Source organism: Streptomyces mangrovisoli (genome assembly GCF_000974985.2).
In the GTDB taxonomy this organism is placed as follows: Bacteria; Actinomycetota; Actinomycetes; order Streptomycetales; family Streptomycetaceae; genus Streptomyces; species Streptomyces mangrovisoli.
In genome coordinates, this window is sequence record NZ_LAVA02000085.1 from 1 (window position 1) to 52876 (window position 52876).

Genomic DNA, 52876 nt, shown 5'->3' on the forward strand with positions numbered 1-52876 from the left:
CCCCCGCCCCCGCCAAAGCACCGGCGCGCGCCGTGGCGCACACCCACGGTGGCTTCACGCACACCCACGACCTCGCCCCCACCCTGCGCGGCACGATCCTGCTCGGCTTCGCCGGCGGACTGGTGCCGAGCCCCTCCGCGGTCGTGGTGCTGGTCGGCGCCGCGGCCCTCGGCCAGGCCTGGTTCGGCCTGCTGCTCGTGGTCGCCTACGGCGTCGGGCTCGCCCTGACCCTGACCGCGGCCGGGTTCGCCGTCGTACGGCTGGGCAGCGGCGTACAGCGGATACTGGAGCGGCGCCCGCGCTGGACCACGCACCCCCTCGCGGGCCTGGTGCGCAGGGCCGCGCCGCTGGGCTCGGCGTTCGTCGTCGTGGCCCTGGGCGCCGGTTTGGTGCTCAGGGGTGCGGCTTCGGCGTGGGGCTGAGCTACGTTGGGAAGAACTGGCGAGACGTCATGGGGGGCGCCCGTGTCCGAAGTGCCCGGCAGTGAACGCGTGATCGCGGACCGCTACCGCCTGCTGTCGCCGCTGGGCGAGGGCGGGATGGGAACCGTGTGGCGGGCGCGGGACGAACTGCTGCACCGCGAGGTCGCCGTCAAGGAGGTGCGCGCGCCCGCCGGGCTGCCGGCCTCCGACGTCGAGCGGATGTACGCGCGCCTGGAGCGCGAGGCGTGGGCGGCGGCGCGGGTCGCGAACCGCAATGTGGTCACGGTGTACGACGTGGCCATGCAGGACGGCCGGCCCTGGATCGTGATGGAGCTGGTGCGCGGCGTGTCGCTGGCCGACGCGCTGGACGCCGAGGGCGCTCTCCCGCCGCAGCGCGCCGCGCACATCGGCGCCGAGGTGCTCGCCGCGCTCCGGGCCGCGCACTCCGCGGGGGTGCTGCACCGCGACGTGAAGCCCGGCAACGTGCTGCTGGCCAACGACGGCCGGGTGGTGCTGACCGACTTCGGTATCGCCACGGTCGAGGGCACCTCCGCGCTGACGATGACGGGCGAGGTGATCGGCTCGCCCGAGTTCCTCGCGCCGGAGCGGGCGCTCGGCCGTACGCCGGGCCCCGAGTCGGACCTGTGGTCGCTCGGGGTGCTGCTGTACGCGGCGGTGGAGGGCCATTCGCCGTTCCGCCAGGACACTCCGCTGAACACGCTGCGCGCGGTGGTGGACGAGGAGCTCCCGCCGCCGCGCCGGGCCGGTCCGCTCGCGCCGGTGATCGAGGGGCTGCTGCGCAAGGACCCGGCCGAGCGGATGCCCGCCGACCGGGCCGAGCAGGAGCTGCGGATCGTCGCCGCGGGCGGCTCGCCCACCGCGCGGACGGTGCCGATGGCGGGGCCGTACGTCCCGCCGGCGGCCGGCCGGACCCGGGACCCCGCGCCGACCCCGCCGCTGCCGGCCGGGGCGGCGTCGGCCCCCACCGCGCCCGTCGTGCCGCCCCGGGACGGGCGGCCGGCCCACGACCGGCGGTCCCGCGCGGTCCTGATCGCGGGCCTGGCGGCGCTGGCGCTGGCGCTCGGCGGACTGACGTACGCGCTGCTGGACCACAACGGCGGCGACCACGACAAGGGGAACGGTACGACCGCGAGCACGGCCGGGGTGACGCCGTCCACGGCGGCCTCCTCGCCGCCGCACACGACGAGCAGCAGCCCGTCGGCGAGCACCAGCTCCGCCAGTTCACAGCCCGCGCAGACGGTGCGGGTGACGGTGAGCGGCACGCACACCGACTATTCGGGCACCTGTCCGCCGCCGGACGCCCAGGCCCCCACGTTCACGGCCACGTTCACGGTGGGGCGGCTGCCCGCGGAGGTCTCCTACCGGTGGGTCGCCAAGAGCGGTGAGCTGTCGGACTCCGGGTGGAAGACGCTGTCGTTCCCGGCGGGCGGCGGGACGACCAAGCAGGACACGGTCTCGGTGACGACCTACACGGCGGCCGGGACGTACAGCAACGCGTTGTCGGTGGAGGTGCGTTCACCGGTGCGTACGACGTCGAACCAGGTGCCGTTCACGGTCACGTGCGTGACGGAGACCCCGTCGGACGGGGCCTCCGCATCTCCTACGGCAACGCCCTGATCAGGCGGCGCTGTTGAGGACGGGCAGGTAGCCACTGGACTGGCCGGTGGCCGTCGGGTGGTACGACTCGCCGATGTCGAGCCAGTCGACGCTGTGCAGCCAGGAGTCGCCTGAGCAGATCTCGTGGCCGGAGAACGTGGTGCGGACGTCGCCGAAGGTGAAGCCGTGGTTCGCGGCGGCCTTGGCGACGGCGGTGTCGAGGTAGTCGGCGGCACCGTTGATGGCGGTGCGCTTGGTGTCGGAGAGGCCGATGCAGGTCGTGCCGGTCTTGTAGAAGCGCGGGTAGCCGAGCACGACGACGTGGGCGTTCGGGGCCTTGGTGTGGATGGTCGTGTACAGGGAGTCGAGCTTGCCGGGCAGGGTGGAGTCGACGTACGCCTTGGCGGTGTTGATGCGGGACAGGCACGTGCTGTCGGACGAGAGCACACAGGTCGTCATGACGTCGGAGAACCCGGCGTCGTTGCCGCCGATGGTGATGGAGACCAGGGACGTGGAGGAGCTGAGGGTGCCGAGCTGGTTGGCGACGACGTCGTCCGTGGTCGCCCCGGAACAGGCCAGGAAGGAGAACGACGAGGGGGCGTTGTTGGTGTTCCAGAGGTAGGGGTACGCCTTCGTGCTGCGGTCGCAGGAGCCACTGGAGCTGATGTAGCTGCCCGAGCCGACCCCCGAGGAGTAGGAGTCGCCGAGGGCCACGTATCCGCCGGTCGCCGCGTCGGCCGAAGCCGATCCGGCGAGGGCGATTCCGGCGGCCAGGAGGATCGAGCTCAGATATGCCGCAATTCGGGAACGTCTCATGGAACCTCCCTTTAGCAGGATCTCTGCCACAACCGTGGTACCAACTACGCGTGTTGACGGGAAGTGTCCATGCCAAAAATTCAACGAAGAACTAATGATCCCTACATGCGTTCGAGCGCCGTCAGGATGTCCGGAACGTGCGGATGGCCGCGTGTTTAAAAGCGGACAAAAAGCAGAGGAAGACCCTTCCGCGTCTTGACGGGCCCGGCGGGGCTGCGCCACATTGAAGCCCGGCATCCGGCGCTTCGGGGGGCAAGTCGCCCATGCAGACCATTCACACCGGGACCACTCCAGGGACCGGGACCGCACCACAGGCCGACGCACGACGAGCGCGACCAGGACCAGGGAGGGACCTGTCGCCGCTGCTCGCGGGCGCCGCAACGGCCTTGGGAGGGGCCGGCGCGCTGCTCGCGCTGACCGGCTCCGACTCACCCCTGCGCGGCCCGCTGGCCCTGTTCTTCCTGCTCGCCACTCCCGCGACCGCGCTCGCGGCCGCGTTGCGCGGGCTGGATCCGTTCGGTCGCACGATCGCCTCCTTGGCGGGAGCGGTCGCCGTCAACATGCTGGTGGCTCAAGGCATGTTGGCGGTGCACCGATGGTCGGTCGACGGCGGCATCGTGGCCGTCACCGCACTGAGCGCGGCACTGCTCGTGGTGGTGCTGCTCAACCGGACGGGAAAAATCCGTTCGAAGGAGGCGACAACAGCCGACAAAGTTGCGTAACGGTCAAACCAACTAGAAGGTGAGACCTCGTTGCAGGTCTTGCCATACGAGTTGAATCGTCAATACCGTCATACATCTCACCCGCATCGATCTGTCACCAAGCGGCCTGGGGGAGGGCTCGAGACCGCGACGGATCGGAGCGGGGCGCGGTAGGGGGGTGCCGTGCTCGGGGGGCCGCAGGTCCGTCGGGCCGTGCCGCGCGACCGGCTGCCGTTCCACGGAACGGGGCGCCGGCCAGCTTTGCCAGCTCACCCGGCATGTTCGGAGTTCCATGCCGTCATGTCGTCGTGAGAAACCCCCCTTTCGAACCGGACACAGTGCGGGCACGCCCAGGGGCGGGCGGCCCACCGGACCGAGAGGGACCAGACTCATGAGTTCTGTTGTGCGCCCGCCGGCTACGGGCCAGGACCCGTTAACGGCAGGCAAGTACCGGCCGATCTCCACTCACCTGGCCATCGCGCCACCGGTGAGCGTGGTGATTCCCGCCATGAACGAGGCGGAGAATCTCCCCTACGTCTTCAAGACACTTCCGGACTGGATCCATGAAGTGATCCTCGTGGACGGCAACTCCACCGACGACACCGTCCAGGTGGCCCGCGATCTCTGGCCGGGGGTCAGGGTCGTCCCCCAGCAGGGCAAGGGCAAGGGCGACGCGCTGACCACCGGCTTCGAGGCCGCCACCGGCGACATCATCGTCATGGTCGACGCCGACGGCTCCGCCGACGGCAACGAGATCGTGTCGTACGTCTCCGCCCTGGTCTCCGGCGCCGACTTCGCCAAGGGCTCCCGCTTCGCCAACGGCGGCGGCACCGACGACATGACCTTCATCCGCAAGCTCGGCAACTGGGCGCTGTGCACCGCCGTCAACCGCAAGTTCGGCGCTCGCTACACCGACCTGTGCTACGGCTACAACGCCTTCTGGCGGCACTGCCTGGACAAGATCGAACTCGACTGCACCGGCTTCGAGGTCGAGACCCTGATGAACATCCGGGTCGTCAAGGCGGGGCTGAAGGTCCAGGAGATTCCCAGCCACGAGTACCTCCGCATCCACGGCACGAGCAATCTGCGCGCCGTGCGGGACGGGCTGCGGGTGCTCAAGGTGATCCTCCAGGAACGCTCCAACCGGCGCGAACTGCGCCGCCAGGAACGGCACTCCCCGATGCTCGACTCGGTACGGGGAGAGGTGTCTTGAGCGATCCCGGCATCTCCGTCGTGATCTGCGTGTACACCGAGGACCGCTGGGAGGACATCCTCGCGGCGGTCTCCTCGGTGCGCGCGCAGTCGCGGCCCGCTCTGGAGACGCTCCTGGTGGTCGACCACAACCGGGCCCTGCTCGACCGGTTGACCCTGGAGTACAAGGACCACGCGGAGAGCGGGGAGGTCCGCGTGCTCGCCAACGCGGGCCCCCGCGGGCTGTCCGCGGGCCGCAACACCGGCATCGCCGTCTCGCGCGGCGAGGTCGTCGCCTTCCTCGACGACGACGCCGTCGCCGAACAGGACTGGCTGCTCCGCTTCGCCGAGGGGTACGCCGACCCGGCCGTCCTCGCGGTCGGCGGGCGCACGCTGCCCCTGTGGGCGTCCGGCCGGCGCCCCGCCTGGTTCCCCGAGGAGTTCGACTGGGTGGTGGGCTGCACCTACAAGGGCCTGCCTCCGGGCCGGGTCAGAGTGCGCAACGTCCTCGGCGGCAACGCCTCGTTCCGTCGCAGCGCCTTCGACGCGGCGGGCGGCTTCGCCACCGGCATCGGCCGCGACGGCGACCGGCGGCCGCTCGGCTGCGAGGAGACGGAGCTGTGCATCCGGCTCACCCGTGCCCGGCCGGACGCCGTCCTGCTGATCGACGACCGCGCGGTGATCCACCACCGGGTGCCGCGGGTGCGCGAGCACTTCCGCTACTTCCGTACCCGCGCCTACGCGGAGGGACTGTCGAAGGCCCTGGTGGCCCGCAGCGTCGGCGCCGCCAAGGGCCTCGAGTCCGAACGCCGTTACACCACCCGCGTACTGCCCGCAGGGGTGGCCCGCGGGCTGCGCGACGCGCTGCTCGCCCGGCCCGGCGGCGCGGGCCGCGCGGGCGCCATCGTCGCCGGGGTGGTCACGGCGGCGGGCGGCTACCTGGTCGGCACCGTACGGGCCCGGCGCGGCGGGGCCACGTTCTCGGTCGTACGGATCGAGGCGCACCAGGACGCGGCCGCGGGGACCGGCAGCCCCGCCCCGGCCGAGGAGGTGGCATGAGCGACGAACCGGTGCCGATCCTGATGTACCACGCGGTCGCCACCGCGCCCAACGACGCCACCCGCGTGCTGTCGGTCGCGCCGGAGGCGTTCGCGGAGCAGATGGCGCTGATCGGCGACCTCGGGCTCACCCCGGTCAACACGGCCGAACTCGCCGCCGCGTGGCGGCGGGGCGGCGTGCTGCCGAAGCGCCCGGTGCTGATCACGTTCGACGACGGCTACGAGGGCGTGCACCGGCACGCCCTCCCCGTCCTCGCCGAACACGGCTTCCCGGCCACGCTGTTCGTCTCCACCGGATGGATCAAGGGCGCCCACGACATGGGCGGCGGCCTCGACACCATGCTGGACTGGCAGCAGGTGCGCGAACTCGCCTCGGCCGGCGTGGAGATCGGCGGGCACAGCCACACGCACCCGCAGCTCGACCAGATCGACGACGAGGCCCTCGCCGGCGAACTGGTGCGGTGCAAGGAGATCGTCGCCGACGAACTGGGCGGCGAACCCGTCTCGTTCGCCTACCCGTACGGCTACTCCAGCCGCCGGGTGCGCCAGGCCGTGCGGGACGCCGGCTTCGCCCAGGCCCTCGCCGTCGGCAACGGGCTGGCGCGGCGCGCCCAGGGGCCGTACGCGCTGCGCCGGCTCACCGTGCGCCGCACCACCAGCGTCCAGGAGTTCGAGCGGCTGGTCGAAGGCCGCGCGATCACCCGGAACTTCGTCAGGGACCGCGCCCTCACCAAGGGGTACGCCATGGTCCGAAGAGCACGCCAGGTCCGCCGGAAGGCCATCCGTTCCCGTGTCTGACACGACGACCACCACCGAGGCCCAAGCGCCCGACGCCCCGGCGCCCGAGCAGTCGGGCCGCCGGCTCCGCCTGCCCGGCCGGGGCCGGGCCCCGGGCGGCAACCAGCTCTTCCGCAACGCGTACGCCCTGATGCTGAACACCGGGATCTCCGCGGTGCTCGGCCTCGGCTACTGGCTGGTCGCCGCCCGCTACTACTCCGACTCCGCCGTGGGCGAGGGTTCCGCCGCGATCGCCGCCATGAAGCTCCTCGCGGGGCTGACCGCGGTGACCCTGACCGGCGCCCTGGCCCGCTTCATACCGATCTCGGGCCGCCACACCGGACGGCTCATCTTCCGCACCTACGCGGGCAGTTCCGTCGTCGTGGCGGTCGCGGCCGGCCTGTTCCTGCTGACGCTGAACGTGTGGGGGCCGTCGTACAGCTTCCTGCACTCGCCCGGTGTCGCGGTGTTCTTCGTGCTGTCGGTGGTCGCCTGGAACCTGCTCACCCTCCAGGACGGCGTGCTCACCGGGCTGCGCAGCGCGCCCTGGGTGCCGGTCGGCAACACCGTGTTCTCGGCGGTGAAGCTGGCGCTGCTGGTGGCGCTCGCCGCCGCCATCCCGATGCTCGGCGTGTTCGTGTCGTGGGTCGCGGCCATCGCCACGTCCGTGGTGCCGCTCGGGCTGCTGGTGTTCCGCCGGCTGGTGCCCCGGCACATCGAGAAGACCGCGAACCAGGCCAAGCCGCCGTCGCTGCGGGAGATCGGCCGGTTCCTGGCCGGCGACTACACCGGCTCGCTGTTCTCGCTCGCGGTGGTCTACCTGGTGCCGGTGATCGTCGCCTCGCAGGTCAGCGCCGAGGACAACGCGTACTTCTACATCACCACGACCATCGGCGGCACCACCAACCTGCTCGCCATCAACATGGGCGCCTCGCTCACCGTCGAGGGCTCGCACGACCCGGCGCGGCTGGCCGCGAACACCCGGGCCGCGCTCAAGCGGATGGCCCGGATCATGCTGCCGGTGGGCGGCACGCTGTTCCTCGGGGCGCCGTACATCCTGCATGTGTTCGGCCAGGGCTACGCCGACGCGGCCACCCCGCTGCTGCGCTGGTTCGCCGTCGGCGCGCTGCTGCGGGTCGTGATGGAGACCTACTTCGCGGTGCTGCGCGCGCAGAGCCGCACCGCCGGACTGGCCTGGCTCCAGGGCCTGTTGTGCGTCCTGGTGCTCGGCCTGACGCTGGTGCTGCTGCCCCGGATGGGGCTGACCGGCGCGGGCGTCGCGGAGATCTCCAGCCTCGCCGTGATCGTGGCGATCGCCGCGCCGCGGCTGTACCGGACGCTGCGCACGGCACCGCCCGCCGAGGTGCCGGAGACCGCCGCGCCCGACGGGGACCTCGCCGACCTGGGGACCCGCGAGGTCGCCGACGAGCCCCGGCCGCGCCGCCGGGGCCCGGCCTGGGCGCTCGACTCCGACACCCTCGCGCTCGGCATCCATGTCGACTTCGACCACCAGGAGCGCCGGCCCGACGTGCGGCCCGGCCCCGGCACCCCGCCCGGCGGTACGCCGGTGGTGCGCCCGGACTCGCCGACCTGGGCGCTGTCCCGGCTGCCGGACGCGGTCGGGCTGCCGGTGGAGGAGCGCGAGCCGGGCTCGGAGGCCTCGCTCGGGCCCGCGCAGGCCTCGCTCGGGCCCGCGCAGGCCGCGGTGCGGCCCGAGCGGGACGCGGACGCGCCGTTCGGCACGGACGAACGGGCGGCCGTCGGGAAGGGCGAGGCCGCGGGGACCATCCCGAGGGACGGGGAGACCCGGACCCCCGAGGGCGCGGCGCCGGGTGAGCCGGCCGCCGGGCGGGAGCCGGACCTCCAGGCCGCCGGAGACGTGCCGGTGGAGCCGCGCACGCTGCGCGAGCGGCTGATGCCGACCCGCCCGGGCGTGGTCCTCGGCTGTCTGCTGACGGCCGCGCTGCTGCTGTACTGGGTGCCCGCGCTCCGGCTCGGCGAGGCCGATCTGGACCGGATGGGCGGGCTCGGACTGATCTCCGTGCTGCCGGCCGCGACCCTGCTCGGGGCGGCGCTGCTCGTGGTGGTGTTCGCGGCGCTGCTGTGGCAGCGCCGGGAGCACCGGGCGCTGCTCGTGGTGACGCTGGTCGCGACCGTGGTGTCGCTGCACGCGCTGCCCGCCGTGATCGAGACCGAACCGCGCTTCGCGACGGCCTGGCAGCATCTCGGCTTCATCGACTACATCGACCGCACCGGGTCCGCCGTACCGAACCTGGACGCCCGCTGGAGCTGGCCGGGCTTCTTCGCGGCCGCGGCGTTCATCGGCCGGGCGTGCGGGGTCACCGACTTCACCGAGGTCATCCGCTGGTGGCCGCTCGCCATCCAACTGCTGTATCTGCCGCCGCTGTTCCTGCTGACCCGCTCGATGCGGGCGAGCTGGAAGGCGAAGTGGACCGGCCTGTGGATCTTCGTGCTCAGCGGCTGGGTCGGCCAGGACTACTTCTCCCCGCAGGGCTTCACCTTCCTCCTGTACCTGACCTTCGTCGCGATCCTGCTCGTGTGGTTCCGCGCCCCGGGGATGATCTGGACGAGGTTCCGGCCCGGCGAGGCCGAGGTGGAGCCGGCCGACCGGCGGCAGCGGGCCGTGCTGCTGATGGTGCTGATCGGCCTGTTCGCGGCGACGGTGCCGGCGCACCAGCTCACCCCGTTTGTGATGCTGGGCGTGCTGGCGGTCCTGGTCCTGATCGGCCGCTGCGACCTGCGCGGCCTGCCCCTGCTGTTCGCCGTGCTGGCCGCGGTGTGGCTGGGCTTCATGGCCGAGCCGTACTGGTCCGGGCACTTCGACGAACTCTTCGGCGGGGTGGGCGGGGTGGGCAGCAATGTCTCGACCTCCGTGTCCGGCCGGATCCAGGGCGGCGACTCCACGCACAAGCTGGTGCTGTACTCGCGGGTGCTGCTGGCGGGCGCCGTCATGGCGTTCGGCTGCTGGGGCTGGTTGCGGCGGCGCCTGAACGGCTACCGCGAACGGGCCCTGATCGTCCTGATGTTCGTGCCGTTCCTCGGCTTCGGGATGCAGTCCTACGGCGGCGAGATGGCGCTGCGCGTCTTCATGTTCGCCGTTCCCGGCGCCGCCCTGCTCGCGGGTCTCGCGCTCTTCCCGCGCACCGGGTCCACCCCGAAGGAACGTGAGCGGGACCGCAGGAGCCTTGCTCCGGTGGCCGCGCTGCTGGCGGGGCTGCTGCTCATGGGCGGCTTCCTGGTGGCCCGTTGGGGCAACGAGACGTTCGAGCGGATCCGGCCGGGCGAGGTCTCGGCCATGGACTACGTGTACGCCCACGACAAGCCGACCGTACGGCTGCTGTGGATGAGCAACGACACGGTGAACAACGTGACGCCGGCGATGCCGTGGGGCGCGAAGGACATGGAGCGGGTGGACTACGTGCCGACGCTCGCGCCCGCCGACCCGGTGCTGGTGTCGAGTCTGGTGAAGGCGCTCAAGGACGCGGGCCCGAACTCGTACCTGATGCTCAACAAGAGCCAGATCACCTATCTCCAGATGGACGTGGGCTACCCGGCGAACTGGGAGACCCGGCTGATCCACAGCCTGGACAACCGGCAGGAGCTGAAGAAGGTCTTCGCCAACGACGACGTGACCATGTACGCGCTGCGCAAGCAGCCCGCGGGCAAGGTCCCGCAGCCGGACCCGGGGCCGATCGGGCCGGAGGTCACCTGGACGCCGTGGTCGGTGGTCGGCGGTCTCGCGGCCGTCGCACTGATCCTGCTGCTGACCGTACGGGAGACCGTGCGGGTGGCGGTGCGGACGAGCGTGCGCCAACTGCGCTGGCTGCAGAGCAGTTTCTGGTTCTCGCTGCCGCTGCTGGCGGTGCTGTTCGCGTCGCTGGTGCAGCGGTTCCTGACGATGGGGCGCGGCTGAACGCGGTGCCGAGGCCTGCGGTGTGAGGTGAAGTGAGGTGGCTCGGGCGGTGGTTACCGCTCGAGCCACCTCACTTCGTACGCCTTCATGTCGAACCGCTTGCCGTCGACCTTCGCGCTGATCGTGCGGTCGAGGGTGTTCACGACCAGGACCGTCCTCGCGGTCGCCAGCACGCGCACGTTGGGCACGTCGTCGGCGGCGACGGACACCGTCTCGTAGCGCGTGCCGGGCGCGAACTCCTGGCCGAAGCGGGTGACGAGGCCGTACATGGGCAGCGCGCGGCCGCCGTCCGCGCCGTCGGTGGGCGTCCACAGGCAGCCCGCGCAGCCGCTGCCCTTCTCCTCCTCCGGGTTCCAGTAGAAGCCGGAGTCGGCCCCGCCCTTGACCATGGCGATCATCCCGGCGGCCTGGACGGCGACCCGGTGCGACTCGGTCCAGCCCTTGCGGTCGTCGTTGCCGTCGGCGGGCTCGACGTAGTACTCCGCCCACCACAGCGGCAGGTCGTGGGTCTGCCGCCGCACCCACTCCCCCACCGCGGTGAGCTTGTCGGTGGCCCCGAACTCGTCGGGCAGCAGGTCGTCGTCACGGGTGTAGCTGGAGCCGTCGACCACGACGAAGTCGGCGCCCGCCTTGTGCTCGTTCCAGTACGTGAAGGCGTCGACCACCCGCTGGTCCAGGGCGCCCCAGGTGCCGGTGAGCGCGGTCGAGGCGTCCGCGTCGCGCGGGTCGACACTGTCCATGTCGAGGTAGGGGCCACCCACCATGATCTTGGGGTCGACCTTCTTCAGCGCCTTGTACACGAGGTTGTACATCTCGGTGTAACCCTCGTAGTCCCAGCGGCCCTTGGCGTCGTTCCAGAAGCCCTTGAACTCGTTCCAGACGACGAAGTGGGTGACGTCCGGGTAGCGCTTGGCGACGGTGGCGGCGAGCGCGGCGAAGTCCTTGTAGTGGTCGGGGGTCGGCGCGGTCTCCAGCGCGGCCTGGCTCCAGTTCGTGTTGTCGACGCCGGCCTTGCCGCCCTTCATCCAGTCGGGCGAGCAGCACAGCGTGATGACCGGCGTACCGCCCGACCTGCGGATGAAGTCGATCCTGCGGTCCAGCGCGCCGAAGTCGTAACGCCCCTTCACCGGCTCGGGGTTGTCCGCGCCCCAGCCCATGATCGCCTGGTCCTGCGGCACGTCGCCGGTCTTCGTCAGCAGGCCCTCGACCCGGCCGGTCGCCGCGTCGCTGCCCTCGTCGGCGCTGAACTGGGTGTGGGTGAACCCCCAGCCCACGTACGGCTTGTCGCCGTCCGACGGGGTGACGGGCGTGCCGTGCACCTTGTCGCCGTCCTTGGTCGTGCCCGCCGTGCTGCCGCCGCCGGGCAGCGTGCCGACGAGTGTCACCACGAGCGCGACGACGGCCGCGCCCACCCCGAGCAGGGCGGTGAGACGCCACCGCCCGGCCCCCGAATTCCACCCATGACGTGCCATCGAGGGCAACAGTAACTGTGGCGACACCCGTCGCGGCAGGGCGCGACGGTTCCGGCCTTGTAACAGGGCCGGGCGGGCGGCCGCGGGCGCGCATTCGGCGCGCTCCGGCGGAAACCGGGTGCATGGTGCGCCGTCGTGCCGGATCATGGCGGCATGTCTGCGAACCCCTACGACGCTCTGCCGATCCGGCTCAACGTCGACGACAGCGACTCCCCGTCCGACGTCGTCGACGCGCTGTTCCTCGGCCGCTTCGCGACGGGCGAGCAGCCGTACGCGCACGCGGCCAACATCGACCGGGTGCGCTCGGGCGCGACGCTGCTGCCACCGAACGCCAAGGTGCTGCGCGTCGCCCGCGACGACGACCGCAGCGCGACCCTCGCGGAGGGCGACGGCTGGACCGTGCTGGTGTCCCGGTGGAACCGCGGCGCCGACGTGACGGTCACCGCGACCACCGCCGAACTCGCCGAGAAGGTCCTCGGACAGGCCACGGACGGCGCGACCGACGAGCCGGAACCCCAGCCGGAGAACGTGACGATGGGCTTCTGGTACGTCTCGCCCCGGCGCGGTCCGCACCGCACGACCCGGCAGATCGCGGCGGGCACCTGGGAGGAGGTCCGCCCCAACTACACGGCGCCGGTGGCCGACGCGATGGACCGGCTGATGAAGACGACGCCGGAGGACATCGCGGGCCGGCTGCTGCTCCTGCACGGGCCGCCGGGCACCGGCAAGACGTCGGCGCTGCGCACCCTCGCGCGGTCGTGGCGGGACTGGTGCCAGGTGGACTGCGTCCTCGACCCCGAGCGGCTCTTCTCCGACGTCGGCTATCTGATGGACATCGCGATCGGCGAGGAGGACTCCGCGGGCAAGGGCCGCTGGCGGCTGCTGCTCCTGGAGGACTGCGACGAGCTGATCCGCGGCGAGGCCAAGCACACGGCGGGCCAGGCCCTTTCGCGGCTGCTCAACCTCACCGACGGCCTGCTCGGACAGGGCCGCAACGTGCTGGTGGGCGTGACCACCAACGAGGACCTGGAGCGCCTGCACCCGGCGGTGGTCCGCCCCGGCCGCTGCCTGGCGCGGATCGAGGTCGGCCCGCTCACCCACACCGAGTCGGTGAACTGGCTCGGCACCGAGGAGGGCGTGGGCCGCGAGGGGGCGACGCTGGCGGAGCTGTACGCGCTGCGCCGGGGCACGTCACCCACCTCGGTCCCCCAGCCCCGCGACAAGGCGGACTCGGGCCTCTACCTGTAGCCCCACCGACCTGAAGCCATCCACTCACCGCGGCGCCCCCGCGCGGGTACGTCATGCCTGATCGCGCCGGACCCGATGCCCCCTCAGGGGCGCGGGGAACTGCGCGATCAGGCCCCACCGGCCCGCACCCGCAAGTCCCGGCATCATGCCCCCGCGCAGGCGCGTCGTGGCCGGTCGCGCAGTTCCCCGCGCCCCTAAGCGGGCTCCGCACCGCCCCCCTCAGGGGCGCGAGGAACTGCGCGATCAGGCCCCACCGGCCCGCACCCGCAAGTCCCGGCATCATGCCCCCGCGCAGGCGCGTCGTGGCCGGTCGCGCAGTTCCCCGCGCCCCTAGGGGGCTGAGCCAACCGCACGCTCCATCACCAGGCCGGCCGGCGCAGCGTCAGTCGTCGCCGTAAGCCGCCCGCAGGGCATCCCGGACGGCGGCCAGCGCGTCCGCCTCCGTCAGGCCGAGGCGGCGGGCCCGCTCCACGTAGGACTGCGCGGCCGACGCAAGCTCCCGTTCCGCCGCCTGGCCCGCCGCGGCGACGAACGTGCCGTTGCGGCCGCGGGTCTCGATCACCCCGTCCGTCTCCAGCGCCCGGTACGCCTTGGCGACCGTGTTCGCGGCCAGCCCCAGCGCCTCGGCCAGCCCCCGCACCGTGGGCAGCCGGTAGCCCACCGGCAGCGCCCCGGACCGCGCCTGCTCCGAGATCTGCGCGCGCACCTGCTCGAACGGCGGGGCGCTGTCATCGATATGGATCTTCAGGCTCACGCGAGGCATTCTCCCGCACCCGCCGGAAAATGAGAGGCGCCGGGGGGTGTCCCTCAGTAGCGTCCGCCCGTATGACTGTGATCGTGCGCGACCTGCGCTCCACGGACCGGTCCGAGGTCGAGGGCTTCGCCCGGGTACGGCACCTCGCCCTGCCGTACATCCTGTGGACCGCCGACGCCGTCCTGCACCGTCTTGCCCGCAGCCACCCCGACGCCCGCTTCCGGTCCCTCGTAGCCGAGGAGGACGGAGAGGTCATCGGCACGGCCCAGGTGCAACTGGCGAACGACAGCCCGGATCCGGGCCAGGGGATGCTCAACATCTACGTGCACCCGGAGCGCACCCGCCGCGGCGCCGGCGCTCTGCTGGTCCGCGCCGCCGAGGAGCATCTGCGCGCGCACGGCGCGACCAGGCTGTTCTCGTGGGTGCTGGACGCGCCGGGCAACCGCGCCTTCGCCGAGCGGCACGGCTACGCCGCCGGCCGCTCCGCCCACTTCCTCCGCCTCGACCTGGCCGGGGGCACGCTGCCGCCCCGGTCGTCCCCGCCGCCCGGGGTCGAGTTGCGCTCGGCGGCCGACCTTGCCGACGGCCCACGCCTCCTGTTCGCGCTGGACGCGGAGACCATGCAGGACGAACCGAGCGACGTGGCGACCGAGTTCACCGACTACGAGAACTGGGTCGAGGAGAGCTGGAAGCACCCGCTGCTCGACCGGGAGCTGACCACGGTCGCCTTCGTCGAGGGCCGCCCGGCCGCCTTCAGCATGGCCTACACGGACGCCTCGACCGGCCGTTACGCCACCGCCATGACCGGCACCGCCCGCGCCTTCCGCGGCCGCGGCCTGGCCAAGCTCGCCAAGAACGACTCTCTGCACCGGGCCCGCGCGGCCGGCCTGACGGAGGCGTACACCGGCAACGACACGGGCAACGGCCCGATGCTCGCGATCAACAAGTGGTTCGGATACGAGATCTGTGCGACGGAGGTGCGGTATGTCCGCGAACTCGGGTGAGAACACCGCGGCGAACCCCGACGGGAACACCGCGGCGAACCCCGACGGGAACTCCGCGGCGGTCGACGTGGTCCTGGTCAAGGCGGGCCGTACGAAGATCCGTTATCCGGCGCGGCTGCTCGCCGACGACGGCACGCGCCTCGTCGTGCGCGCGCCCTGGGCGGGGGACGCGGCCCGGGACTTCGGGTTCGTCCGCTTCGAGCGGGGCGACGTGTTCACGGAGTACTACTGGCGCGACCGCTGGTACTCGGTGAAGGAGGTCCGCGACCCGGCGGGCGCCCTCAAGGGCTGGTACTGCGACATCACCCGGCCCGCCGTCCGCTCCGGCCGCGAACTGGTCGTCGAGGATCTCGACCTGGACCTGTGGCGCTCCGCGGACGGCGCGGACGTACGGCGGCTGGACGAGGACGAGTTCGCGGCGAGCGGTCTGGCGGAGTCGGACCCGGACGCCGCGGCCGCCGCGGTGGCCGCCCTCGACGCGCTGGAGCTCCTGGCCCGTGAGGGCGGCTTCGAGCGGCTGCTCGACTGACCGCGTACCCCGGCCGGGTCACACGTGGGCCACCGCCGCGTACCGCTCGTCGTGGACCTCGCGGCCCCACAGCCGGGCGTCGTCCGACAGCCGCTCCAGCCGCACGTCGCGCGCGAGCGGTTCGAGGAGGGCGGTCAGCCGGGCCGCGGGTATGCCCACCGGGGTGACGGTCCCCCACACGCCCTCGACCAGCACCAGCCGTCCGCCGGCCGGGCCGGGCCGCAGCAGGCCGTGCCAGTGGCGCAGGGCGCGGGCCGGGTCGGGCAGCGCCCACAGCACATGCCGTACGAGCACGACGTCGAAGCGCTGCTCGCCCACCGGCGGCGCCGCCGCGTCACCCGTCAGGAACACCGCGTCACGCCCCGCCAGCTTGGCGCGGGCCCGCTCGACCATCGCCGGGGACCGGTCGATCCCGGTCACGCGGTGTCCCGCCTCGGCCGCGAGGAGCGACAGGCTGCCCGTGCCGCAGCCGAGGTCGAGGACGTCGGCGGGGCGCTCGGGGAGCCATTCCCGCAGCCGCCCGGCCCAGGCGGCGCGGACGGCGGGGTCACGCAGCCCGTGGTCCGGCTCGTCGTCGAAGGAGGCCGCCGCGGCGTCCCAGTCCACGCCGCCGCCGTCGCTCCGCACGGGAGTCTCGTCGTCACTGCTGGTCGTCATGGGCCCCAGCGTGACACCCGCCACTGACAATCGATTCGTGACAGCGGCCACTGACAGACGCGCACCGATGAGGAACTCTCCCCGAAAGCGTCTACCTCCGTGAGATCGCGGAACTCGGTGGATGCTCGAAGGAGGCAGCCATGCGCCGCGAAACAGTGCAGAAGCCTTTGAAGAAGTCCGGCACCCGCCGGGTGCGCGAGGAAGCCGACGAACGGCCCGCGGGCCGCCCCGAGGTGCGCAAGGACATCGCCCGCACCTGGTGGCCGGACGGCTGACGCGGGGGCGGCCGACGCCCCTCAGCGCAGCCGCTTGCGGTAGTGGATGCGGTCGTAGGGCCCCTCGACCCGGCGCTCCACGGCCTCGTAGCCGAACTTCGGGTAGATCCTCTGGTTCTCCCACATCATGGCGTTCGTGAAGAGCCGGATCTCCGGCAGGCCGAGCGCACGCGCGCGTGCCTCCACGAACTCCAGCAGCCGCCGTCCCACCCCGCGGCCGTGGGCCTCGGGGTGGACGGCGATGCTGTCGAGATACAGATGGTCGGCGAACCGCTCGAGGACCACGAGGCCGACGACCGGGTCGCCGGTCACGAAGACCTTTCCCGCCGCGATGTCCGCGGCGTGGTCCGCCCGCATGGGGACGGGTGCGACGCCGATGCGCTCGATGTAGGGGCGGTAGGCGGCGTCGGTCACCGCGGCCACGGCCGCCGCGTCGGCGGCGACCGCGGGCCTGACGGTGTCCCTGTCTTCGGTGGCGTCGTTCATACGCGCACCGTAGACGGTCCCTACGGCTTCAGCCGCACGATCTGCGGGTCGTGGTCGCTCGTCTGCGCGGTGAACTCGCTGTTGATGTGGACCACGTCGTAGTCGGCGCTCCGGGTCAGGGCCGGGCTGGTCAGGATGTGGTCCAGGACCTGGGAGTTGCCCTCGTAGACGTAGGAGTAGCGCTCCTTGACCGGGAGGGTGTTGACCAGGTCGGTGAGCACGCTGCCGTTGCCGGTGAGGGCGGTGGCCGCGGGCGAGAACTGGTAGTCGTTCAGGTCGCCCAGGACGACCACGCCGGCCTTCGGGTCCGCCTTCTCCAGGCTCTGGACGAAGTCCCGCTCCACCAGGGCCTGCCGGTTGCGCTGGGCCTCGGAGCTGCGGACCGGCGGCTGGTTGCGGCTGTCGATCGCCTGGTCGCCGCCCTTGCTGTTGAAGTGGTTCGCGATGACGAAGAGCGTCTTGCCGCGGAAGGTGAACTCGCCCGCCAGGGGCTTGCGGGAGGAGCTCCACGCGTCGTCCGTCGGGGCGATCCGGCCCGGCGAGGCGGTCAGGTGCGTGTCGGCACCGGTGCCCGTCACGCCGACCGCCGTGGTGGAGTCGCCGCCCGCGCGGTCGGTGAACTGCACCCGGTCGGGGTTGTACAGGAACGCCTGGCGGATGTTGCCGCCCGGCTGGCCGCCGTCCTTGTCGTTGACGGGGTCGATCTCGCGCCACTGGTAGCGCGGGCCGCCGGCCGCGACGATCGCGTCCACCAGCTTGCTCAGCGTCTTGTCGGCGGCGACCGTGCCGTCGTCGGTGGCGCCGCTGTTGTCCTGGATCTCCTCCAGCGCGACGATGTCGGGCGAACGCAGGTTCGTCACCAGGCCCTTGGCGAGCGCGTCGAACTTCGACTGCGCGTTGTCGGGCGCCAGGTTCTCCACGTTGTACGTGGCGACGCTCACCTGCGAGGCGCTCTGCTTGGCGGTCACCTCGGGCTTGAGGTCGCCCTTGTGGAGGGAGCCGATGGTGCGGGCCTGGAGCGTGTAGGTGCCGGCGTACTGGTTGTAGTCCAGCGGCCCTTCGGTGGTGCCGCTCAGGGTGTCGCCCACGTTCGCCGCGGGGAACGCCTGCGTGGCGGTCGGGATCAGCGACTGGACCATCAGACGGCCCGAGTTGGCGTCGTCGTAGCCCTTGTAGAGGGTGCCGCCGCGGTTGGTGGGGTTCTGGTCCGGCCGGACCGTCACCCACAGCTCCGAGTAGGTGTCCGTGGCGCCGACCACCCGGCTGGAGCCGATGCGGACGTTCATGCCCTCCAGCGACTCGTAGGTGTCGAGGGCGTACTCGTCGGGGCGCAGCGGCAGGTTCTCGATGCTCGCGCCGCCCGCCTGCGGGGCGAACTGCTCGGGCACCGACTTCTTGTCGAGGACGACCGGGGCCGGCACGTCGTTGCCGCTCGACACCACGGTGGCCGTGGCCTTGGTCAGCTCGGTGGTCGACTGGATGCCGGTGTCCTGGCCGCCGGGGTAGTACTCGGAGACCGTCGCGTCGAGGGAGACGCTGTCGCCGACGCTCACGGTCGGCGTGGTCGAGCCGGTGAAGACGAACACGCCCTCGCTGGTGCGCGGGTCGGCGTCGGGGTTCGGGTCCTGGACCCAGTAGCCCTGCGAGGAGCCGTACGCGCGGACGCCGGTGACGATGCCCGTGACGCCCGTGACGGTCTTGCCGTTCAGCGGCGAGACGCGGGAGGTGCCCTGGATGTCGTGGATCTTCGCCGGGGTGGCGGGCGTGGTGGTGGGCGGCGGCGTGGTCGCCGGGTCGCTCGGGGTCGAACCGCCGCCGGTGTCGCCGGTGTTCTGCGGGGACGGGTCGCCCGCGGTGAAGTCGGCGGCGTTGTCGTCGGTGTCGGCGAGGGAGGCCGCGCGCGCCACGGACGCGGTGTTGCTCGCGCCGGCCGCCGCGCCGTTGCCCTCGTGCACCACCGCGGTGCCGAAGCCGACCAGGTCCTTCACGCGCGGGTCCGCCTGGCAGTCGGCGGCGGTCAGGCAGGTCAGCGGGTCGCTGCCGGTGACCAGCGCGACGGTGCCGTTGGTGCCCGACATGTTGATGGCGCCGGTGGCGTCCGGCGTGGGCAGGGCCGTGGTGCCGCCCGTGCCCGCGGCCTCCTGGACCAGGTAGTGGCCGCCGCCGGCGAGCGAGCCGGTGAGGGCGGTCGCCTGCCACTTGGAGGAGGCGGTCGGCGTGCCCGGCAGGTACTGGACGCTGTACCCGCTCAGGTCCACCGAGCCGCTGCCCGCGTTGGCCAGCTCGATGAAGTCGTTGGTGTACGTGGCGCCCGAGTTGCCGCCGCCTCCGTAGACCTCGGAGATCAGGGCCTCGTGCGAGGCGGCCAGGGCGTTGGCGCTCAGGCCGGCCGTGGCGAGCATGAGGGCGGCGGCTATGCCGTAGGGCAGGGCGCGCCGGTGCAGGGGGCGCTTCGGTCTGGGCGCGGCGGCCTCGGTGGAGGGGTGCGACACGGAGAGGCTCTCCTTCATGCGGACGGTGTGACGTGACTGCGGGTGCGCGCCGGGCGGCGGACCGGACAGGCGACCGGGTAAAGATACGCGCGTAGACAACACGTACGCAGCGCTTCGGAGATGAACAATCGGTCACGGCCTGGAGTCGTCAACTCCGCTTCCGGTGACCGCTCTTGAGGCCCGCGGTGCCGAAGGGGCGCGCCGCCCGCCGCGCCGGCCCGCTTCCTGAGCCCTCGGTTAGTCCCGCCTTAACGGCACCATAAGGATCACCTCCACCCGCCTCCAGCAGGCGATTTCCCGGTTCCCTGCGGCTAGTTTCGACCTCGCCCCCACGGGCTCCGGCACCCCCACAAGCCCCTGACCGTTCCAAGGAGTTCTGTCATGCCCGCACGCCGCAAGGCCGCCGTCGCCGCCTTCCTCGGCCTGGCTCCGCTCGCGGTGTCCGCGCTCGCCGCGGCCCCGGCGTCCGCGCACGGCACGATGGGCGACCCGGTCAGCCGGGTGTCCCAGTGCTACGCGGAGGGCCCGGAGAACCCCAGGTCGGCGGCGTGCCGGGCGGCGGTCGCGGCGGGCGGCACGCAGGCGCTCTACGACTGGAACGGCATCCGCATCGGCGACGCGGTCGGCCGCCACCAACAACTGATCCCGGACGGCGAGTTGTGCAGCGCGGGGGTCGAGGAGTTCAAGGGCCTGGACCTGGCGCGCGCCGACTGGCCCGCGACGGCGGTGCACAGCGGGTCGTACACCTTCAAGTACCGCGTGACCGCGCCCCACAAGGGCACCTTCACGGTGTATCTGACCCGGCAGGGCTACGACCCCTCGAAGCCGCTCTCCTGGTCCGATCTGGACCTGGCCCACCCGGTGGCGACGGCCACCGACCCGGTCGCGGCGGACGGCTTCTACACGTTCTCCGGGACGCTTCCGGAGCGCTCGGGCAAGCAGCTGTTGTATGCGATCTGGCAGCGCTCGGACAGTCCGGAGGCGTTCTACTCCTGCTCGGACGTCAGCTTCGGCGGCGACGGCGCGGGAAGCGGCAGCGGCGACGACTCGGGCTCGGGGGCCGGTTCGGGGTCCGGTTCGGGGACCGCGACGGGTTCCGGCAGCGGCTCCGGCGGGGCGGCGACCGCCGCACCCACGGCGTCCGCCCCGACGGACCAGCAGATCGCCGACGGTGCCGACAGATCGACCGTCGAGCACCATCACGACGGCGCCGGTTCGTCGGCCGAGCCGAGCGCGACCGAGGCGTCCTCCGGTACGTCGACGGCGGCCTCGGACGCCACGCCGGTGAGCGCGCCCGAGGCCGCGGGTTCCGTCACGGACCTCGCCGAGACCGGCACCGACGGCCGCACCGCGTCCTACGCGGTCGGCGGCGCGGCCGCTCTCGCACTGGGTTCCGCCGCCCTGTTCGCCTCGGTGCGCAGGCGGGCGACGACCGGCCGGCGGGGTCGCTGAGGAACGGGTTTCCGGGGCCTGAACGGCGGCTCAGGCCGGTCAGGCCCCGGCGGTGCTCAACTGAACACGGACGCGCAGGTGGTGGCCTTGGCGTGCGCGGGGTCGAGCGCGTTGGCCACCTCGTGGAAGGCGATCCGGTCCAGCAGCGCGATCGCGACGTGCTCGGAGAAGTCGAGCGCGCACAGGTTCTGCAGCAGGACGTTGTGCACGTCGGAACCGGTCAGGTACTGGCTGGTGTACGGGGTGGCCACCTCGTCGTACTTGGTGGCGATGACCGTGTAGTGCACTCCCGGGACGGTGTCGCCGCCCGCGTTGAGCTTGGTGAGGAAGGCCGAGCCGACGATCTGGTCGGCGAGGCCGGGCGTCGCGGCGGAGATCAGGTCCGACGCGCCGGGGAAGTACGGCAGCAGGTTGGTGAGGCCGTCGAGGTCGGTGCCGTGGTTGTCGGGGGCGAGACCGACGAGGGCGTTCACCTTGGCGGCTCCGCCGAGGAACTTCAGGTAGTAGCGCGGCATCATGCCGCCCTGCGAGTGGCCGACGATGTCGACCTTGGCGGCGCCGGTGGCGGCGAGCACCTGGTCGACGAAGGTCTGGAGCTGCGCCGCCGACTTGTCGATGGGGCCGAGCCCGTAGAAGACGGGGACTCCGGAGAGCTGGCCGTAGTCGAGGGAGAAGACGCAGTAGCCGCGGCTCGTCAGATAGGGGGCGAGGGCGAGCCAGTTGTCGACGGAGTTCCCGAGGGTTCCGTGGACGAGGACGACGGGGCGGGGGTGGGTGGTGGACGGCTTGCAGGACCAGTCGTTCCAGCCGCTGCTCGTGGTCGAGGCGGAGGCGGCCGAGGCGGTCGTGGCGGCGTGAGCGGAGGCGGTGGGGAGTGCGATGCACGCGGCGGTGAGCAACACCGCGGTGAGGGGTCTGAGCACTCGCTTCCAGGGCAGCATCGTGTGATCTCCTTGCGGCTCAAGGGGGATGCGATGACGTACGCCCTGTGATCCGGATCACAAGATTGCCGTTCTATCGTCAAGTTACGGGCGAGTAGCTGACGTGTGAAGTTACGCGTCAGTAAAAACTTCCAGTGGTAGTAGAAAGCACAGCCGACCGGACGATCGGCCGCCGACACCCCGTCACCAGGCGGGCCGGATCGGCCCCCGGGGCGCGATGCGCAGCAGGCGATCGCACAGGACGCGCATCTCGCCCTCGCCGATCGCGGCGGCCCACCCCCGGACGACGTCCGCGGCGGCCGCCTCGGCGGCCCGGGTGCAGGCCCAGCCGCGCTCGGTCAGCGCCACCCCGGTGACCGGCAGCAAGGAGCTGTGCGCCTGGCGGGGCGAGATCCCGGCCGGGACGAAGGCTCCCGTGCACACCGGCAGCGCCCTGAAGGGGCGCGGGGAACTGCGCGATCGACCACGACGTACCCGCACGGGACCCTCGGGCCGAAAGAGGAGTGACGGCCCCGGCGGACGGCGGTTCGGGACGCCGCGGGTGGTCATCCCGCACTCCCCGGACTCTGATGCCACAACTTCCGCCCGCCGGAGGCACCTTGCGCCGGTCCGAGCCGCCCCCCTCCCGGCGAACCGGGCGGGACGCCGCCCCCCGCGGGGCGCAGGTCGGCCCACGGGTGCATCTCGTAGCCGGTCGGCAGGTGGATGCGGCGGCCTTCGGCCGGGTCGCCGCCTGGACCCTCGGGCATCGGCTCGGCGAGCCGGGCCGCGACCCGCTCCAGGCCGCCCTCGGCGCGCAGTTCGACGAGTTCGGCGAGGTTCCAGGCGGCGGCGCCCACCACGCTGAGGCTGCGCGGGCCGCGCCGCTGCACCACGCCGCGCACCAGCAGCAGCCAGGAGTGGAAGACGGTGTGCGCGCAGGCGTCGTGGGAGTCGTCGAAGAAGGCGAGGTCGACCAGGCCGGTGCCGTCGTCGAGCGTGCTGAAGATGACCCGCTTGCCGGACCGGATCGGCGGGGTCTGGGTGGCCGCCTTGGCGCCCGCGACCAGCACGGTCTCGCCGTGCCGGGCGTCGCGCAGCCGCCGCGCCGGGACCACGCCCAGCTCGTCGAGGAACTCCCGGTGGTCGTCCATCAGATTGCGCGAGGCGTCCATGGACAGCACCCCGAGCTCGGCGCTCAGCCGCTCCGCGGAGGACAGGTCCGGCAGTCCGGCCGGCGCCGTGCGCCGCCCGCCCGTGAGGGGGAGCTGGTCGCCGCCGGACCCGCGGCCGCCGCGGTGCAGCTCGGCCAGGTGCAGTTGCACGTCACGGCGGTTGGCGCCGAACGCGTCCACCGCCCCGACCTGCGCGAGACGTTGGGCCAGCGGCCGGCTCGGGCGGGCCCGCTCCCAGAAGTCGAGCAGGGAGGCGTACGGCTGCCCGTCCGCGATGCGCCGCGCCTCGGCCTCGCTGATGCCGTGCACGTCGGAGAGGGCCAGCCGCAGCCCCCACCGCGCCGGGCCAGGTCTCCGGCCGTCGCCCGAGTCGCCCCCTTCATCGGACACCAGTTCGATACGATGGGTGACGCCGGACCCGTTCACGTCCAGCGGCAGGATCGGCACCCCGCGCCGCCGGGCGTCCGCGAGCAGCAGCCGCTTGGGGTACATCCCGGGGTCGTGCGTGAGCAGCCCGGCGTAGAAGGCGGCCGGGTGGTGCGCCTTCAGCCACGCGGACTGGTAGGTCGGCACGGCGAAGGCGACCGCGTGGGCCTTGCAGAAGCCGTAGCTGCCGAACGCCTCGACGATCTCCCAGGTGCGCCGGATCGTCTCCTCGTCGTAGCCGTGCGCCGCCGCCTGCTGCGCGAACCACGTCCGGATCCGCCCCTGCGCCTCCGGGTCGGACAGCCCGCGCCGGATCCGGTCGGCCTCGCCGCGCCCGCAGCCGGTCATGATGGCGACGATGTCGATGATCTGCTCGTGGAAGACGACGACGCCGTAGGTGCCGCGCAGCGGTTCCGCGAGGTCGGGGTGCGGGAAACGGACCGGCGCCCGCCCGTGCCGGGCCTCGATGAACGGCCGCACCATGTCGGCCGCGACCGGGCCGGGCCGGAACAGCGAGATGTCGACGACCAGGTCATGGAAGGAGGACGGCTGGAGCCGCCCCACCAGGTCCCGCTGGCCCGGCGACTCGATCTGGAAGCAGCCGAGCGTCTCGGTGGAGCGGATCAGTCCGTACGTCGCCGGGTCGCCCGGCGCGAGCGCGTCCAGGTCGATCCGCTCCCCGGTGGCCCGCTCCACCTCCGCGACCGCGTGCGCCATCGCCGACTGCATCCGCACGCCCAGCACGTCCAGTTTGAGCAGCCCGAGGTCCTCCACGTCGTCCTTGTCGAACTGCGACATCGGGAAGCCCTCGCCGCTGGTCGGCACGACCGGCGTGCGGGCCGGGAGGGAGGCGTCGGAGAGCAGGACCCCGCACGGGTGCATGGCGATCCCGCGGGGCAGGGCGTCGAGCGCCTCGACCAGGTCCCACATCCGCCCGTGCCGCGCGCCCCGCGGGAACTCCTCGGCCAGCTTGCGCAGTTCGGGCAGCTCCTCCAGCGCGGCACGGGCGTCGCGGGCGCGGATGTGCGGGAACGACTTGGCGATCCGGTCGATGTCGGCGGGGTCCATGGACAGGGCGGCGCCGACGTCGCGGACGGCGTGGCGCACCCGGTAGGTCTCCGGCATGGCGACCGTCGCGACCCGTTCGGTGCCGAACCGGCCGATGATCGCGCGGTAGACCTCCAGCCGGCGGGCCGACTCCACGTCGATGTCGATGTCGGGCAGCACGACCCGCTCCTTGGACAGGAAGCGCTCCATCAGCAGCCCGTGCTCGACCGGGTCGGCGTGCGCGATGCCGAGGAGGTGGTTGACCAGGGAGCCCGCGCCGGACCCGCGCGCCGCCACCCTGATTCCCATGTCCCGCACGTCGTGCACCACGTGAGCGACCGTCAGGAAGTAGGAGGCGAAGCCGTGGTGGGCGATGATGTCCAGCTCCCGGTGCATCCGCTCCCAGTAGGCGCGGCGGCCGGCGTAGCCGCGCAGCACCATGCCGGCAGCCGCCCGGGAGGCCAGCACCCGCTGCGCGGTGCGGCGTTCCGCGCCGACGAGGCGCGCCTCGGGGAAGTGGACGGTGCCGATGCCGAGGTCGTCCTCGGGGTCGACCAGGCACTCGGCGGCCGTCGCGTGGGTCTGCTCCAGCAGCCGGTGGGCGGTGTCGCGCCGGTAGCCCGCGGCCTCGACGATCCGCTCGGCGGCCGCGCGCATGGCGTCCGCGTCCTTGAGCCACGCCTCGCCCGAGTCCAGTTCCCCGGCGGGGTCGATCGGGACCAGGCGGCGGGCGGCGTCCAGGACGTCGGCGACCGGGCCCTGGCCGGGGTCGGCGTACCGGACGGCGTTGGTCAGCACCGGGCGGACGCGCTGTTCGGCGGCGAAGCCGACGGTGCGGGCGGCCAGCCTGAGGGAGCCGGGTCCGGTGCCCTGGCGGCCGTGCCAGACGGTTTCGAGGCGCAGGGCGTCGCCGTAGCTCTCGCGCCAGGGGACGAGGAGCCGCGCGGCGCGGTCGGGGCGGCCGGCGGCGAGGGCGCGGCCGACGTCGGAGGCGGGGCCGAGCAGGACGGTCAGGCCGTCGCCGTGGTTGGCGGGCCAGGGCAGCAGCGGGGTGTCCGGGTCGGCGTGCGCGGCCGTGATCATCCGGCACAGGTCGGCCCAGCCCGTGGCGCCGTCCCGGGCGAGGAAGGTGACGCGGGGGGCCGACTCGTCGACGAAGGCGCCGCCGCGCACCGGGGTGCGGCGTCGGCCGCCGGGCACGGCCGCGGGTTCGGGCTCCGCCACCGCGAGCTCCACGCCGAACAGCGGGCGCACCCCGGCCTTCGCACACGCCTTGGCGAAGCGGACGGCGCCCGCGACGGTGTCCCGGTCGGTGAGCGCGAGGGCGTCCATGCCCCGCTCGGCGGCCTGCTCGGCCAGCCGTTCCGGATGGGAGGCGCCGTAGCGGAGGGAGAATCCGGAGGCGGTGTGCAGATGCGTGAAGCCCGGCACCACACCTCCCGCAATCGAACATCAGTTCCCTAGTCGCTCACCCCCACCATAGACCAATTTCCGAACATCTGTACGACAACCATGCGGGCGTGTCCCACCTGCGCAAACGCCCCGCCGGGCGGGCGCTACCCCTGCCCGGGAGGCGACCCGTCGGGCCGGGGTTCCGGGAGCGGGGCGATGTACGGAAGGCCCTCCGGGAGCGGAGTGGCGTACGGAAGTTGCTCCTGCACCGGTTGCGGACCGGGCGGTGCGGGCGGGGCGGCCGGCTGGGGCGCCGCCGGCACCGGCTGCTGCGCCCGTTCCAGGAACCGCAGCAGCTCCACCGGGAACGGCAGCACCAGCGTGGAGTTCTTCTCGGCGGCCACCGCCACCACTGTTTGCAGCAACCGCAGCTGGAGCGCGGCGGGCGTCGCGGACATCTGCTGCGCGGCCTGCGCCAGCTTCCTCGACGCCTGGAGCTCCGCGTCGGCGTTGATCACCCGGGCCCGCCGCTCCCGGTCGGCCTCGGCCTGCCGGGCCATGGAGCGCTTCATGGTCTCGGGCAGGGAGACGTCCTTGATCTCGACGCGGTCGATGGTGACGCCCCACTCCACGGCCGGGCTGTCGATCATCAGCTCCAGGCCCTGGTTGAGCTTCTCCCGGTTGGAGAGCAGATCGTCGAGCTCGCTCTTGCCGATGATGGAGCGCAGCGAGGTCTGCGCCATCTGCGAGACCGCGAACCGGTAGTCCTCGACCCGGACGATCGCCTCGGCGGCGCCGGTCACCTTGAAATAGACGACGGCGTCCACCCGGACGGTCACGTTGTCGCGGGTGATGCCCTCCTGGGCGGGCACGGGCATCGTCACGACCTGCATGTTGACCTTCTGGAGCCGGTCCACGAAGGGCACGATCATCGTGAGCCCGGGCCCGCGCACATCGGGGCGGAGCCGGCCGAGCCGGAACACCACACCCCGTTCGTACTGCTTGACGACCCGCGCCGCCGCCAGCGCGTACACCACCCCGGCGGACACGAGCGCCGCTCCCGCCGCCACCAGTGCCTCGACCATGCCGGCCCCCAGGGGACTAGAACCCTGTCTGCCCTACGACGGTAGACCTGCGCCCGCCCGAGGGGGAGCCCCCGGACACGTGGGAGAGGGTCCTTCGGCGGGCGGCGCCCCGGGACGGGAGAGAGCCCCCGCGCGGCGGGCGCGCGGGGGCTCGCTCGGCGGGATGTCAGCCGACGCTGACGCCGTAGGCGCTGAGCGCCTCGGTGACCGGCTGGAAGAAGGTCGTGCCGCCGGAGGTGCAGTTGCCGCTGCCGCCGGAGGTCAGACCGTAGGCCACGCTGCCCGAGTAGAGCGGGCCGCCGCTGTCGCCGCCCTCGGCGCAGACCGTGGTCTGGATGAGGCCGTAGACGATCTCACCGCTGCCGTAGTTGACGGTGGCGTTGAGCGCGGTGACCTTGCCGCTGTGGGTGCCGGTGGTCGAACCGCGGCGGTAGACGGTCGTGCCGACGGCCGGGGTGGCCGCGCTGCTGATCGTCTGGCTGCCGACCGCGCTCGGGTGCGCGACCGAGGAGTTGGTGTAGCGCACCAGCGCGTAGTCGTTGGTCGGGAAGCTGTAGCTGACGTTGGTGCCCAGGACCGTGGTGTGGCCCGAGTTGCTGTACCAGGTCGAGGCGACCTGGCCGCAGTGGCCGGCGGTCAGGAAGTAGTAGGTGCTCCCGCTGTGCACGTTGAACCCGAGCGAACAGCGGTAGGAGCCACCGTAGATGGCGTCGCCACCGGTGATCAGCTTGTTGAACTTCCCGGCGGTGTGCTTGATGACGAGGGCACCGGAGGTGGTCCCCGCCTGCTCCTTGATCTGGGCGATCTCCGCGGCGGAGACGGTGCTGTCGACGGTGACGACGACCCGGTTGGTCTTGCTGTCCACCGCCCAGGCCGTGCCGGGTACGTCGGCCTTGAGGACGGAGTGGCTCGCCTGGGTCAGCTGGTTGGCGCTGAACGGGTGGGCGTCACTCGCGTTCGCGGTGGGGGCGGCGAACGCGGCCGCGGCCACGAAGCCGGAGACGACGGCGATCAGCCGGGTCCGTCTTGCGAGGCCACTGCGGGGGGTCATGCGCTTGATCCTCACTTTTCGTTCCCTCCAGGGAAGTCGGGGGCCCGCGTGGGGTCGGGGCCCGTGAGGCGCAGCCAACGGCAGGTGTCCGGGTTCCGGACAAACCGTGCCCCTGACAAGCGCTGAGGGGGAGTATTCGGCCGTACGACCGGCGTTCGCAAGGGCGGCTTTCGGCCGTGCAGCGTTCAACTGTCATTCGCACTACGCGTGTTGCGCCCCCGCGCCGTGCCCGGCGGTCGCCGACGGCCACCGGCTGACCTGCGAAGGCCCCGCGGGCTCGCGGGGCCGCACAGCCGGATCACAGAGGATTGCTGGATTGGCGTGTTCCTGACATCACGTCAGGAGTGCGGGGAACCGGCCGCGCGGGCGGCCGGCCCCGGTTCGGCGCGGGTCAGCTCAGCGCGCGCTCCCCCGCCTCCACCGCCAGGTCGAGGGTGTTGCCCGGCGGCGGGAAGGGGCAGATGAAGTGGTCGGCGAAGGCGCACGGCGGCAGTACCGCGCGGTTGAGGTCGACCGTCGTACGGCCCTCGGCGTCGGGCGCGGCGGTGTACAGGAAGCGGAAACGGAAACTGCCCGTGCCGCTCGTGGTGTCGGCGAACACCGCCCACAGCGTGCCGTCGGCCTGGGCGGTGACCTGGAGGGTGTAATCCGACTCGCCTACCGTGAAAGCGAGTTCACCGGCGAGGCCGAGGCCGCGGCGCACGCCGTCGGCGTTGTCGACGCGTACGGTGCGGGCCTGCTCGTACGGGGTGTAGCGGCCCGGCAGCGACCAGGCCGGGTCGTACGGCGTGGCCTCGATACCGCGGAACGCCCTGCGGGCGGCTGAGCCGGGGTCGAAGTCCCGTACGCCCCATATGCCTTCGCGGACGAGCACGACCAACCGGCGGTCGCCGTGGGCGACTCGGGCGTCGGCCACCGGTCCCGTGTCCTCGGCGAGCCGGACCTCGCCGGTGAACGGCTCTCCGTCGACGTCGAGTCCGTCGTCCGGGCCGGCCGTCAGGACGACCGTGTCGCCGTCGAGCGTCCAGCTCCCGGGCACGCCGGGCAGCCGGCCCTCGGGGTGGTCCGCGAGCCAGTGCGTGCCGGTGAGGGCGAGCGGGCCGTAGGGCCCGGACACCGTCTCCTCGCGGTGCCCGTGCCACGCCTTCCACTCGGCGGACGCGTCCGTAGTCATCTGTTCCAGCCTTCCATTCGAACGGGAAACCCCCCAGGTGGGAGCGCTGGGGGACATCTGGGTATTCCTTTCCGCGGCGAACCCGCGGCGCAGTGCCCCCGCGCGGGCACGTCGTGGCCGCGCGCGCAGTTCCCCGCGCCCCTCAGGGGCGCAACACCCGCCCCCCCCCCAAGGGGCGCGGGGAACTGCGCGACCAGCCCCCACCGACCCGCACCCGGACCCCCGCACGGGCCCGCCGCCGGCACCGGCCGCCACCAGCCCCCAGGGGCGCAGCCCCGAGGAACGCAGCACTCGCCACCCCGGCCGCACAAACCCCCAAGGGGCGCGGGGAACTGCGCGATCAGCCCCCACCGGCCCGCAGTCGCGCACCCGTGCGGCTCAGGCCGAGGTGTTCGCGCAGGGTGCCGCCCGGATAGAAGGTGCGGAACCGGCCCCGGTGCTGCAGCAGCGCCACCGTGCCGTTGACCACGCGCTCCAGGTCACGGCGCGGATCGACCGGCGTGAGATGGAAGCCGTCGGCGGTCCCGTCCTCGTGCCACGCGGCGATGAGTTCGGCGAGGTCGACCGGCCCGCCGCGGAACAGCGGACCGCGGGCGGCCGACCGGCGACCGCCCCGGCCCAGCCCGCGGACGGGCGCGAGCAGCGGCGCGCCCCAGCCCTGTTCGGACCCGCGCTCACCGTCGCCGAGGTCGACCACCAGCCCGGCCAGCACCCGCAGCGCGTCCGGGTTCCGGCCGAACCCCGCGGCCAGCGACCGCAGTTCGGTCCGTACGACACCGGCCTGCGCGGAACCGGCCACGCGTACCAGGGCGACGTCGGCGTACCGGGCGGCGGCGGCCCGGTCGGGCGGATCGGTGGCGTCGACGACCCGCACGGGGTCCCGCGAGGACGGCGCCTCCTCGGCCGGCGGCGGCGCGGGGGCCGGAAGGACCGCCGCGCGGGCCGGTTCGCGCACGCGCCAGCCGGCCCGCCCACGGCTCTCCCGCTCCAGCCCCGCGACCCCGGCCGGGACGAGCCAGGGCTCGGCAGGACCGGCGGCGACCGTGGCCACCAGGCCGATCCGGCGGGTGGCGGGCGCCGCCCGGGCCAGCACGCGCAGCGCGTCCGGGCCGGGCGGCGAGGGCCCGTCGTCGAGGGTGACGAAGTCCAGCCCACCGCTCTCGGCGAGCCGCGCCAGCTCGACATAGGAGTCGGCGGAGTCCGCCCCCGTCTGGTCGACGGCGGCAGCCAGATGCAACAGCCCCCGACCGGGCGTTGAGGTCATCGGAGAACCCTTTCCGTGGTGGTCACGCCGCCGTCGCGTGGCCGGCGGTCCGGGTGAGGAAGGTCAGGGCGGCGCGGGCGGTGGCGTCGTTCTGGCGGAAGGCCGGGCCCCCGGTGCGGGGCCGGGTGAAGGCGCCGGCGCTGCGGGCGTCGGTGTGCGGGCCGAGCGCGAAGCGCCGCGGATGCGGCCGCCCGGCCCGGTCCAGCACGCGCCCGTCGGCCGGATCGACCCGCAGCAGCCCCTCCGGGGTCTCGCCCGCGTCCCCGTCCGCCCACAGCCCGCGCAGTAGCGGGTCGAGGGCGCGCCGGACCGTGGGCTGCGGCAGCCGCGCCTCGACCAGCGCCCGGGTCTCGACGACGGCGCCGGGCACGGTGGGGCTGGTCGCGCGGAACACGCCGTCCTCCGCGGTCACGGCCATGTCGGCGCCGACGAACCGCAGGATCCCGGCGCGGGACAGCGCCAGCAGCTGCCGCAGCCGGGGTCCCGGCGGGCCGGAGGCGAGGGAGCTGAAGAAGCCGTGCCACCAGGGGCCGATGTCGCCGAGCCGGACCAACTGGCCGTAGACGGAGAGGAGTCCGAGGAAGACGGCCAGGTCGGGGCTGTACTCCGGGTCGTGGGCGCGGCGCAGGCCGGCCTCGACCCGCGCGCGCAGCCCGTCCTGGAACTCCTCCGCGGAGGCGTAGCGCACCCCGTCCAGCGGGCGGTCGAGCGCGTCGAGGTCGAGCCGGTCGGCCGGGTCGGGCACCGCGGAGGCCACCAGTGCCCGGACCGCGGACTCGTCCCCGGCGGCGTACGCCCGCTCGAAGTCGCTCCAGGCGGCGGACGTCCGCTCCGGGTGGACGGTGAACAGCCGGTGGTAGTGGGCGAACCCCAACTCCTTGACGATCAGGGGCCATACGTCCCGCCGGAAGTCGAACCCATCCGGCCGGGAGAGGAGTTCGCTCACCTGGTCGGGTCCGAGGAAGCGGGGCAGCGGGGGCCGCGGGCCGGTCCAGTCGTAGCCGATCTTGGAGTGGTACGGCACCCCGCGCCGGGAGCCGACGTACAGGACCGGCTCCCGGCCGGAGGGCACGTACGTGTCGCCGTCGTAGCGCCCGCCGCGGCCCTCCGTGAGCAGCACCATCAGATCGACGAAGGCGAGTCCGAAGCCGCGCACGAGGACGGGTTCGCCGGGCCGGAGCGCGGACAGGTCGCTGTCGGCGGTGAAGTCGGGCGGCAGGTGGACCAGGCCGTGGGCGCGGGCATAGGCGGCCAACTCCAGCTGCTCTTCGTCGAGTTCCGCGTCGAGATGGCCGAGGGCGAGGACGACGAGGTCGCCGAGGACGGGCCGTGAGCGGCCCTCCAGCCACACCTGCTGCCGCCCCTCGCGGGGACCGCTGACGCGGACCGCCCGGTGCGGATGGTGGTGGACGGTGATCCCGGGGGGCAGTTCGGCCACCGCCCGCTCGTGCACCCAGCGCAGATAGGCGCCCTGCGTCTGCCGGTCGGCGAAGGTGGCGCCGTCGAGCCCGGCCCACTCGTGCAGGGTGGGGCCCTCGCGGACGGGTCCGGCCATCTCCACCGTCTCGTCGGTGAACATGGTGACGTCCTCGGCGTGCGAGTTCATCCACAGCAACGGCGACTGCGCCGCCCGCCAGATACGGCCGGCGCCCGGCGGATGGGGATCGACGAGATGGATGTCCAGCCCGGAACCGGCGTACAGCTCGGGCGCGTTGGCGGCGATCCGCTCGATCAGACCGGTCCCCCGCGGCCCGGCCCCGACGATCACCAGGGACCGTCTGGAGGGATGCCGCAGCGTGCTCGTCGAGCGGGTGGGGTTGCCGGAGGTACCGGAAGGCATGGGAAGGCTCCGTGACGTAGGTCGAACACGGTGGATGCCTTCACAGGGCGCGCGCCTCGGCGCGGACACGGCCGAGCCCCTCAGCAGGGCCGTCCACCGAGAGTACGGGGGCGTTTCCCCTCGGTGTCAAGGCTGTCCACACTGTGAGCGGTACGTCTCAGGTCAGTTGACGGGTAACCGGGGACCTGTTCCACTTGGCCCATGCATCCGCAGCAGTGGCTGGTCACCCGCTCCCACATCGACTTCGGTCGCGTGTGGTCCTGTTCCTGTTGAGCTGACCTCACTGCGCGCCCGGCCCGTTCGCGCGGGCGCCCCGGACTCACGCCTCCCGGCGTTCCGTCATCGCCTTCACCCGCGCCCCGCCTTCACCCCGCGCGCCGCCTCTCCACCCGCCCTCCCCTCGGGCACCCCTTCCCCGCGTGAACCCGCCGTACGGCATGGCCCGTTGGCGCTGTACGGCATGGCCCGTTGGCGCTGCACGGCAGCGCCCGGTGGTCCTCCCGCGCCACCTTCCTGGCGTGGGAGGACCACCGGGCCGCGGTGCCCTGCCCCGGACCGGTCAGCGGGCCATCGCCGGCCTGCGCCGGGCGGTCTGGGTACGGACGCCGATCACCCGGTCCATCAGCGCCCCGAGCACGTCCCGCACGGAGCCGCGCTCCCGCGCGTCGCACTCCAGCACGGGCACGTCCGCGCCGAGCGAGAGGGCTTCGCGCACCTCCTCCACGTCGAACCGCTCGGCGCCGTCGAAGCAGTTGACGGCGAGCACGAACGGAGCGCCCTGGGCCTCGAAGTAGTCCACCGCGGGGAAGCAGTCCTCGATCCGCCGGGTGTCGGCGAGCACCACCGTGCCGAGCGCGCCCTCCACCAGGTCGTCCCAGAGGAAGGAGAACCGGTCCTGTCCGGGCGTACCGAAGAGATACAGCGCGATCGTCGGGTCGAGCGTGATCCGGCCGAAGTCGAGGGCGACCGTGGTGGTCGTCTTGGACTCCACGCCGACCAGGGAGTCGACGCCCACCGACACCTCGGTGATCGCCGCCTCCGTGTCGAGCGGTTCGATCTCCGACACGGCCCCGATGAAGGTGGTCTTCCCGACGCCCAGCCCCCCGCTGACGACGATCTTCACGGCCAGCGGAACGATCCTGTCAGAGCGCCCGGACATGGTCCCTGATCCTTTCGAGCATCTGGAGCGGCAGCTCCGCGGGTTGCCGGCAGGCGAGCCGCCCGGCGACGACGAGATCGGAGATCAGCACCTTGGCGACCCCCAGCGGCACGCCGACGCGCTGCGCCACCTCGGCGACGGTCATGGGCCGTTCGCACACCGCGACGATGTGCCGCCGCTCGAAGGCGAGCGACTCGTCCGGCGGGCCGACGGCGACGACCAGCGTCTCCAGCCGGAGCCCGGCCTGGAGGGGCTCGGCCCGGCCGCCGGTCATGATGAACGGCCGGACGAACGTGGTCTCCTCCGAGGGCGGTCGGCCGCTCATCGCGGCAGCACCTGGCGCAGGTCGGCGATGAGTGCCGGGGTGAGCAGATCACCCGCCCGCTCGGCCAGCACCGCCATCTCGTAGCCGACCAGGCCGAGTTCGCCGCTGGAGTCGGCGAGGACGCCGAGACAGCTGCCGTCCCGGATCGCCGAGACCAGCAGGAAGCCCCGGCCCATCTCGATCATGATCAGCTTGACCCCGTCGAAGCTGTAGCGCCGGGACGCGCTGCGCGCCAGGCTGCTCAGCCCCGAGACGATGGCGGCGAGATGGTCGGCCTCGGTGCGGCCGAGCCCGTCGGAGACGGCGATGAGCAGCCCGTCGGAGGAGACGGCGACCGCGTCGCGCACGCCGTCGGTGGACTTCACGAAGTTCGCGAGCAGCCAGTTGAAGGTCTGCGAGTCGTGGTGGGTGTCGACGGTGTTCATCGGGCGTCGCCCCTCTCGGTGTCCTTCTGGTCGGCGGTACGGTCCGCCTCCTGACCGGCGGTCCGGTCCGCCCTGTCCCTGTCCCGCTCCCTCTCCTTGTCCCTGCCCTTGTCCCTGTCCTTGTCCCTGTCCTTGTCCCTGTCCTTCTCCCGCTCCCTCTCGCGTTCCTTCCCGCGCTCCTTCTCCTTCTCCACGCTGATCGCGCCGCGCATGTGCGCGCTGCGGAGGGTGGCGAGCATCCCGGAGACCTCGTCGGGGCTGCGCTCCGCGAGAGGTCCGGTGGGGGCGGGGCGGCTCGGACGGTCGGTCTCGCTGACGGCGTCCGCGATGGCGCTCCGCCGGGGCCGCTTGACCAGGCCGTTGCGGGTACGGGCGGCCGAGGTGCCGGTCCCGGAGGCGGGGGCCGGCCGGCGGGCGGACTGCTGCTCCGACGCCGTGCTCGGGGCGGCCGGCACGGAGACCGGCTCCGCGCCGGAGCCCGGTCCCGCGGCGGCCAGGACCGCACCCGGTCCCGAGGCCCCGCCCGGACCCGAGGCCGCGCTCGTCCCCGAGGCGGCCGCGGCCTTACCCGGGACCGGGCCCGCACCTGAGACCACGCCCGTACGCGAGACAAGGCCCGTTCCCGAGGCCGGTCCCGAGGCCGGTACCGCCGCCGGGGTGGCCTCCCGCTGCGGGGTCTCCCCCGCCGTCGAGGCCGCTCCCGCCGGGAGTTCGCGGCGCGGGGCCGGCAGCACGGGACGCTCCACGGCCTCCTCCGCCGCCCCCGTGAGCGGCGCGGGGAGCGGGACCGGCGGGGCGACGGCCGGCTTGGCCCCCTCGCTCAGCAGCCCGGTGGGGATCAGCACCCGCGCGACCACCCCGGCCGCCGGTGCCTCTCCGAGCCGTACCTCCACACCGCACCTGCGGGCGAGTGCGCCGACCACGAAGTGGCCGAGGAACTTGGTCGGTTCGGCCATGAAGCTGGCGGTGCCGGAGAGCCGTACGTTCGCCTCCGCGAGGGCCTGGGCGTCCATGCCGAGCCCGTGGTCGACGATGGCGACCAGATACCCGGCGCTGGTGCGCCTGCCCTCGATCTCCACATCGGAGTCGGGCGGCGAGAAGCTCAGCGCGTTCTCCACGAGTTCGGCGAGGAGATGGGAGAGCTCGGCGACCACGGAGCCGCTGAGCTGCGCGGGTTCGATGCGGCGCAGGCTGACCCTGCGGTACTCCTCGACCTCGGCGAGCGAGGCGCGCAGCACGTCCGTCACGGACAGCGGGTGGGACCAGGGGCGCGGGCTGGACTCCCCGGCGAGGACCAGCAGACTCTCGGCGTTGCGGCGCATCCGGGTGGCGAGATGGTCCAGTTCGAAGAGGTTGGCGAGGGTCGCCGGGTCGGCGTCCTCGTGCTCCAGCTTGCTGATGAAGCTGATCTGACGGCGTACCAGGTTCTGGTTGCGGCGGCCGAGGCTGACCAGCGAGTCGGTGGCGTTGCGGCGCAGCACGGCCTGTTCGGTGGCGAGGTCGAAGGCGACGCGCTGGACCCGGTCGAAGGCCTCGGCGACCTCGCGCACCTCGGCCCCGGCGCGGTCCGGCACGGCGAGCGGCGCGGGTGGTGCGGGCTGCTCGCCATGGGCCGCCTCGTGCACGGCGGCGACGGCGCGCGGCAGCCGGCCCACGGCGACCTCCCGGGCCTGCCGGGCGAGGTCGGTCAGCGGCGAGGAGACGGACCGTACGCAGTCCAGGGCCAGGGCGCCGAGGGCGGCGACGGTGGCGAGGGCGAGCAGCAGGAACAGCAGCAGGTCGCGCAGGGCCGCGCTCTCCAGGGCGGCGGCGCGCCGGTCGACGTCGGCGCCGAGGGAGATCTGCACGGCACGCAGGCCGTTGATGGTGGAGGTCATCGAGTTCCACCAGGCCATCGGCGGGACGGCGGCCGAGCTGAGCCGTCCGGTGCCGCGCACGGCGACGCTCTCGTAGGCGAGCGCCTGCCGGGCGTCCGGGGTGGTGAGCGCGGCGTCGAGGCGGCGCTCCTGGCCGGTGGTGGCCGTACGCGGGAAGGCGTCCAGGGCGGCGAGGCGGCCGGCCCGGATCTCCAGGAAGCGGCCGTAGTCGTCGCCGCCGAAGCGTCCGGCGCGCACCGAGCCGAGCACGATGGCGCGTTCCTCTCCGGTGAACTCCTTGGCGTTGCCGAGGATCTGGAGGGACTGGTAGGCGTCGCGGAGCCGGCCGTCGTGGACGTCGTCGAGCCCGAGGTCGAGGCGGTCGAGGACGGTGATGGTGGTGGTGAAGAAGTCGAAGGTGGCCTTGACGGTGCCGGTGCGGGCGTCGGCGCCGTGGCGGATCGCGGCGAGGCCGTCGAGCCGGCCGAGGGCGGTGCGCACGGTGTCGGGGGCGGTGCCGCCCTGGCCCGCCAGCATCCGGTCGAGCGCGCCGCGGGCCTGGTCGGTGGCCGCGCGCTGGGCGGGCAGTTTGGCGCCGAACTGCCGTACGCCGCCCACGTATCCGGTGGTGAGGCCGCGCTCCTTCTGGAGTTCGTGGACGAGGCCCTGGAGGGTGATCTCCAGCCGGGCGTCGTCCGCGGTGGCGGAGGCGTTGCGGTAGGCGGAGATCTGCTCGGTGGCCACGGTGCCGAGCAGGGCGAGCAGGACCGCGAGGGAGAGGACCAGGATCCGCAGGAGGCGGGTGCGGATGGTGCGAGGGGCGGCGGGGCGGCCCCTTCGTGTGACTACGTCCACGGGAAGTGCCTTAAGTGCGAGGCGAGTCGGTCGGCGAAACCGGGGAAGGAGAGAGGTGGTTCCGTGCCAGACCAACGAACCTTGTGGGGTGGCGGTCACTCGATCATGTTTGTGTTTAACCAGACCGAAACACCCGTATGCGTACGGCCGGATGGGCGAGGCGCGCCCGATCCGGCCGTATACGATCGTGATGACGCTGCGTCACAACCCGCAGTCGCAGCAGGAACAGCATTCGCAGCACTCGCAGATCTCGCACGCCTCGCAGCAGGAGCAGTCGCAGCCGCCGCCTCCGCAGTCTCCGCAGGTGGTGCACCAGCCGTCGCGCTTCTTGCGCGACCAGGGGCCCTCGAACTCGTCGGCGCAGCACAGCCGGCAGGTGCAGCACAGCCCGACGGCGGCGGCGCAGCCCGCCCAGAAGCCGCGCTTGCCGGGGCGGGGCGGTTCGCCGCCGGGATGCCCGAAGGGGTTGCCGTAGGGGTTGCCGGGGGTGTGCGGTCCGGGCGCGTAGGGCCCTTGCGGGGGCCCGAAGGCGGCCTGGGGGGACTGCGGGTGACTGCCGCCCCCGATCCCGGGAGCATCGTCCCCGAGGGCGTCCTGGAGCCGCTCGTGGCCGCAGGAGGCCGTGCCGAACGCCCGGTCCACGGAGCGGCCGAGCTCGTGGGCGAGCAGCAGGTGCGCCAGGCGGCGGTCGCCGAACTCCACCTCGCGCAGGGCGAGGCGGATGCCGTGCAGCGCGTCGTCGGCGAGCCGGCGCGCCTCGGTGAGCGGCGTGCCGGTGGCGGTGAGCGGGTTCCAGGAGCCCGAGGCGGCGTCGGCGGCCCGGTCCTCGACGGCGTCCAGCAGGTGCGCGAGCCGGCCGAAGAGCCGGCCGGCCTCGGCGAGCGGTGCGGCGTTGCCCGGCCGTCCGGCGAGCACCGCGGTGTGCGCGAAGGCGGCGGCGGTCGCGGTCTCGGTGGGTTCGGTGACCGTGAGGACCGGGGTACCGGGCCCGGCGAGCGCCTCGATGCCGAGCTGCCGGTCGACGGCGTCGACCAGCACGGCGGTGTCGAAGCCGACGGCGCGCCCGGTGCGCGCCCCGGCACGGTCCCAGCCGCCGGCCACCCGGCGCGCGGCGAGCGCGACCGGTCCGCGGGCGAGCAGTCCGTCCCCGTCGGCGACATGGTCGCGGACCTTGGCCGAGGCGAGGACCAGCGAGACGGCCGCGGCGAGCCGCGCCCCCTCGCCCTGTGCCACGGAGGCGGTGCGCATTCCGCGCAGCGCGCAGGGTCCCGCCGTACGCCGCCAGGATCCGCCGTCCCGCCGTGTGGGGCGCGTGGCCTGAGCTTCCGTCAGAACCGATATCAGGAGCCCGTCGTAGTTCGTCACCACCCGCGCGAACTGACCGTGGTCGCCGCGCAGCGCGAGGCACAATCCGCACAAATGCGCCATCCACTCCGTCGTAAGGCTCTCGCCGAGACGGTGCCGACAGGGCCGGACGATTCCGAACATGGTGATCCCCCCGTGCGTCGTTGGATGTTGAGCAGGCCGTCGGGCAGGCCGTTGAGCTGGGTGTCGAGCCGCTTCGTCGCGGCGGCGGAGGAACGGGTCGCGCGGGGCGTTCCGTTCACCCGTACGCATCGCCCGTCACCCGTCCGCCGTGAAGAATCATATTTCACTCACAGTCAGCAGCCGTATGGGGAAGACCCCTTGGGGCATCCGGGCTCTCGACGTACGGGCCGTGCACCAGTACCGTCACAAACCCCCCGCGCGGCGTCTATCCACTTGGCGCGCCGTCCGCATCATGGATGACCATAGATGCGGAAAGCATGAAAGACCGCTGTGAGAGGAGGCGTCCATGGGATCGGTACGCAAGGCGAGTGCGTGGCTCGGCCTCGTCGACGACAACGATGACGAGCGTTACTACGACGACGACTACTCCGAGGGCTCGGAATCCGGGGACGCCTGGGTGACGGACCCGCGGGTCAAGGTGGCTTCGGACACGGCCGAGGGGAGGGGCCGCCGCATCGGCACGGTCACCCCGGACAGCTTCCGGGACGCCCGCGCGATCGGCGAGCTGTTCCGTGACGGTGTCCCGGTCATCGTCAACCTGACGGCGATGGAGCCCACCGACGCCAAGCGTGTGGTGGACTTCGCGGCCGGGCTGACGTTCGGGCTGCGCGGCACGATCGAGCGGGTCGCGACCCGGGTCTTCCTGCTGACTCCGGCGAACACGGAGATCGTCAGCGGTGACCCGGCGCCGCATCGCGCGGACGGCTTCTACAACCAGAGCTGAGGCGAGCCGGCTCACCGCCGCGCGGGCCGGCCCGGCCCGCGGACGGGTGGCGGACGCCCGTGACACCCGCGGGCCCGTCGTGGTCGCTCGCGCAGTTCCCCGCGCCCCTGAAACGCGCGGCCCAGCGACCCACCAGGGGCGCGGGGAACTGCGCGAACACCCCCTCCGACCCGCACCGACCAAGAGACGCGGGGAAACCGCGCGAACAAGCCGAACCGACCCACACCGACCAAGGGACGCGGGGAAACCGCGCGAACAAGCCGAACCGACCCGCACCAACCAAGGGACGCGGGGAACCGCGCGAACAAGCCGAACCGGCCCGCACCGACCAAGGGACGCGGGGAAACCGCGCGAACAAGCCGAACCGACCCGCACCAACCAAGGGGCGCGGGGAACTGCGCGAACAAGCCCCACCGGCCCGCACCCGGGTGTCAAGGGTCAAGACCCGGCGTCAAGCCGACACGTGGGCCCGCTCCGCCTCCCGAGGCAACGGCACCCCAACCCCCTCCTCCTCCCCCTCCGCGGCAGCGCCCTCGCACAGCATCACCCGAGGCAACCGCAACGCCATCACCGCTCCCAGCAGCAGCAACCCGGCGCTCACCAGCAGCGTCACATGCAGCCCGTGCACGAAGGAGTCCCGGGCGGCGTGCCGCAGCGCGGCCCCGGCGCTGCCGCCGAGCCGCGCGGACACCTCGTACGCCTCGCCGAGCGACCGCCCGGCCGCGGCCGACGCCTGCGCGGGCACCCCGGGGACGGACGACAGGCCCGGCGTGTAGGCCGCGTTCATCACGCTGCCCAGCAGCGCGATCCCGATCCCGGCGCCCAGCTGGTACGACGTCTCGCCGATCGCCGCCGCGCCACCGGCCTGCGCCTGCGGGGCCTCACTCAGCATCGACTCGTACGCGCCGAACAAGGTCGTCTCCAGGCCGAAGCCGAGCAGCACGAACCCGCACAGCAGCAGCGGGACGTCGTCGGTGGCGCCCATGGCCGTCAGCAGGACGACCGCGGCGGCCGTCAGACAGAAGCCGAAGCAGACCATCCGGCGCGGGCCGAAGCGGCGCAGCAGCCGCGCACCGGCGAGCCCGGCGGCCATCGCCGCGACGGTGAGCGGCAGCAGCCGCAGCCCGGTCTGGAGCGGCGACAGGCCGAGGACCAGTTGCAGGTACTGCGCGGCGATCAGCTCCAGGCCCACCAGCGCGAGCATGGCGAGGACGATGCAGCCGACGGCGGTGCTGAACGCGGGCCGCGCGAACATCCGCAGGTCGACCAGGGGGTAGGGGCGCCGGCGCTGCCGTCGTACGAACAGCACGAGCAGGGCGACGCCCAGCAGCACCGGGCCGGCCGTGGACGCGCTGCCCACCGGCCGGCCGCCGCCGAGCTGCTCCACGCCGAGGACGACGCCGAACAGCCCGGCTGCCGCCATCAGGGCGCCGACGACGTCCCAGGGCCCGTTGCGGGTGCCCCGGGACTCGGGCAGCAGCAGCCGCCCGACCGGCAGGCTCACCAGCATCAGCGGGATGTTCACGAGGAAGACCGAGCCCCACCAGAAGTGCTCCAGCAGGAACCCGCCGAGCAGCGGCCCGACCGCGGCGCCCACCGCGGCGACGGCGCTCCACACGCCGATGGCCACGGCGCGCTCGCGCCGGTCGGGGAAGACCTGGCGCAGGATGGAGAGGGTGGCGGGCATGATCATGGCGCCGCCGACGCCGAGCAGCGCCCGCGCGGCGATGAGGACCTCGGCGGACGGGGCGAAGGCCGCGATGCCGGAGGCGACGCCGAAGAGGGCGTAGCCGAGCAGCAGGACGCGTCTGCGGCCCACCCGGTCGCCGAGCGTGCCGAAGAGGATCAGCAGCGCGGCGCAGACGAGCGGGTAGATGTCGACGATCCAGAGCAGTTCCACCGCGCCGGGCCTGAGGTCCTGGGTGACGGCGGGCACCGCCACGTGCAGCACGGTCGCGTCGAGTGCGACGAGCAGCAGGCTGGTGCACAGCACGACGAGGACGACCCAGCGGTTGGCACCGGCCCCGGCCGCCCGACGGCGCAGCAGGGCAGCGGCCGTGGTCGTCCCGGACATGTACGTACCTCCCAGATGAACCCTCGTGTTCGGCGGGCTCGCGGGGCGGGGACTCCCCGCGGCTCGACCGGGGAGGAGCGGAGATCCCCGGCCCACGCGGCGAACGGCGAGTTGACTGGCAGCGTACGCGAGTCGACCGGGCGGGTACGTGGTGGAGCTCTCACCCTCCAGGACCAACACTGTGGCGTACGCCACTGCCCGCACCCTTGACCACGCCCCGGCGAACGTCACGGCCGCGGCGGGCGTCGATAATCGGTCCGTGACCGACCTTGCGACGCGCGCGGCCCCGGCCCGCCCGACCTCTCTGCGCCGGGCCGCACCCGCCCTCCTGGGCTACGCGGCCGTGCGGGGGCTCGGGCTGCTCGTGCTGGCCGGCTGGAGCGCGGCACGCGGCACGAGCGCGCACACCCTGCTGACGGCCCGCTGGGACGCGCTCTGGTACGCGCGGGTGGCGGGCCTCGGCTACGGCTACGAGGTGCGCCTGCCCGACGGCGACGTGCACTCGGATCTCGCCTTCTTCCCGCTGCTGCCCTGGCTGGAGCGGCTGCTGCACGCGCTGACCCCGCTGTCGTACGCCGACGCCGGGTTCACCGTGGCCCTGCTCTCCTCGCTCGCCGCGGCCTGGGGGATCTTCGCGGTCTCCGATCATCTGTACGGCCGCCGGGTGGGCCTGTGCGCCGTGCTGCTGTGGGCGGTGCTGCCGGTCGGGATCGTGCAGTCGATGGCGTACAGCGAGTCGTTGTTCACGGCGCTGGCGGCCTGGTCGCTGTACTGCGTGCTGATCGGGCGGTGGCCGGCGGCGGGCCTGCTGGCGCTGGCGGCCGGGCTGACCCGGCCGGTCGGGCTCGCTGTGGTGGCGGCGGTGTGGGCCGCCGCGATCGCCTCGTTCGTGCGCACCGGGGGCGCGGCCGCGCCGGGCGGCGTGCGGGCCGGACCGCCCGCCCCCTCCCGCGCGCCCGCCCGGGACCCGCGGGGCGCGTCCGTCGCGCGGCGCTCCCTGGGCATGGCGCTCGCGCCCCTGGGCGCCGCCGGGTACGTGCTGTGGGTCGGGTGGCACACGGGCACCGGGCTGTTCGGCTACCTCGACGTGCAGGCGGGCTGGCGCAACGGCTTCGACGGCGGCTACGCCTTCGCCCGCTTCGTCGCCGACAAGTTCACGTCGTTCCCGTCGGCCCTGGCCGGCGTCGGGCTGGTCGTGGGGGTGGCGCTGGTGGTCCGGCTCTACGTCGCCGGGGTGCGGCAGGGCCAGCCGCTCGCGCTGCTGGTCTACACGGGGGTCGTCACCGCGCTGGCCCTGTGCGCGTCGAGCTACTTCGGTTCGAAGCCGCGGCTGCTGCTGCCGGCCTTCCCGCTGCTGCTGCCCCTCGCGGCCGCCCTGGCCCGGCTGCGGCCGCCCAGGTCGGCGCTGGTGGTGGGGGTGGTGGCGGTGGCCTCGGCGGTGTACGGGGCGTTCTGGCTGAACGGCAGCGGCCCCCCGTGAGCCACGCGACGGACCGATGAGCACCGGGCGAATTCCATGCCAGCATTCGGTTAACGAATTCAAACGCGATATAAAACGGCTAGCCCGAACAGATCAAAGGAATTGCCTGTGAGGGTGGTTCAAGATTGCGCATTAGCGCGAAATAAAGGCGGGCCTGAGAGCTTTCCCACATCACATCGTCATCACAAAGACGGTGATTCGCACGGGAACTGAGCTCACTCGCTGTAACGTCGATAGAGTGCGTACCGAACGAAGCCTCACTCGGCTGGACCGGGTGTTCGCCAGGCTGGACCGGGAGCCGGAACGACCGGCCATGGTCGACATGCCGAAGATGAGCCGCCACCGGGTCGTGCTGTTCTCGGCGACCCTGGCGTTCTACCTGGCGATCGTCTGGGCCGTGGTCACCACGTCGTGGCTCGTGCGGCTCGACTGGCAGGTCATGTTCTTCCGCCCGTACCAGCAGTGGCCCCAGATCCACGCCTTCCTCGACTACTACGTGGTGCTGGGCCAGCGCGGCCCCACCGCCGTGATGGTCGCGGCCTGGCTGGGCTGGCGCTCCTGGCGGCAGCACACGCTGCGCCCGCTGCTGACCCTCGCCACGTCGCTGCTGCTGCTGAACATCACGGTCGGCGCCGCGAAGCTCGGCATGGGCCGGCTCGGCCCGCACTACGCCACCGTGATCGGCTCCAACGAGATGGGTCTCGGCGGCGATATATTTCCGAGCGGCCACACCGCGAACGCCGTCGTGACCTGGGGAATCCTGGCCTATCTGGCCTCCAGCCACTGGGCTCGCCGCTGGCTGTCCGCCGTCTCGGCGGTCACCTCGCTCGGCGTCGGCCTCACCACCGTCTACCTCGGTACGCACTGGCTGAGCGACGTTCTCCTCGGCTGGGCCGCCGGGCTGCTGATCCTGCTGGCGCTGCCCTGGTTCGAGCCGCTGATCGCCCGCGCCGAGAGCGGGATCTTCCTGCTGCGCGACCGCTGGCGCGCCCGCCTGCCGCTGCCCGCCCCGCCCCCGCCGATCCCGGTGGGCGCGGCCGCGCTGCGCACCGCGCGCGGCTCGGTGCAGGACACCCCGGCGCGCGAACCCGTGGGGGCGCGCGAGCCGGTCGGCGCCGGAACGCAGGACATCGCGGCGCGCGAACCCGTCGGCCCGGCCGCCCGGGGGCCCAGGACGCCGGTCCATCTGGCTCCCGGCCCGCACCTGACCCGTGCGGAGCGCAGCCCCGTCACCCCGGGCGGCAGCCGCCGCCCGCCGCACACGGAGCGCGGCCCGCACCCGGAGCGCCCGGCGCACGGGGACCGCGGCGGGCGCGGCGCCGCCGCCTCGGCCGCCCGCCCCCTCGCGGGCGGCTGACCCGCTCCCCGCCCGCGAGGCCGGTACGCACCCCCGCCACCCGCGCCGAAGGCCCCGGTTCCCTCTCGGAACCGGGGCCTTCGGCGTTCCGGCGGCACGCTACCGAACGAGGCTCAGCCCTTCCAGGCCCGCGCCACCGTGCCGTCGCGCACCTCGAAGTTCAGCCGCCCGACGCGGTACTCCATGGTCACGATCGCTCCGGGAGGCAGTGCCCGCACCGTCGACCAGCCGCGCTCCCGGGCGAGCCGCTCGGCCTCCCCGGCGTCGAGACCGACGTACCCGGCCGGGCTGTCCTGTGGCTCCGCGGGCGGAGTGGGAATGGGTGCCATACGGCCACGCTAGGCCCTCTTCGTGGAGCGTGTCACACTTCTGTCACAAGATCACGCGGAGTGATTCGTTCGAACTCCGTCACTCGGATGAACGGTTCCGTACCTCTTCCGAGGGCTTTCGAACGTAATTCCCGTACGGGCCGGCGAGACCCTTCCGAAGGGGCCGTGAAAGGGCCTCGGAACCGAGGCCCGAAGGATCCGGGAAGCGCATTCCCCGGGTAAATCGCGGGAGGTCCGGGAGCTGACGCCGCATAAGGATTTCACGCCTCCGACACAGAATCCCCATACGCGCCCCGGGCGGCCGTCGCGCAGTTCCCCGCGCCTCCGGGGCGCCACGGCCCGGGCACCCGCGAGGGAGGCGCCGCGGCGCCGGGAGCCCCGCCCGCCGCGGCACGGACCGCGACCCCGCCCGGTCGGAGGGACCGGGCGGGGCCTTGGTGCCCGCGGCGCAGGGGGCGGCTCAGAGAGCGAGCCGCTGGCCGGGGACGATCAGATCGGGGTCGGCGCCGATGACGTCCTTGTTGGCGGCGTAGATCCGCTGCCAGGAGGTCCCGTGCCGGGCGGCGATGGCGCTGAGCGTGTCGCCCTCGCGGACGGTGTAGCCGCCCTCGGCGGAGCCCCGGTGCGTACGGTCCGCCGGGCGGGTCGTCGTCTTCGACGCCTTCCGCCCGGCGGAGCCGGTGGACTTCGTGGTGCGATCGGTCCCGGACTCCGTCGACCTCGTCGTCACGGAGGCGTGCTCGGGGGCGCTGCCGTAGGCCCCGGCGCGGGCCGAGCAGACCGGCCAGGCACCCCATCCCTGGGCGTGCTGGACCTTGGTGGCGACGGCTATCTGTGCGGACCTCGACGCCTCGTCGGCCCGCGGCGCGTACGCCGTGCCGCCGTAGGCGCGCCAGGTGCCGGCGGAGAACTGGAGCCCGCCGTAGTAGCCGTTGCCGGTGTTGATGTGCCAGTTGCCGCCGCTCTCGCACTGGGCGATGCGGTCCCACACCCCGTTGTCCGCCGCGGCGGCGTGGCCGCCGGTCACGAGCAGGCCCAGCGGGGCGAGCAGCGCGGCGCCGGCGAGGACCGCCGTCGTACGCGCCTTGCGGGTGGTATCGGCACATTCGGACATGTGAATCCCTCTCCACGAACCCGGGGTCCCCCAAGGCGCGGCACGCTCCCCGCGTGGACGCGGTTCGTCGTGCCGGCCCCGTCCGCCCGAGCCGCCGCGGCGATGGTGCTGCCTGCGGCGGCCGGTGGACGATCCCGGGCGGTGCTCGATGCACACGGCGGAGGAATCTAGGCAGCCGGGGGCGGCGATATCAACCAACTCCTTGTCATTCCAGGCCAGTTCGCCATTACCAGAGGTAGCAGCGAATTCCGGCCACCCACTACATGCGCCGATTTACTGATATGTCGACCACGGCTCCGCCCCGCTTGTGACCCACTTCACCGATCCAAGATCCTTTCGGTGAACGGTACTTGACGGGGAGTGACCCGTTCCGGACCGGACGTGACCGCATGCGACGGATGGTTCGATTCCGTTCGCGCAAGGGCGTGACTCCCGCCACAGATCGCCCGTTGTCATCTTCATGAGCCCGGAACCCCGGGGCTCACGGGCCGGGAGCCACCCGTCCCTTCACGCACCGCATCCCGAGGGAGCCCCCCGTGCCGCGCATGCTCGACGTCAGCGACGCCGTACGTGCCGAGATCGGCGACGAAGAAGCCGACCGGCTGCTCACCGGAGACAACGCCCCGGGCAGTTACGACTGCACGTCCTGCCGTACCCCGGGCGACTCCGAGCAGGAGCGCACCAGCACCGTCCTGTTCATCGGGGACGAGACCGCCGTCCTCGCCTTCGCCCACGCCGGCTGTCTGCCCTCACAGGTCGTCCAGGTCACCGAGGAGCAGCTCCAGGGCGCGGTCCGCTCCATCAGCGGCGACGGCGACATCGCCTCCGACGGCCGCGCCGCGCAGTCCGCGCCCGAGCAGGCCGTGCTCGGAGTGACCAGCGGACTGGTCCTGATCGCCGGGGAGTTGCACCCCGCGCTCGTGGTGGAGCCGACCGCGCCCATCGTGCGGCCGGGGTCGACCGCGATCGGCGACGACTTCCTGCCGCTGCTGATCGAGCAGGGCTTCATGCCGGTCACCGAACTGACCGAGGTGCCGCCGGTGCTGCACGGCTGGTCGGTGCTGCTCGCCGTGGGCCAGCTGCACGCGGTGCTCCAGCCGGGGCCGAACGGCGCGTCCCAGGTGGCCTGGTGGCAGGCGCACCAGCCGCTCCAGGTCACGGACGGCTGGCGGGCCGCGGCCAACAAGCACCAGCAGGTGCTGATGTTCGCGGCGCCGGTCGGCTCGATCGGCCGCCAGCCGCGCGAGGACCTGCTGCGCGACGCCGTCGACAAGGCGGCCGCCAACGGCAAACTGGTCGCCGCGGCCCTCCCCCTCGCAGGCACCTGACCCGCAGCCCCCAGGGGCACGGCCCCGAGCGCAACACCCCCAGCATCGCGGGCGCCCGCCCGACCGCCCCCAGGGGCGCGGGGAACTCCGCGACCAGCCACGACGCACCCGCACAGGACCACCAGGTCGCACGTCGACCCCGGCCCGGCGGGGCCCGTTCGCGCAGTTCCTCGCGCCCCTAATGAGGCACGGCCCAGCGCAACACCCCAGGGGCGCGGGGAACTGCGCGACCAGCCACGACGCACCCGCACAGGACCACCAGGTCGAAGGTCCACCGCGGGCGGCCCGGCAGCGGCTGAGCGCGCCGTTCCCCGCGCCCCTACAGGGGTGCTGGGGTGCGCGCGGTGTTCAAGAGTGCCCCCAGAGCTGCCAAAGGCGCGGAGCGCAGCCGCATCCCAACCGCCCCGGGGTCGTTTGGACATACGTGCACAGCTACGAAGTTCCCCGCCGCCCGTCCTTCCAGCCGGTCCCGTCCGCGCGGCCGGCCCAGGATCCCGCCGGCGGCCCCTCGGCCACGCCCATCTACGACGCGCTGTACGCCGAGTACGTCAAGTCCTACCGTGCACTGCCGGGCGATCGCAGCGGCGAGGAGGGGCTGGGTTTCACCGCGTTCGGGAACTCCGCGCTCAGCACGACCGGTTCGGGCTCGGGATCGTACGGCTCAAGCTCCTACAGCGCCTACAGCGCGGGAGCGAACAGCGCCCGGCACGGCGGGTCCCAGCCCGCGCAGTGGACGCGGGTCGCCACGCTGCCGGCGCTCCCCCCGGCCCGGCGCCGGGTGTACTGACCCGGCACGACGCGATACCAAGCAACAAGAGGGCGGCCCCCGTTGGGGACCGCCCTCTCGCACTGCGCCGGTCGCTGCCGGCCGGCACCGCGTCCAGCCGTTACCGCGTCCAGCCGCTACTTCTTCTTGCCGCGCTTCTCCCGCACCCGCACCGAGATGTGGATCGGGGTCCCGTCGAAGCCGAACTCCTCACGCAGCCGGCGCTCGATGAAGCGCCGGTAGCCCGCCTCGATGAAGCCGGAGGCGAACAGCACGAACCGCGGCGGCTTGGTGCCCGCCTGGGTGCCGAAGAGGATGCGCGGCTGCTTGCCGCCCCGGACCGGGTGCGGATGCGCCGAGACCAGCTCGCCGAGGAACGCGTTCAGCCGGCCCGTGGGCACCCGGGTCTCCCAGCCCGCGAGGGCCGTCTCGATCGCCGGGACCAGCTTCTCCATGTGCCGCCCGGTGCGCGCCGAGACATTGACCCGGGGAGCCCAGGCGATCTGCCCGAGCTCGGTCTCGATCTCGCGCTCCAGGTAGTAGCGGCGCTCCTCGTCGAGGGTGTCCCACTTGTTGAAGGCGACGACCACGGCGCGGCCCGCCTCGACGGCCATGGTGACGATCCGCTGGTCCTGCACGGAGATCGACTCGGAGGCGTCGATCAGGATGACGGCCACCTCGGCCTTCTCCACGGCGGCGGCGGTCCGCAGCGAGGCGTAGTAGTCGGCGCCCTGCTGGAGGTGGACCCGCTTGCGGATGCCCGCCGTGTCGACGAACTTCCAGGTGATGCCGCCCAGTTGGATCAGCTCGTCGACCGGGTCGCGGGTGGTGCCCGCGATCTCGTTGACGACGACCCGCTCCTCGCCCGCGACCTGGTTCAGCAGCGAGGACTTGCCGACGTTCGGACGGCCGATCAGCGCGATCCGGCGCGGGCCGCCGACCGCCGTGCCGAAGGTCTGCTCGGGCGCCTCGGGCAGCGCCTCCAGGACGGCGTCGAGCATGTCGCCGGTGCCGCGGCCGTGCAGCGCCGAGACCGGGTGGGGCTCGCCGAGGCCCAGCGACCACAGGTAGGTGGCGTCCGCCTCACCGCTCGGGCCGTCGACCTTGTTGGCGCACAGCACGACGGGCTTGCCCGCCTTGCGCAGCAGCCGTACGACCGCCTGGTCGGTGTCGGTGGCGCCGACCTTGGCGTCGACGACGAAGACGACCGCGTCGGCGGCCTCGATGGCGTACTCGGCCTGGGCGGCCACGGAGGCGTCGATGCCGAGGACGTCCTGCTCCCAGCCGCCGGTGTCGACGACCTTGAAGCGGCGCCCGGCCCACTCGGCCTCGTAGGTGACGCGGTCGCGGGTCACGCCGGGCTTGTCCTCGACGACCGCCTCGCGGCGGCCGATGATCCGGTTGACCAGAGTCGACTTGCCGACGTTCGGGCGGCCGACGACGGCGAGGACGGGGAGCGGGCCGTGACCCGCCTCCTCGATCGCGCCCTCGACGTCCTCGATGTCGAAGCCCTCTTCCGCGGCGAGCTCCATGAACTCCGCGTACTCGGCGTCGCCAAGCGCTCCGTGGTCGTGCTCGGCGTGCGAGCCCTCGGAGTGGATGTCGTCGTTCATGAAGTCCGTACCTCGTTCATCGTGGTGATCGGTGGACCGCCCCTGGTTCGGGAGATCCACTACTCAAGTGTCGCCTAGCGCCCGGTGAGGCGCCTGGCGTTTTCCAGGTGGGCGGTGAGCTGCTTCTGGATCCGCTCGGTGGCCTCGTCCAGTGCCTTGCGGGTGCGGCGGCCGGAGCCGTCGCCCGCCTCGAAGGGGTCGCCGAAGACCACGTCCACCCGCGAGCGCAGCGGGGGCAGCGCCTTTATCAGCCGCCCCGGCCGCTCGGTGCTGCCCAGCACCGCGACCGGCACGATCGAGGCGCCGCTGCGGACGGCGAAGTAGGCGAGCCCCGCACGCAGCGCGGCGAAGTCGCCCTCGCCCCGGGTGCCCTCCGGGAAGATGCCCAGCACTCCCCCGGCCTCCAGCACGCCGAGGGCGCGGGTGATGGCCGTGCGGTCGGCGCTGTGCCGGTCCACCTTCAGCTGTCCGATGCCGGTCAGGAAGGTGCCCAGCGGCCCGATGAAGGCTTCCTTCTTGATCAGGAAGTGCGTCGGCCGGGGTGCGACGCCCATGACCATCGGGCCGTCGATGTTGTGCGAGTGGTTGACGGCGTAGATCACCGGGCCGGTCGCGGGGACCTTCCAGGCGCCGAGCACGCGCGGCTTCCACAGCCCGTACATCAGGCCGACGCCGATGCGCCGGCCGACCTCGGCGCCACGCTCCGAGGGCAGCCCGGCGGCGGGAGCCTTCGTCACTTCCCGGCCCGCTTCTCCTCGACGAGCGTGACGACGCACTCGATGACCTGCGCGAGCGTGAGCTCGGTGGTGTCCACCTCGACGGCGTCGTCCGCCTTGGCCAGCGGGGAGGTCTTGCGGCTGGAGTCGGCCGCGTCGCGCTTGATCAGCGCCTCGCGGGTGGCCGCGACGTCCGCGCCCTTCAGCTCGCCGCTGCGGCGGGCCGCGCGGGCCTCCGCGGAGGCGGTGAGGAAGACCTTCAGGTCGGCGTCGGGCAGCACGGTCGTACCGATGTCACGGCCCTCGACGACGATGCCCTGCTCGGCCGCGGCGGCCAGCGAGCGCTGCAGCTCGGTGATCCGGCTGCGCACCTCGGGCACCGCGCTGACCGCGCTGACCTGGGAGGTGACCTCCTGGGTGCGGATCGCGGCGGCGACGTCCGTGCCGTCGACGGAGATGGTCGGGTCCAGCGGGTCGGTGCCGGAGACGATCTCCGGCTTGCCGGCCACCGCGGCGATCGCGGTGGGGTCCTCTATGTCGATCCCGCTGGTCACCATCCACCAGGTGATCGCCCGGTACTGGGCGCCGGTGTCCAGGTAGCTGAGGCCCAGCTGCGCGGCGACGGCCTTCGACGTGCTCGACTTGCCCGTGCCGGAGGGACCGTCGATGGCGACAATCACGGGCTGGGCGGCGCCGTTTTCCACGGGGGGACACCTTCCTGGTGCGGGGTGGCGGGGTGTGCGGGCCGCTGTCGGACCCGCCCGGGGCCGGAAAGTGCCCCGCACCAGGTTACTGGCTTCGCGGAGCCGCCTTCACTGGCGGAGGGCCCAGCCCCGCTCCCGCAGGGCGGTGCCGAGCACCGGGGCCGCCTTCGGCTCCACCATCAGCTGGACCAGGCCCGCCTGCTGCCCGGTCGCGTGCTCGATGCGGACGTCCTCGATGTTGACCCCGGCGCGGTCCGCGTCCGCGAAGATCCGGGCCAGCTGGCCGGGCTGGTCGTCGATGAGGACGACGACCGTCTCGTACGTCCGCGGGGCGGTGCCGTGCTTGCCGGGCACCCGGACCTGGCCGGCGTTGCCGCGGGTGAGCATGTCGGTGATGCCGAGGGTGCCCTCGACGCGCTTGGCGTCGTCGGCGGACTGGAGGGCGCGCAGGGCCCGCACGGTCTCCTCCAGGTCCGAGGCGACGTCGGTCAGCAGGTCGGCGACCGGCCCGGGGTTCGCGGAGAGGATGTCGATCCACATCCGCGGGTCGGAGGCGGCGATCCGGGTCACGTCGCGGATGCCCTGCCCGCACAGCCGTACGGCCGACTCCTCGGCGTTCTCCAGGCGCGCGGCGACCATGCTGGAGACCAGGTGCGGCATGTGGGAGACGAGCGCGACGGCGCGGTCGTGGGCGTCGGCGTCCATCACCACCGGGACGGCCCGGCAGTGCGAGACCAGCTCCAGGGCGAGGTTCAGCACCTCGGTGTCGGTGTCCCGGGTCGGGGTGAGCACCCAGGGGCGGCCCTCGAAGAGGTCGCCGGTGGCGGCCAGCGGACCGGAGCGCTCGCGGCCCGACATGGGGTGGGTGCCGATGTACGACGACAGGTCGAGGCCGAGCGCGGTCAGCTCGCGGTGCGGGCCGCCCTTGACGCTGGCCACGTCGAGGTAGCCGCGCGCGAGGCCGCGGCGCATGGCGTCGGCGAGGACGGCGGCGACATGGGCGGGCGGCGCGGCGACGACCGCGAGGTCGACCGGGCCCTGCGGCGGGTCGTCGGTGCCGGCGCCCAGCGCGGCGGCCGTACGGGCCTGCTCGGGGTCGTGGTCGGCGAGGTGCACGGTGACGCCCCGCTGGACCAGGGCGAGCGCGGCCGAGGTGCCGATCAGGCCGGTGCCGATGACGAGTGCGGTCCTCACGGGGCTGTGTCCTTGCGGTCGGGGTCGGGATCGGAATCGGAGCCGGAGTCCGAGTCGGAGCCGGAGCCGGAGTCGGATCTTCGGCGATCCAGCCTAGGGCCTGTCGTGCCGTCGGCCTGCCGGGTGCCCGCCCGCTGAGACGGGCCGCGATCTCTGACAATGTCACGTGAAGGTCTGCATTCCGCTACTTCATGCGATACGCCCCCGTGCGCCCCTTTACGCCGGGCCAGCCGTCCGCTCTGATGGCAGCAGGTCCGGCCTCGGGGGGAGGTTCGTCATGAAGCGTCCTGGACCGCTGCTCACCCTGCTCGCCGGGCTGCTGTTGGGCGTGTTCCTGCTGGTGATGAACGCGACGACGGGGACGAAGGCCGCGTCCTACGGCTCCGGCGCAACGACCCCGACACCGTCCCGGTCCGCGTCCGCCTCCCCGACCGCGTCCACCGCGCCCTCGTCGGCCTCCTCGCCCTCGCACAAGCCGGTGGCCGCGCCCGACGCCAGTTACGCGGGCCGTACGGACGACGGCTCCTCCGCGGTGGCCGTGACCGTCCGCGACCGCAAGGCGATCGCCTACTTCTGCGACGGCCGCGCGAAGGAGTCGTGGCTCAAGGGCGACGTGCGCGACGACGGCACCATGACCCTGACCGGCGCGCACGGCGACGTGCTGCGCGGCACCCTCCGGGGCGGCGCGGCCCGCATCCGCGGCACGGCCGAGGTGGGCGGGGACCGTTACGCCTTCACCGCCGCCCGCGCCCACAAGCCGTCCGGGCTGTGGCGGACGACGGCCACCGTGCGCGGCGCGAAGCTGGTCGGCGGCTGGGTGGTGCTGCCGGGCGGCAGGCAGGTGGGTGTGGTCACCCGCGACGGCAGCCCGTCGGCCGCACCGCCCATCGACCCGACGACCGGCGCCGTCACGGTGGACGGGCAGCGGCTCACGGCCCGCCCCGCGACCCCCTGACCCACGCCCCCTGACCGCCGCCCGGCAGCACCACCCGCCCGCCGTCCCCCGGACCCACGACCCCTCGACCCCACGACACCTCGACCCCTCCGCCC

General features: G+C 73.1%; 42 protein-coding genes and 2 pseudogenes. 19 read left to right on the forward strand and 25 right to left on the reverse strand.

Annotated features, from left to right (window positions below):
• A pseudogene (locus WN71_RS30240) lies at nt 1-422 on the forward strand (urease accessory protein UreH domain-containing protein); the annotation flags it as partial.
• A gap of 42 nt (nt 423-464) precedes the next feature.
• Nucleotides 465-2060 carry a serine/threonine-protein kinase gene (locus WN71_RS30245; RefSeq protein WP_046584146.1) on the forward strand — a complete coding sequence of 532 codons (1596 nt, stop codon included), beginning with the start codon at nt 465-467 and terminating at the stop codon, nt 2058-2060.
• Here WN71_RS30245 and WN71_RS30250 read toward each other — a convergent pair whose 3' ends face one another.
• Nucleotides 2061-2855, reverse strand: a complete 795-nt coding sequence (locus WN71_RS30250; RefSeq protein ID WP_046584147.1) for an SGNH/GDSL hydrolase family protein — start codon at nt 2853-2855, stop codon at nt 2061-2063.
• 386 nt (nt 2856-3241) lie between these two features.
• On the opposite strand from WN71_RS30250, the gene WN71_RS30255 reads away from it, so the two are divergent.
• The 5 genes from WN71_RS30255 (at nt 3242) to WN71_RS30275 (ending at nt 10516) form a co-directional block, all read left to right on the forward strand.
• On the forward strand, nt 3242-3577 hold the full coding sequence (locus WN71_RS30255; RefSeq protein ID WP_046584148.1) for a hypothetical protein: 336 nt from the start codon (nt 3242-3244) through the stop codon (nt 3575-3577).
• A 370-nt stretch (nt 3578-3947) separates the two neighbouring features.
• Nucleotides 3948-4769, forward strand: coding sequence for a glycosyltransferase family 2 protein (locus WN71_RS30260; RefSeq protein WP_046584149.1), 822 nt, complete (start codon nt 3948-3950; stop codon nt 4767-4769).
• On the forward strand, nt 4766-5806 hold the full coding sequence (locus WN71_RS30265; RefSeq protein WP_046584150.1) for a glycosyltransferase family 2 protein: 1041 nt from the start codon (nt 4766-4768) through the stop codon (nt 5804-5806). The genes WN71_RS30260 and WN71_RS30265 overlap by 4 nt, the downstream gene beginning before the upstream one ends.
• Nucleotides 5803-6603, forward strand: a complete 801-nt coding sequence (locus WN71_RS30270; protein WP_046584151.1) for a polysaccharide deacetylase family protein — start codon at nt 5803-5805, stop codon at nt 6601-6603. Before WN71_RS30265 ends, WN71_RS30270 begins: the two co-directional genes overlap by 4 nt.
• Complete coding sequence (locus WN71_RS30275) at nt 6596-10516, forward strand: polysaccharide biosynthesis C-terminal domain-containing protein (RefSeq protein ID WP_046584152.1); 3921 nt, start codon at nt 6596-6598, stop codon at nt 10514-10516. Before WN71_RS30270 ends, WN71_RS30275 begins: the two co-directional genes overlap by 8 nt.
• 53 nt (nt 10517-10569) lie before the next feature.
• Here the strand turns inward: WN71_RS30275 and WN71_RS30280 are convergent, their stop codons facing one another.
• Entirely contained in the window at nt 10570-11988 is a 1419-nt protein-coding gene (locus WN71_RS30280) for a GH39 family glycosyl hydrolase (RefSeq protein WP_046584153.1), read from the reverse strand.
• A gap of 153 nt (nt 11989-12141) precedes the next feature.
• Between WN71_RS30280 and WN71_RS30285 the strand changes: the two genes are divergently transcribed.
• Entirely contained in the window at nt 12142-13236 is a 1095-nt protein-coding gene (locus WN71_RS30285; protein ID WP_046584154.1) for a DUF5925 domain-containing protein, read from the forward strand.
• Between the two features lie 382 nt (nt 13237-13618).
• Here the strand turns inward: WN71_RS30285 and WN71_RS30290 are convergent, their stop codons facing one another.
• Nucleotides 13619-13990, reverse strand: coding sequence for a GntR family transcriptional regulator (locus tag WN71_RS30290; protein WP_046584155.1), 372 nt, complete (start codon nt 13988-13990; stop codon nt 13619-13621).
• Nucleotides 13991-14061: 71 nt separating this feature from the next.
• Between WN71_RS30290 and WN71_RS30295 the strand changes: the two genes are divergently transcribed.
• Both WN71_RS30295 and WN71_RS30300 read left to right on the forward strand, forming a co-directional pair.
• Nucleotides 14062-14994 carry a GNAT family N-acetyltransferase gene (locus WN71_RS30295; RefSeq protein ID WP_046584156.1) on the forward strand — a complete coding sequence of 311 codons (933 nt, stop codon included), beginning with the start codon at nt 14062-14064 and terminating at the stop codon, nt 14992-14994.
• Entirely contained in the window at nt 14975-15523 is a 549-nt protein-coding gene (locus WN71_RS30300) for a ribonuclease FAU-1 family protein (RefSeq protein ID WP_079178227.1), read from the forward strand. Before WN71_RS30295 ends, WN71_RS30300 begins: the two co-directional genes overlap by 20 nt.
• 18 nt (nt 15524-15541) lie before the next feature.
• On the opposite strand, the gene WN71_RS30305 is transcribed toward WN71_RS30300, so the two are convergent.
• Nucleotides 15542-16180 (reverse strand): class I SAM-dependent methyltransferase, encoded by a 639-nt coding sequence (locus WN71_RS30305; protein WP_046584210.1) that lies wholly within the window; start codon nt 16178-16180, stop codon nt 15542-15544.
• A 140-nt stretch (nt 16181-16320) separates the two neighbouring features.
• Between WN71_RS30305 and WN71_RS43290 the strand changes: the two genes are divergently transcribed.
• Nucleotides 16321-16455: a hypothetical protein gene (locus WN71_RS43290; protein WP_107469813.1), complete on the forward strand. Its 135-nt coding sequence runs from the start codon at nt 16321-16323 to the stop codon at nt 16453-16455.
• Nucleotides 16456-16476: 21 nt separating this feature from the next.
• Here the strand turns inward: WN71_RS43290 and WN71_RS30310 are convergent, their stop codons facing one another.
• A complete protein-coding gene (locus tag WN71_RS30310) occupies nt 16477-16941 on the reverse strand; it encodes a GNAT family N-acetyltransferase (protein ID WP_046584157.1) in 465 nt (154 codons plus the stop codon).
• A gap of 20 nt (nt 16942-16961) precedes the next feature.
• The gene (locus WN71_RS30315) at nt 16962-19343 is read right to left on the reverse strand and encodes an endonuclease/exonuclease/phosphatase family protein (RefSeq protein ID WP_046584211.1); all 2382 of its coding nucleotides are present in this window, start codon (nt 19341-19343) and stop codon (nt 16962-16964) included.
• A 471-nt stretch (nt 19344-19814) separates the two neighbouring features.
• Between WN71_RS30315 and WN71_RS30320 the strand changes: the two genes are divergently transcribed.
• The gene (locus WN71_RS30320) at nt 19815-20885 is read left to right on the forward strand and encodes a lytic polysaccharide monooxygenase auxiliary activity family 9 protein (RefSeq protein ID WP_046584158.1); all 1071 of its coding nucleotides are present in this window, start codon (nt 19815-19817) and stop codon (nt 20883-20885) included.
• Between the two features lie 56 nt (nt 20886-20941).
• Here WN71_RS30320 and WN71_RS30325 read toward each other — a convergent pair whose 3' ends face one another.
• Nucleotides 20942-21826, reverse strand: coding sequence for a lipase family alpha/beta hydrolase (locus WN71_RS30325; protein ID WP_046584159.1), 885 nt, complete (start codon nt 21824-21826; stop codon nt 20942-20944).
• A 343-nt stretch (nt 21827-22169) separates the two neighbouring features.
• Here WN71_RS30325 and WN71_RS43525 point away from each other — a divergent pair.
• Nucleotides 22170-22250, forward strand: a pseudogene (locus tag WN71_RS43525) (cupin domain-containing protein); the annotation flags it as partial.
• 121 nt (nt 22251-22371) lie between these two features.
• Here the strand turns inward: WN71_RS43525 and WN71_RS30335 are convergent.
• The 11 genes from WN71_RS30335 to WN71_RS30385 all read right to left on the reverse strand — a co-directional run bounded on the left by WN71_RS30335 (nt 22372) and on the right by WN71_RS30385 (nt 38367).
• Nucleotides 22372-25884: a DNA polymerase III subunit alpha gene (locus WN71_RS30335; RefSeq protein ID WP_046584213.1), complete on the reverse strand. Its 3513-nt coding sequence runs from the start codon at nt 25882-25884 to the stop codon at nt 22372-22374.
• 125 nt (nt 25885-26009) lie between these two features.
• Nucleotides 26010-26930 (reverse strand): slipin family protein, encoded by a 921-nt coding sequence (locus WN71_RS30340; protein WP_046584160.1) that lies wholly within the window; start codon nt 26928-26930, stop codon nt 26010-26012.
• Between the two features lie 166 nt (nt 26931-27096).
• The gene (locus WN71_RS30345) at nt 27097-27996 is read right to left on the reverse strand and encodes a S1 family peptidase (RefSeq protein ID WP_046584161.1); all 900 of its coding nucleotides are present in this window, start codon (nt 27994-27996) and stop codon (nt 27097-27099) included.
• Nucleotides 27997-28372: 376 nt separating this feature from the next.
• The gene (locus tag WN71_RS30350) at nt 28373-29155 is read right to left on the reverse strand and encodes a DUF1684 domain-containing protein (protein ID WP_046584162.1); all 783 of its coding nucleotides are present in this window, start codon (nt 29153-29155) and stop codon (nt 28373-28375) included.
• Nucleotides 29156-29495: 340 nt separating this feature from the next.
• On the reverse strand, nt 29496-30419 hold the full coding sequence (locus WN71_RS30355; protein WP_046584163.1) for an LLM class flavin-dependent oxidoreductase: 924 nt from the start codon (nt 30417-30419) through the stop codon (nt 29496-29498).
• 22 nt (nt 30420-30441) lie between these two features.
• The gene (locus WN71_RS30360; protein WP_046584164.1) at nt 30442-32259 is read right to left on the reverse strand and encodes an FAD/NAD(P)-binding protein; all 1818 of its coding nucleotides are present in this window, start codon (nt 32257-32259) and stop codon (nt 30442-30444) included.
• A 559-nt stretch (nt 32260-32818) separates the two neighbouring features.
• The gene (locus WN71_RS30365) at nt 32819-33418 is read right to left on the reverse strand and encodes a GTP-binding protein (protein ID WP_046584165.1); all 600 of its coding nucleotides are present in this window, start codon (nt 33416-33418) and stop codon (nt 32819-32821) included.
• Nucleotides 33402-33743, reverse strand: coding sequence for a DUF742 domain-containing protein (locus tag WN71_RS30370; protein WP_046584166.1), 342 nt, complete (start codon nt 33741-33743; stop codon nt 33402-33404). Before WN71_RS30370 ends, WN71_RS30365 begins: the two co-directional genes overlap by 17 nt.
• On the reverse strand, nt 33740-34168 hold the full coding sequence (locus tag WN71_RS30375) for a roadblock/LC7 domain-containing protein (protein ID WP_046584167.1): 429 nt from the start codon (nt 34166-34168) through the stop codon (nt 33740-33742). The genes WN71_RS30370 and WN71_RS30375 overlap by 4 nt, the downstream gene beginning before the upstream one ends.
• Entirely contained in the window at nt 34165-36879 is a 2715-nt protein-coding gene (locus WN71_RS30380) for a sensor histidine kinase (protein ID WP_052742973.1), read from the reverse strand. Before WN71_RS30380 ends, WN71_RS30375 begins: the two co-directional genes overlap by 4 nt.
• 201 nt (nt 36880-37080) lie before the next feature.
• On the reverse strand, nt 37081-38367 hold the full coding sequence (locus WN71_RS30385; protein WP_046584168.1) for a DUF5685 family protein: 1287 nt from the start codon (nt 38365-38367) through the stop codon (nt 37081-37083).
• Between the two features lie 346 nt (nt 38368-38713).
• Here WN71_RS30385 and WN71_RS30390 point away from each other — a divergent pair, with 346 nt between their 5' ends.
• A complete protein-coding gene (locus WN71_RS30390; RefSeq protein ID WP_046584169.1) occupies nt 38714-39151 on the forward strand; it encodes a cell division protein SepF in 438 nt (145 codons plus the stop codon).
• 451 nt (nt 39152-39602) lie between these two features.
• On the opposite strand, the gene WN71_RS30395 is transcribed toward WN71_RS30390, so the two are convergent.
• Nucleotides 39603-41225 carry an MFS transporter gene (locus WN71_RS30395; RefSeq protein ID WP_046584170.1) on the reverse strand — a complete coding sequence of 541 codons (1623 nt, stop codon included), beginning with the start codon at nt 41223-41225 and terminating at the stop codon, nt 39603-39605.
• A gap of 259 nt (nt 41226-41484) precedes the next feature.
• Between WN71_RS30395 and WN71_RS42340 the strand changes: the two genes are divergently transcribed.
• Nucleotides 41485-42705, forward strand: a complete 1221-nt coding sequence (locus WN71_RS42340) for a membrane protein (RefSeq protein WP_046584215.1) — start codon at nt 41485-41487, stop codon at nt 42703-42705.
• 238 nt (nt 42706-42943) lie between these two features.
• Nucleotides 42944-44062 carry a phosphatase PAP2 family protein gene (locus WN71_RS30405; RefSeq protein ID WP_046584171.1) on the forward strand — a complete coding sequence of 373 codons (1119 nt, stop codon included), beginning with the start codon at nt 42944-42946 and terminating at the stop codon, nt 44060-44062.
• Between the two features lie 113 nt (nt 44063-44175).
• Here the strand turns inward: WN71_RS30405 and WN71_RS30410 are convergent, their stop codons facing one another.
• Together WN71_RS30410 and WN71_RS30415 are read right to left on the reverse strand one after the other, a co-directional pair.
• Nucleotides 44176-44391 (reverse strand): I78 family peptidase inhibitor, encoded by a 216-nt coding sequence (locus WN71_RS30410; RefSeq protein WP_046584172.1) that lies wholly within the window; start codon nt 44389-44391, stop codon nt 44176-44178.
• Between the two features lie 460 nt (nt 44392-44851).
• Nucleotides 44852-45505 (reverse strand): LysM peptidoglycan-binding domain-containing protein, encoded by a 654-nt coding sequence (locus tag WN71_RS30415; protein ID WP_046584173.1) that lies wholly within the window; start codon nt 45503-45505, stop codon nt 44852-44854.
• Between the two features lie 536 nt (nt 45506-46041).
• Between WN71_RS30415 and WN71_RS30420 the strand changes: the two genes are divergently transcribed.
• Together WN71_RS30420 and WN71_RS30425 are read left to right on the forward strand one after the other, a co-directional pair.
• Nucleotides 46042-46833, forward strand: a complete 792-nt coding sequence (locus WN71_RS30420; protein ID WP_046584174.1) for a hypothetical protein — start codon at nt 46042-46044, stop codon at nt 46831-46833.
• Nucleotides 46834-47257: 424 nt separating this feature from the next.
• A complete protein-coding gene (locus WN71_RS30425; protein WP_046584175.1) occupies nt 47258-47620 on the forward strand; it encodes a hypothetical protein in 363 nt (120 codons plus the stop codon).
• Between the two features lie 116 nt (nt 47621-47736).
• Here WN71_RS30425 and der read toward each other — a convergent pair whose 3' ends face one another.
• The 4 genes from der to WN71_RS30445 all read right to left on the reverse strand — a co-directional run bounded on the left by der (nt 47737) and on the right by WN71_RS30445 (nt 51826).
• Nucleotides 47737-49212: a ribosome biogenesis GTPase Der gene (der, locus tag WN71_RS30430; RefSeq protein ID WP_046584176.1), complete on the reverse strand. Its 1476-nt coding sequence runs from the start codon at nt 49210-49212 to the stop codon at nt 47737-47739.
• Between the two features lie 74 nt (nt 49213-49286).
• Nucleotides 49287-49874, reverse strand: a complete 588-nt coding sequence (locus WN71_RS30435; protein ID WP_420856542.1) for a lysophospholipid acyltransferase family protein — start codon at nt 49872-49874, stop codon at nt 49287-49289.
• 71 nt (nt 49875-49945) lie between these two features.
• Nucleotides 49946-50632, reverse strand: a complete 687-nt coding sequence (gene cmk, locus WN71_RS30440) for a (d)CMP kinase (protein WP_046584178.1) — start codon at nt 50630-50632, stop codon at nt 49946-49948.
• Between the two features lie 108 nt (nt 50633-50740).
• On the reverse strand, nt 50741-51826 hold the full coding sequence (locus tag WN71_RS30445) for a prephenate dehydrogenase (RefSeq protein WP_046584179.1): 1086 nt from the start codon (nt 51824-51826) through the stop codon (nt 50741-50743).
• 277 nt (nt 51827-52103) lie between these two features.
• Here WN71_RS30445 and WN71_RS30450 point away from each other — a divergent pair, with 277 nt between their 5' ends.
• Nucleotides 52104-52781, forward strand: a complete 678-nt coding sequence (locus tag WN71_RS30450) for a hypothetical protein (RefSeq protein ID WP_046584180.1) — start codon at nt 52104-52106, stop codon at nt 52779-52781.
• Nucleotides 52782-52876: the final 95 nt, after the last annotated feature.

What these genes read in the sequence shown, in the direction of transcription:
- WN71_RS30250 (WP_046584147.1), bottom strand. Translation starts at nt 2,855, where the DNA reads ATGAGACGTTCCCGAATTGCGGCATATCTGAGCTCGATCCTCCTGGCC.
- WN71_RS30260 (WP_046584149.1), top strand. Translation starts at nt 3,948, where the DNA reads ATGAGTTCTGTTGTGCGCCCGCCGGCTACGGGCCAGGACCCGTTAACG.
- WN71_RS30270 (WP_046584151.1), top strand. Translation starts at nt 5,803, where the DNA reads ATGAGCGACGAACCGGTGCCGATCCTGATGTACCACGCGGTCGCCACC.
- WN71_RS30280 (WP_046584153.1), bottom strand. Translation starts at nt 11,988, where the DNA reads ATGGCACGTCATGGGTGGAATTCGGGGGCCGGGCGGTGGCGTCTCACC.
- WN71_RS30285 (WP_046584154.1), top strand. Translation starts at nt 12,142, where the DNA reads ATGTCTGCGAACCCCTACGACGCTCTGCCGATCCGGCTCAACGTCGAC.
- WN71_RS30295 (WP_046584156.1), top strand. Translation starts at nt 14,062, where the DNA reads ATGACTGTGATCGTGCGCGACCTGCGCTCCACGGACCGGTCCGAGGTC.
- WN71_RS30300 (WP_079178227.1), top strand. Translation starts at nt 14,975, where the DNA reads ATGTCCGCGAACTCGGGTGAGAACACCGCGGCGAACCCCGACGGGAAC.
- WN71_RS30305 (WP_046584210.1), bottom strand. Translation starts at nt 16,180, where the DNA reads ATGACGACCAGCAGTGACGACGAGACTCCCGTGCGGAGCGACGGCGGC.
- WN71_RS43290 (WP_107469813.1), top strand. Translation starts at nt 16,321, where the DNA reads ATGCGCCGCGAAACAGTGCAGAAGCCTTTGAAGAAGTCCGGCACCCGC.
- WN71_RS30310 (WP_046584157.1), bottom strand. Translation starts at nt 16,941, where the DNA reads ATGAACGACGCCACCGAAGACAGGGACACCGTCAGGCCCGCGGTCGCC.
- WN71_RS30315 (WP_046584211.1), bottom strand. Translation starts at nt 19,343, where the DNA reads ATGCTCGCCACGGCCGGCCTGAGCGCCAACGCCCTGGCCGCCTCGCAC.
- WN71_RS30320 (WP_046584158.1), top strand. Translation starts at nt 19,815, where the DNA reads ATGCCCGCACGCCGCAAGGCCGCCGTCGCCGCCTTCCTCGGCCTGGCT.
- WN71_RS30325 (WP_046584159.1), bottom strand. Translation starts at nt 21,826, where the DNA reads ATGCTGCCCTGGAAGCGAGTGCTCAGACCCCTCACCGCGGTGTTGCTC.
- WN71_RS30340 (WP_046584160.1), bottom strand. Translation starts at nt 26,930, where the DNA reads ATGGTCGAGGCACTGGTGGCGGCGGGAGCGGCGCTCGTGTCCGCCGGG.
- WN71_RS30350 (WP_046584162.1), bottom strand. Translation starts at nt 29,155, where the DNA reads ATGACTACGGACGCGTCCGCCGAGTGGAAGGCGTGGCACGGGCACCGC.
- WN71_RS30355 (WP_046584163.1), bottom strand. Translation starts at nt 30,419, where the DNA reads ATGACCTCAACGCCCGGTCGGGGGCTGTTGCATCTGGCTGCCGCCGTC.
- WN71_RS30360 (WP_046584164.1), bottom strand. Translation starts at nt 32,259, where the DNA reads ATGCCTTCCGGTACCTCCGGCAACCCCACCCGCTCGACGAGCACGCTG.
- WN71_RS30365 (WP_046584165.1), bottom strand. Translation starts at nt 33,418, where the DNA reads ATGTCCGGGCGCTCTGACAGGATCGTTCCGCTGGCCGTGAAGATCGTC.
- WN71_RS30370 (WP_046584166.1), bottom strand. Translation starts at nt 33,743, where the DNA reads ATGAGCGGCCGACCGCCCTCGGAGGAGACCACGTTCGTCCGGCCGTTC.
- WN71_RS30375 (WP_046584167.1), bottom strand. Translation starts at nt 34,168, where the DNA reads ATGAACACCGTCGACACCCACCACGACTCGCAGACCTTCAACTGGCTG.
- WN71_RS30385 (WP_046584168.1), bottom strand. Translation starts at nt 38,367, where the DNA reads ATGTTCGGAATCGTCCGGCCCTGTCGGCACCGTCTCGGCGAGAGCCTT.
- WN71_RS30390 (WP_046584169.1), top strand. Translation starts at nt 38,714, where the DNA reads ATGGGATCGGTACGCAAGGCGAGTGCGTGGCTCGGCCTCGTCGACGAC.
- WN71_RS30395 (WP_046584170.1), bottom strand. Translation starts at nt 41,225, where the DNA reads ATGTCCGGGACGACCACGGCCGCTGCCCTGCTGCGCCGTCGGGCGGCC.
- WN71_RS30410 (WP_046584172.1), bottom strand. Translation starts at nt 44,391, where the DNA reads ATGGCACCCATTCCCACTCCGCCCGCGGAGCCACAGGACAGCCCGGCC.
- WN71_RS30415 (WP_046584173.1), bottom strand. Translation starts at nt 45,505, where the DNA reads ATGTCCGAATGTGCCGATACCACCCGCAAGGCGCGTACGACGGCGGTC.
- der (WP_046584176.1), bottom strand. Translation starts at nt 49,212, where the DNA reads ATGAACGACGACATCCACTCCGAGGGCTCGCACGCCGAGCACGACCAC.
- WN71_RS30435 (WP_420856542.1), bottom strand. Translation starts at nt 49,874, where the DNA reads ATGTACGGGCTGTGGAAGCCGCGCGTGCTCGGCGCCTGGAAGGTCCCC.
- WN71_RS30450 (WP_046584180.1), top strand. Translation starts at nt 52,104, where the DNA reads ATGAAGCGTCCTGGACCGCTGCTCACCCTGCTCGCCGGGCTGCTGTTG.